This is a genomic window from Acetobacter papayae, assembly GCF_047721125.1.
Classification (GTDB): domain Bacteria; phylum Pseudomonadota; class Alphaproteobacteria; order Acetobacterales; family Acetobacteraceae; genus Acetobacter; species Acetobacter papayae.
Genome location: NZ_JBDNWF010000005.1, coordinates 57,672 through 104,043, shown reverse-complemented (window position 1 = coordinate 104,043; position 46,372 = coordinate 57,672). Strand labels below are relative to the sequence as shown.

Sequence of the window (46,372 nt, the reverse complement as noted above, 5' to 3'; positions counted from 1 at the left end):
CCCCAGCAATGGCGCCACCATTGCCGTTGTGGCGGTATGGGCCGCCACCCCAGCCGCCACGGTCATGCCAACCGGGCCCACCGCCCCAGCCGCCCGGTCCACCCGGATGAGCCTGTGCAGCGGAAAGCGTGACAGCGCCAAGCCCTGCAACAAGGGGCAGCACTTTCAGAATCTGTTTCAAACGGCGCATCTGATTTTATCTCCCCGGAGCAACGCGGGGCTGCTCCATCGTTCCTGTCATAAAAACCAGTATGAACCCGCATGTGGCAAATTCAGGGCTTATCAAAGGTCTTTTGTGGCGTGCCCGTCCGGTTGGGTGTTGGCCGTTATTTCGGCGGTAATGCTGTCGGTCATGTTCAGGCGCAGGACTGTCAGCAGGGTTATGGCGGCGGCGGCCGACACATAATAGGCAAACCAGCTTTCATGCCCGGCCTGCTTGCACCACAGGGCGATATACTCCGTGGTGCCGCCAAAAATCGATACGGTCAGTGCGTAGGGCAGGGCCACGCCCAGTGCGCGAATGCGTGTGGGAAAAAGCTCGGCTTTGACAATGGCATTGATGGACGTATAGCCCGAAGCCACGAACAGCCCCGCGACAATCAGCCCAAAAGCCATCCATGCAGAGGTGGCGTGCGAGAGAGCATTGAGCAGCGGGACTGTACCGAATGTCGCCCCAAACCCGAAAAACAGCAGCAAGGGCTTACGGCCCAGCCTGTCTGACACCGCGCCGAATAGTGGCTGCATGGCGGCAAAGGCCATAAGGCTCAGTGCGGAGATAAGGGTTGCACTTTCCTTGGAAAAACCCAGCGTATTGGCAAGGTATTTCTGCATGTAGATGGTGTAGGTGTAAAAAGCCACGGTGCCGCCGAGTGTCAGCCCGCAAACGGTTATGACAGCCCGCCAGTGCTGAAGCAGCACGCGCACGCCGCCCTTGTCGTCCTTGGCACGGGTTTTTTCAAAGCTTTCGCTCTCATTCATCTGGCGTCGCAGCCAGAAGACCAGCAGCGCCCCTGCCGCTCCGACAAGGAAGGGAATGCGCCAGCCCCAGCTTTCAATCTGGGCGGGGGTCAGCAGCACGTATTGCATGATCAGCAGCAGCACGAGGGCAAGCAACTGCCCCATAACCAGCGTGACATACAGGATACCCGACCAGAACCCGCGATGCTCCGGTGTTGCCACTTCCGCCAGATAGGTGGCGGAGGCCCCGTATTCACCCCCAAGGCTCAGCCCCTGCACCAGGCGGGCGCACACCAGAATGGTGGGTGCCAGCAGGCCTATCTGCTCGTAGCTCGGGCAGATGGCGATGGCGAGTGAGCCAAGGCACATGGCCAATACGGAAATGGTCAGCGCGCTGCGGCGGCCGTAGCGGTCGGCCGCCATGCCCAAAATCCACCCACCCACAGGCCGCATGAAAAAGCCGACAGCGAAAACCGCGGCTGCGTTTAGCAGTTCGGCCGTGGCGTTGCCGCGCGGGAAAAAGGCATGCGCGAAATAGATGGTAAAAGAGGAATAAACATACCAGTCGAAATATTCGAGCAGATTACCCGCCGATCCCGCCAGTATGCCACGAATACGCTGTGCCGTGTTCAAGGGGTTGTTCCTCCGGTATCTGGCATGCCGCAGCTTGCGTTGCGCGGTTCTGTTGTTGGTAACGAACGGCCATAACATTCGCGGTACGATGATGCCATCACGAAACAGTGTGTCCTCTGTGATGTGTCGGTGCGGCTGGCCCTTGCTCCAAAGCCGAACATACGACAAAACAGCGGCATGAGTTCCATAATTGTTCTTTTATGTGTTGCGTGCGGCGCGCTGGTTGTGGGGGGCGTGCTGGGCTGGCTGGTGGGGCGTGGCCACCAGAGGGGCAGCGCGGATGGTGATCTGCTGGCGCGCCTGTATGTCATGGTTGAACGCGAAGTGGCCATGGTCCGTTCGGAAACGGCGGGACTGCGGAGCGCTCTGGCCGAAGCCGAGCGCGGTATGGGGGAGAGAACCGAGCGCATGCGTGCGGCTCTGGCCGAGCAGCTTGGCACTTTGTCGGGCGGCATGGGGCGTGAACAGGCCGAGGCCCGTGCGGCGCAGGCACAGGCCTTGCAGGCTATGGCGGAAACATCGGCCCAGCAGCTTGCCGCCATTCGGCAGGCTGTCACAGAGCAACTCCACAGTGCGGTGGAAAAGCAGATGCAGAGTTCGTTCCAGCGTGTGCTGGAACAGTTTGCCGCTATGCAGAAAGCCATGGGCGAGGTGCGCGCCATGACAGCACAGATAAGTGATCTCAAGCGCCTGTTCAGCAATGTTAAAACCCGTGGCGGCTGGGGCGAGGCTCAACTGCGCGCCATTCTGGATGATGTGCTGCCGCCCGGTGCTTATGAAAGCAATGTCAGGATCGGCAGCGGGGCGGATGTGGTGGAGTTCGCCCTCAAAATGCCCGTCCGCTCGGACGCACCGCCTCTGCTGCCGCTGGACAGTAAGTTTCCCACCGAGGCGTATGAAAGACTGCTGAACGCCGCGGAGGTCGGTGATGCCGTAGCGGAAAAAGCCGCGCGTAAGTCGCTGGAAGCCACGGTCAGGCTTGAAGCACGTAAAATTGCAACAAAATATATAGCGCCCCCGAGAACCGTCGAGTTCGCCGTGCTTTATTTGCCCACGGACGGACTTTACACGGAGGTGGCCCGCATTCCGGGGCTGATGGATGAAGTGGGGCGGCAGTATCGTGTCATGATCATGGGGCCGGCTCTTATGCCCGCAATGTTGCGGACGATCCATCTGGGATATGTCACTCTGGCTCTGGAGGAACGAACCGAAAGTATTGCCCGGCTTTTGGGGGCTACACGTCAGGAGATGCTGCGGATGGATGGCGTGCTGGAAAAACTGGCCAGAAACGCTCAGGCCATGTCCTTCTCCATCGAGGAGGCACGCAGGCGGACACGGGCCGTGGGTAAACGGTTGAAAGACCTTGAGGTCTCCCCTGAGGAAACGGACGGGGCAGTGGATGAGGACTCTGAAAGCGATTTTACTGGAACGGTGCAGGACGGGGCTGCATCACGGTTGGTATGAGCAGGGATATGGACATGACGAAAGAGGACGCCACATTTCTCCCGCACGAGGATGATGTCCGTGATGAAGGACTGCCTGAACATGGAGCCTCCACCGAGAGCCCCAATGAAGACAGGATGGTGCTTCTGATCGAAGACGACACGACCATAGCCGAGGAAATAACGGCGGAACTGCGCGCGCGCGGCTTTCGGGTGCGGTGCGAGGCCACGGGTGATGCCGGGCTGGAAGCCGCTCTGCTGGGCGAGGCCGATGTTATGGTGGTGGACAGGCTGCTGCCCGGCACCGATGGCCTGTCGGTTATCGAGACCATGCGCCAGCAGGGTGTGCGTACGCCGGTTCTGGTTCTGTCCGCCCTGTCAGCGGTCGATGATCGGGTGTCCGGCCTGAAGGCGGGGGGAGATGATTATCTGACCAAGCCTTTCGCTATGGAGGAACTTGTCGCCCGGCTGGAAGCGCTGCTGCGCAGGCCGGATGACGTGCGCGCCACCCGTCTGCGGACAGGCCCGCTGGAAATGGATCTGATCGAACGCCGCGTATGGCGCGATGGGCGCGAGATCGAACTGCTCCCGCGTGAGTTCCGGCTGCTGGAATATCTAATGCGCCGCCCCGGTCAGGTGCTGACCCGCTCCATGCTGCTGGAGGATGTCTGGCAGTATCGCTTTATTCCCCGTACCAATCTGGTGGATGTGCATATCGGCAAGCTGCGGCGCAAGATTGACGCTCCCGGCGAAGAACCACTGATCCAGAGTATTCGCGGCACGGGGTTCCAACTGCGTGTTTCTGACTGAGCTTTTCCGCACCGCTACCTTCCGCATCACGCTCATGGCTCTGGCAGCCATGGCGGGTGTCATGGTCATGCAGTTCGGGCTTGTTTACGCCCAGATGGAGGCGGTGGAATCCCGCCGCTCCACCGAGCTGCTTGAGGGGGAGGCAGAGCTTTTGGCACAGATGTCGCCCGAGCATCTGGAATATGTCATCAGGCGACGCGCAACGGGCGATCTGCGGCTTATCATCAGCAGTGCTGGTCTGTTCGATGCCGGGCACGCCCTGATCGCGGGTGACCTGCATAGCTGGCCGCACGGGCTGATAGCCGATGGCAAGCCCCATAATATCGAAATCTACCCCGAGGAAGGCGCGCCCTATCCTCTGCGTCTGCTGGCGGTGTCGCTGCCCAATGGCACCATTCTGGTGCTGGGGCGCAGCTTTCACCTGCTGGCTGAACAAAAGCTCATGCTCCGGCACGCCATGCTGGTGGCAGCGGTGCCGACCTTCCTGTTTGCGCTCTTTCTAGGCATTATTCTCAGCCACCGGGCCTTGTCGCGTGTGAAGGAAATGCACGAGGCCATAGACCGGATCATGGGGGGCGATATTCACGAGCGTCTGCCTGCCGCGCGTGAGCGCGATGATCTGGAGCGGCTGGCCGGGAGCGTGAACCGCATGCTCGACCGGCTGGAACGGCTGATGGACGGCATGCGTGAGGTGGGGAATGACATTGCCCACGACCTGCGCACCCCGCTCTCGCGTGTGCGTGCACGGCTTGAGCGTGCTGTTTCCGCAGGGCTGGGGCCGGATGAGCTTGAGGCCGCCATGAGCCGCGCGGTGGATGATCTGGATCAGTGTCTGGGTACCATTACGGCGCTACTGCGTATTGCGGAGCTTGAAAACAGCCGGCGCAAAGCCGGGTTCGGGCAGGTGGCCCTGCGCGATCTCGTGGCGGATGTGTCTGACCTGTACGAACCCATTGCGGAAATGGAAAACAAGCGACTGATGGCGGTCAAGCCGCTTGCCCCCGTGCAGGTGTTCGGCGACAGGCACTTGCTGGTCGAACTGCTGGCCAATCTGGTGGATAACGGCATCAAGTTCACGCCCGAAGGGGGCAGTATCATGCTGGGCGTGACAGAGCAGGGCGGTAAGGCGGAACTGAGTGTAACCGATACGGGGACCGGGATCGCGCCAGAGGAGCGGCAGGCGGTGCTGTCGCGCTTCTACCGTTCCGATAAAAGCCGCCACGTGCCGGGTAGCGGGCTGGGGCTGAGTCTTGTCTGCGCCATCGCGCATCTGCATGAGGCGGAGGTGCATGTGCAGAGCGGGCCAGACGGGCGGGGCACGTGTTTTCGTATCTGTTTTCCGCCCCTGCGGGAGCGACCGGAGGGCATGGCCTCTTGACAGGCGGCGCATCCACCGGTAAGCGCCCCTTTCCTGATCGGAACGCGGGAGGTTTTGCCGGGCGCTGTAACGCTGGGTGGAATCGTATGAACCGCGGTCCGGGTTCAATAGAGAGGAGTCCCGGATATGGCCAAAAAAGTTGTTGGCTACATCAAGCTTCAGATTCCCGCTGGTAAAGCCAACCCTTCACCGCCGGTTGGTCCGGCGCTGGGTCAGCGCGGTCTGAATATCATGGAATTCTGCAAGGCGTTCAACGCCAAGACCCAGGGCCTCGAGCCGGGTATGCCGATTCCTGTCGTGATCACCGCTTATGCGGATCGCACGTTCAGCTTCATCACCAAAACCCCGCCGAACACCTACTTCCTGCTGAAGGCCGCCAAGATTTCCAAGGGCAGCCAGACGGTTGGTAAGAGTGCGTCCGTTGGTAAGGTGACCATGGCTCAGTTGCGTGAAATCGCTGAGCAGAAGCAGCAGGACATGAACGCGAACGACCTCGACGGCGCAGTGCGCATGCTCGCTGGTTCCGCCCGTTCCATGGGTCTTGATGTGGTGGAGGGCTGAGAATATGGCTAAGAACAAGCGTCTGGCCGCTGCTGTGGCCAAGGTTGTCGCTGGTAAGGCCTATGGCCTGGATGAAGCGATCGCCCTGGTGAAGGAAAATGCGACCGCCAAGTTCGACGAAACGGTTGAAATCGCCCTCAACCTCGGCATTGACCCCCGTCATGCTGACCAGATGGTCCGTGGTTTCGTGTCCCTGCCGAATGGCACGGGCAAGACCCTGCGCGTTGGCGTGTTTGCCCGCGGTGTGAAGGCTGAAGAAGCTACCGCCGCCGGTGCTGACGTCGTTGGCGCGGAAGACCTGATGGAAAAAGTGCAGGCTGGCGAAATCGCTTTCGACCGCTGCATTGCCACGCCTGACATGATGGCTCTGGTTGGTCGTCTGGGTAAGATCCTCGGTCCGCGTGGTCTGATGCCGAACCCCAAGCTCGGTACCGTCACCATGGACGTGAAGGGCGCTGTTGAAGCTGCCAAGTCCGGTCAGGTTGAATACCGCGCTGAAAAGACCGGTATCATCCACGCTGGTGTTGGTAAGGCTTCCTTCGGCACCGACAAGTTGGCTGAAAACGTGCGTGCGTTTGTTGACGCCGTGCAGAAGGCGCGTCCCGCTGGCGCAAAGGGCACCTACATGAAGAAGGCTGCTCTTTCCTCCACCATGGGGCCTGGCGTTCAGGTTGACGTCTCGGTCTTTACGGTCTGAGATGAGAATGTCGTGCTGCTGGCCTTTGGTCGGTAGCACGCATGGAAGGCATTTCGGTGTCTTCCGTTACCTGTCCGAGACTACACGCGGCCCATAGCGGTCTTAAACAGCGCAAGCTGGCGGGTGGTATGACGGGGATGCTGGTTGCAGGCTGATTTTTTCGGCGGCCCCAGATTCCGTTTCAAGGACAGGCGAGCGGGTGTTGCGCATGCGTGGCACCCAAAGGGCAACCCGTTCCGTCCGGCGTAAGCTGGAAGGGACAAGAAGGAGACGGGATTTGGACCGTACGGAAAAGAAGGCTTTAGTCGCCTCTCTGGCCACCGTTTTCGCCCAGACGTCCATGGTTGTGGTAACCCAGAATACTGGGTTGACCGTGGCCAGCGTGACCGATCTGCGGCGCAAGGTGCGTGCAGCGGGTGCGAACTACAAAGTCGTTAAAAACCGGCTGGCAACTCTCGCCCTGGATGGGACCCAGTTCAGCGGCATTGCGCCGATGCTGAAGGGCCCGACCGCGCTCGCGTGGTCGGATGATCCTGTGGCAGTGGCGAAGGTGATCGCTGAGTTCGCCAAAACCGATGACAAGCTTGTGGTGCTTGGTGGTTCTCTTGGTTCGCAGGTGCTTGACGCCAGCGGGATCAAGGCTCTGGCCGAGCTGCCGTCGCTTGACACGCTGCGCGCGCAGCTCGTGGGGCTTATCTCCACGCCTGCAACGCGTATTGCGGCCGTCACGCAGGCACCCGCCGCGCAGCTTGCTCGCGTTTTTGGGGCCTATGCCAAGACGGGCGAAGCCGCCTGATTGCATCCGCCTTTCGGGGCGGGTGTTTACGATACACGCGCAGCCTTCGTTCAGGGGGTTGCGTTCCGCTAACCAGTATTTATATTAGGAAGACTAACCATGGCTGATCTTGCTAAGATCGTTGACGAACTGTCCGCTCTGACCGTTCTTGAAGCTGCTGAACTCTCCAAGCTCCTTGAAGAAAAGTGGGGCGTTTCCGCTGCTGCTCCGGTTGCCGTTGCTGCTGCTCCGGCTGCTGGCGCTGCTGCCGCTGCTGAAGAACAGACCGAGTTCACCGTGATTCTGGCCGCCGCTGGCGAAAAGAAGATCAACGTGATCAAGGAAATCCGTGGCATCACGGGTCTGGGTCTGAAGGAAGCTAAGGATCTGGTCGAAGGCGCTCCGAAGCCCGTCAAGGAAGGCGTGAACAAGGAAGAAGCCGACAAGATCAAGAAGCTTCTTGAAGAAAACGGCGCGACCGTCGAAGTGAAGTAAGATTGCTGCTTTCTCGGTTTATACCGGGATAGTGTGATCTGGGTTACCGGGTGGAGGTGTCAACCTCCGCCCGTTTGCCTGTTTCTGGATGATCCAGGGCAGGGCAGAAGTTACGGCGTCCGGACTTTCTGGCTTGCGGTTTGCCGCAGGCCTGATGGTCTGGAAGACTAAGGCGGGGCAGGAGCGACGATGAACGCAATCACCAAATCGTTCACAGGACGGAAGCGTATTCGCAAGAGTTTTGGGCGTATTCCTGAAATCGCTCCGATGCCGAATTTGATTGATGTGCAGCGTGCGTCCTACGAGACGTTCCTGCAGGCCAATGTATCGGCTGACGCGCGTACGGCCACGGGCCTACAGGAAGTTTTCCGCTCTGTTTTTCCCATTAACGATTTCGCCGGGCGCGGTCGTCTTGAATTCGTCAGCTACGAATTCGAAGAGCCGAAATACGATGTCGAGGAATGCATTCAGCGTGGCCTGACATTCGCGGCACCTCTCAAGGTTATCCTGCGGCTGATCGTGTGGGACGTGGATGAAGACACGGGCTCACGCTCCATCCGCGATATCAAGGAACAGCCGGTCTATATGGGCGACATGCCCCTGATGACCGATAACGGCACGTTTATCGTCAATGGCACGGAACGCGTTATCGTCAGTCAGATGCACCGTTCGCCGGGCGTGTTCTTCGATCACGACAAAGGCAAGACGCATTCTTCGGGCAAATATCTGTTTGCTGCGCGCGTCATTCCCTATCGTGGTTCCTGGCTCGATTTCGAATTCGACGCCAAGGACCTGCTGTATGTCCGTATCGATCGTAAGCGCAAGCTGCCGATCACGACCCTGCTTTACGCGCTGGAAGGGGCCGCTTCGGCAGCCGCTCGCGCCGCTAAGCGGGCTGAAGGCGGTGATGTCGATGCCATGGAAATCCGTGGTATGGATGCCAATGAAATCCTTAGCTATTTCTACGACACGGTAAACTTCGCCAAAACCGCGAAGGGCTGGGCACGTCCGTTCGATGCGGAGTCCTTCCGTGGCGTCAAGCTGCTTTCGCCGCTGGTCGATGCCGAAACGGGTGAGGTTGTGGCGGATGCCGAAACCAAGCTCACGGCTCGTCTGGTGCGCAAGATTGCCGAAACCACCCGCGAAGTTCTGGTGGGTGAGGCTGACCTGATCGGTCGTTTCATCGCCCATGACATCGTCAATATGGATACCGGCGAAATCTACGGCGAAGCGGGTGAGGAAATCACCGAAGCGCGTCTGGCTGCCCTTGAAGAAGCAGGTCTGAAGGAACTGCCGGTTCTGGCTATCGATGGCGCCAAGGGTCCGTGGATCCGTAACACGCTGACGGTGGACAAGAATGCCGGGCGTGATGAGGCGCTGATCGATATCTATCGGGTCATGCGTCCGGGTGAGCCGCCGACTGCCGAAACAGCCGAAGCCATGCTGCAGGGCCTGTTCTTCGATCCCGACCGTTATGACCTCTCTGCGGTCGGTCGCGTGAAGATGAACATGCGCCTCGATATCGATGTGCCGGATACCGTGCGCGTTCTGCGTAAGGAAGACATCCTGCGTACGGTCAAGGTGCTGTGCGATCTGAAGGATGGTCGCGGCCAGATCGACGATATTGATAACCTCGGTAACCGTCGCGTGCGTTCTGTTGGCGAACTGATGGAAAATCAGTATCGCATCGGGCTGCTGCGGATGGAGCGCGCCATTCGTGAGCGTATGGGCTCGGTCGATATTGATACGGTCATGCCGCATGACCTGATCAACGCCAAGCCTGCTGCGGCTGCAGTGCGCGAATTCTTTGGTTCATCGCAGCTCAGCCAGTTCATGGACCAGACCAATCCGTTGTCCGAAGTGACACATAAGCGCCGCCTGTCAGCGCTTGGCCCGGGTGGTCTGACCCGTGAGCGCGCGGGCTTTGAAGTCCGTGACGTTCACCCCACGCATTATGGCCGTATCTGCCCGATTGAAACGCCGGAAGGCCCGAACATCGGTCTGATCAATTCTCTGGCCACCTATGCCAAGGTGAACAAATACGGCTTTATCGAAACGCCCTATCGTCTGGTGAAGGACGGCGTGCTTCAGGATGGCTGGAAATATCTTTCCGCCATGGAAGAAGAAAAGCTCGTTGTTGCGCAGGCCGATGCAAAGGTTGACGACAAGAACGCGCTGACCGGTGACCTGATTTCCGTCCGCCGTAACGGCGACTTCCGTCTGGTTCCCCCGACTGAAGTGACAGCAAGCGACGTTTCTCCCAAGCAGCTTGTGTCTGTTGCTGCGGCCCTGATCCCGTTCCTTGAAAACGATGACGCGAACCGCGCACTCATGGGCTCGAACATGCAGCGTCAGGCCGTGCCGCTGGTGCGCTCCGATGCGCCGCTGGTCGGCACCGGCATGGAAGCCGCTGTGGCCCGCGATTCCGGTGCGACCATCGTTGCGCGCCGTGATGGCGTGGTTGACCAGATCGACGGCGCGCGTATCGTTGTGCGGGCGACCGACACTAACGGTGCGACACAGGGCGTGGATATCTATCGTCTGCGCAAGTATTCCCGTTCCAACCAGTCCACCTGCATCAACCAGCGTCCGCTGGTGTTCGTGGGGGATCAGGTGCGTGCGGGCGATATTATTGCCGATGGTCCGTCCACCGAACTGGGTGAACTGGCTCTGGGCCGTAACGTGCTTGTCGCGTTCATGCCCTGGAACGGTTACAACTTCGAAGACTCCATCCTGATTTCCGAACGGATTGCCAAGGATGACGTGTTTACCTCGATCCATATCGAGGAATTCGAAGTCATGGCCCGTGACACCAAGCTGGGCCAGGAAGAAATCACCCGCGATATTCCCAATGTCGGTGAGGAAGCGCTCCGCAACCTCGACGAAGCGGGCATCGTGTATGTCGGCGCGGAAGTGAATCCGGGCGATATCCTGATCGGTAAGGTGACACCCAAGGGCGAAAGCCCGATGACGCCGGAAGAAAAGCTCCTGCGCGCCATCTTCGGTGAAAAAGCATCTGACGTGCGTGACACGTCCCTGCGCCTGCCCCCCGGCACGACCGGCACCATTGTTGACGTGCGCGTCTTCTCCCGCCGTGGCGTGGACAAGGACGAGCGCGCAATGGCGATCGAGCGTGCGGAAATCGAGCGTCTGGCAAAAGACCGCGATGACGAGCGCGGTATTCAGGAACGCTCCTTCTTCGGGCGTCTGCGCGAAAAGCTGCTGGGTCAGACGGCTGGCGCCGGGTTCAAGGGCGTCAAGTCTGGCACGGTTCTGACCGATGAAGTGCTGGATGAGCACCCCCGTGCGGTGTGGCGCCACATTGTTGTCGCGTCTGATACGGTCATGGCCGAGCTTGAAACCCTGCGTCGGGAATTTGATGCGGCGATCGCCCGCATTCAGGCCCGCTTTGAAAGCAAGGTGGAAAAGCTCCAGCGTGGTGATGAACTGCCGCCGGGCGTTATGAAAATGGTCAAGGTCTTTGTTGCCGTGAAGCGTAAGCTTCAGCCCGGTGACAAGATGGCCGGTCGTCATGGTAACAAGGGTGTGGTCTCGCGCGTTGTGCCGGTTGAGGACATGCCGTTCCTTGAAGATGGCACACCGGTTGATCTGGTTCTGAACCCGCTCGGCGTGCCGTCGCGCATGAATGTCGGGCAGATTCTGGAAACCCATCTGGGCTGGGCCTGTGCCAATATCGGCCGCGGTATCGGCGATCTGGTGGACGAATACCAGAGAACAGGTGAAAAGCGTCAGGAACTGCTTGACCGCCTCAAGGAAGTCTACGGCGATAAAGTCTATGATGACTCCATCGCTTCCATGACGAACGAGGCGCTGGTGGAACTGGCAGGCAACCTGCGGAAAGGCGTGCCGATTGCTACTCCGGTGTTCGATGGCGCGTCCATTCCCGATATTGAAGCCATGCTGGAAAAGGCTGGTGTCAACAAAAGCGGGCAGTCGCAGCTGATCGATGGGCGTACGGGCGAGCCGTTCGAGCGCCGCACGACGGTTGGCTACATCTACATGCTCAAGCTGCACCATCTTGTTGACGACAAGATTCACGCACGTTCCATTGGGCCGTATTCGCTTGTTACGCAGCAGCCGCTGGGTGGTAAGGCGCAGTTCGGTGGCCAGCGTTTCGGTGAAATGGAAGTGTGGGCGCTGGAAGCCTATGGCGCGGCCTACACCTTGCAGGAAATGCTGACAGTCAAATCGGATGACGTTTCGGGCCGTACCAAAGTGTACGAAGCCATCGTGCGGGAGCAGGACGACTTCGAGGCAGGTATCCCCGAAAGCTTCAACGTGCTGATCAAGGAACTCAAGTCCCTTGGCCTGAATGTTGAGATGGAGCAGGGAGCCGACTGAGGGTGCCTTTCTCAGACATGATCCATACTTATTTCAAAGGGATGGCCGGGGCGTGTGCTCCGGTTTCCCGTTTCCCGCTGGGGGCTTCGACACATGAATGAACTCATGAAAATTCTTGGCCAGACCGGCCAGGCGATGACCTTTGACCAGATCAAGATCCAGCTCGCATCGCCCGAGCAGATCCGTTCCTGGTCTTTTGGTGAAATCAAGAAGCCCGAAACCATCAACTACCGCACGTTCAAGCCTGAGCGTGATGGCCTGTTCTGCGCGCGTATTTTTGGCCCGATCAAGGACTACGAATGCCTGTGCGGCAAATACAAGCGCATGAAGTTTCGCGGGATTATCTGCGAAAAATGCGGTGTTGAAGTCACGCTGGCAAAAGTGCGCCGCGAGCGTATGGGTCACATCCAGCTTGCGAGCCCCGTTGCCCATATCTGGTTCCTGAAATCCCTGCCGAGCCGTATCGGCCTGATGGTCGATCTGACCCTTAAGGATCTGGAAAAGGTTCTGTATTTCGAAAGCTATCTGGTTCTTGAGCCCGGTACGTCTCCCCTGAAGCAGTACTCTCTGCTGACCGAGGAACAGTATCTGGACGCCATGGACGAGTATGGCGACGAAGGTGTGGAAGTCGGTATTGGCGCTGAAGCCATTAAGAAGGTTCTTGAGCGGATCGACTGCGATGCCGAAAAGGTGGAACTGCGTCAGGATCTGAAGGAAACCACTTCAGAAGCTAAGCGCAAGAAGCTGGTCAAGCGCCTGAAGCTGGTTGAGGCCTTCGCGGAAAGCGGCTCACGCCCCGAGTGGATGATTCTGGACATGGTGCCGGTTATTCCGCCGGAACTGCGCCCGCTGGTGCCGCTTGATGGTGGCCGCTTCGCGACCTCGGATCTGAACGATCTTTATCGTCGCGTTATCAACCGTAACAACCGTCTCAAGCGGCTGATGGAGCTGCGTGCGCCCGATATTATCGTGCGTAACGAAAAGCGCATGCTGCAGGAAGCGGTTGACGCCCTGTTTGACAACGGTCGTCGTGGCCGCGCCATTACGGGTGCGAACAAGCGTCCGCTGAAGTCGCTCTCTGATATGCTCAAGGGCAAGCAGGGCCGCTTCCGTCAGAACCTTCTGGGTAAACGCGTTGACTATTCTGGTCGTTCGGTCATCGTCGTGGGGCCGGAACTCAAGCTGCACCAGTGCGGTCTGCCCAAGAAGATGGCGCTGGAGCTGTTTAAGCCCTTCATTTACGCCAAGCTGGAAAAATACGGCCACGCCACCACCATCAAGGCTGCGAAGCGTATGGTGGAAAAAGAGCGTCCGGAAGTCTGGGATATCCTTGAAGAGGTTATCCGCGAGCATCCGGTTCTGCTCAACCGTGCGCCGACCCTTCACCGTCTGGGCATTCAGGCTTTCGAGCCGGTGCTGATCGAAGGCAAGGCCATCCAGCTTCACCCGCTGGTCTGCACAGCATTCAATGCTGACTTCGATGGTGACCAGATGGCCGTGCACGTGCCGCTGAGCCTCGAAGCACAGCTTGAAGCCCGCGTGCTGATGATGTCCACCAACAACATCCTCAGCCCGGCTAACGGCAAGCCGATTATCGTGCCGTCTCAGGATATCGTTCTGGGGCTGTATTACCTCAGCCTCGAAACGCCTGAGTTCAAGGTTGCGCTGGATCGTAGCGAATACGACAGCACAACCGGTGCCTTGATCAAAGAAGGCGCGCCGTCCTTCGCATCTGTCAGCGAAGTTGAATACGCACTCAGTGCAGGTGCTCTGAAACTGCATGACAAAATCCGTGCACGTTTCGAGCGCGTGGATGCTGAAGGCAACCGGCATATTGACGTGGCGGTTACAACGCCGGGTCGTGTGCTGATTGCGCAGATCCTGCCCAAGCACGCCGCGGTGCCATTCTCGCTGATTAATCGCCAGCTGACCAAAAAAGCCGTCTCGGACGTGATCGACACCGTCTACCGTCATTGCGGTCAGAAGGAAGCGGTCATTTTCTGCGACCGCCTGATGGCCCTCGGGTTCCGTCACGCGGCTAAGGCCGGCATTTCCTTCGGCAAGGATGACATGATCATCCCGGCGGAAAAGAAGGAACTGGTTGATCGTACCGCAACCGAGGTGAAAGAGTTCGAACAGCAGTATCAGGACGGTCTGATCACGGCCGGCGAACGCTACAACAAGGTGGTTGATGCCTGGTCACGCTGCACGGACGAAGTCCAGGCTGCGATGACCAAGGAAATTTCGCGTCAGGAAATCGGCAAGCCCATTAACTCCGTGTGGATGATGAGCCACTCCGGGGCCCGTGGGTCGCCGGCTCAGATGAAGCAGCTTGCCGGTATGCGTGGTCTGATGGCTAAACCGTCGGGTGAGATTATCGAACAGCCGATTATTGCCAACTTTAAAGAAGGCCTGTCGGTTCTCGATTACTTTACCTCTACCCACGGTGCCCGTAAGGGCCTGGCGGATACGGCGCTCAAGACAGCTAACTCCGGTTATCTGACCCGCCGTCTCGTTGACGTGGCACAGGATAGCATCATCATCGAAAATGATTGCGGCAGCGAACGCGGTCTGACGGTGCGTGCGGTTCTGGATGGTGGCGAAGTCGTCTCCTCCCTTGCCGAGCGTATTCTGGGCCGTACTGTTGCCAGCGATGTGATCGACCCGGAAACGGGCACGGTGCTGCTGGCGCGCAATCATCTGATCGATGAGGCCGATGCCGAGCGCGTTGAAAAGGCAGGCGTGGAAACGGTGCATATCCGTTCCGTGCTGACCTGTGATAGCCGTATTGGTGTCTGCGGGCACTGCTATGGCCGTGATCTCGCACGCGGCACGCCGGTCAATATCGGTGAAGCTGTGGGTGTTATCGCAGCACAGTCCATCGGTGAGCCCGGCACTCAGCTGACCATGCGTACCTTCCATATCGGTGGTGCGGCACAGCGTGGCGCTGAGCAGTCCATGATCGAGGCCTCTCGCGATGGTCGGATCATGATCCGTAACCGCAACGTCGTGCAGAACAGCCAGAACGTGCCGATTGTCATGGCCCGTAACTGCGAAATCCTGCTGACCGACGAGAACGGCGTGGAAAAGGCGCGTTATCGCGTGCCTTACGGTGCCAAACTGCTCGTCACTGATGGCGCACAGGTTACGCGTACGCAGAAGCTGGCTGAGTGGGACCCCTATACCCTGCCGATCATCACCGAAAAGGCCGGTAAGGTTGAGTATCTGGACCTGATCGATTCCATCACGCTGGTTGAGCGTATGGACGAAGTGACGGGCCTGACCTCAAAGGTAGTGGTTGACTACAAGCAGGCTGGCAAAGGTGTTGATCTGCGCCCGCGTCTGCAGCTCAAGGATGCCAACGGCGAAGTTATCAAGCTTGATAACGGGTCTGATGCACGCTACTTCCTCTCTCCCGAAACACTGCTTTCGGTTGAGAACGGAGCAGAGGTGCATGCGGGTGACGTGCTGGCACGTCTGCCGCGCGAAGGTTCCAAGACGCGTGATATTACCGGTGGTCTGCCGCGCGTTGCCGAACTGTTCGAAGCCCGTCGTCCGAAGGACCACGCGATCATCGCCGAAATGGAAGGTCGCGTTGAATTCGGCAAAGACTACAAGTCCAAGCGCCGTATTGTCGTGAAGAACGATGAAACGGGCGATGAGCAGGAATATCTGATCCCCAAGGGTAAGCATATTTCCGTTCAGGAAGGTGACTTTGTCGAGAAGGGTGATCCGCTGGTCGATGGTCCCCGCGTGCCGCACGATATTCTGAAAGTCATGGGGGTTGAGGCACTGTCCGACTACCTCATCAATGAAATTCAGGACGTCTATCGTCTGCAGGGCGTGAAAATCAACGACAAGCACATTGAGGTGATTGTCCGCCAGATGCTCCAGAAAGTTGAAATTCTGGAGCCCGGCGACACGACCTACCTTATTGGTGAAACCGTTGACCGCATTGAGTACGAGGCTGAAAACGCTAAATGCCTGAATGCGGGCGAACGTCCTGCGCTGGCTATGCCGGTTCTGCAGGGTATCACCAAGGCATCGCTGCAGACGCAGTCCTTCATCTCTGCCGCGTCCTTCCAGGAAACGACGCGCGTGCTGACGGAGGCCGCGACAGCCGGCAAGATCGACAGGCTGACAGGCCTGAAGGAAAACGTCATTGTCGGTCGTCTGATCCCGGCTGGCACAGGCAGTGTCATGAAGCGCCTGCGTGCCATTGCGGCAGAGCAGGACCGCCAGCGGGTAGGGCGGAGCGCTGCAGAGTAAGCGCTCAGGCTCCTGATGGTTACACAGAAAAAGGATCGGCTTTGTGCCGGTCCTTTTTTTATGAGGGCAGGGTGAGGCCCCGTAGAGAATCGCTAGGGAATGCTTGACTTCCCTGAGGGGGAAGGTTAGTTAGCACCCCTCAGCTTCGAGCATCATACGTGGTGTTCGGGCAATCAGGTTCTCTGTACGAGTTTCCAGCATGCGGCAGGCTTCCGGTGGAAGCAGAGCCGGATGCCAATATAGCCTCATTCCGGTATCTGCCGGTTGGGATATTTTTAATGGAAGTCGGCAGCCCAGAAAAAGGCTGGCCGACCGAACTGTGTAAGGATCGGGAAAGGCGCATGCCGACCATCAACCAGCTCATTGCCAAGGGGCGCAAGCCTGCAGTTAAGCGGAACAAAGTGCCCGCTCTGCAGGGCTGCCCCCAGAAGCGCGGTGTTTGCACCCGCGTTTATACGACGACACCAAAAAAGCCTAACTCCGCACTGCGTAAAGTTGCCAAGGTGCGTCTGACGAATGGCTATGAGGTGGTTAGCTATATTCCTGGTGAAGGCCACAACCTTCAGGAGCATAGTGTTGTGCTTATCCGCGGCGGTCGAGTGAAAGATTTGCCGGGTGTTCGTTACCACATCCTTCGCGGTGTTCTCGATACGCAGGGTATCGCCAAGCGGCGTCAGCGTCGTTCGCTGTATGGCGCCAAGCGTCCGAAATAAGAGGAAGTTAAGGTATGAGTCGCCGTCATCGTGCTGTTAAGCGCGAGATCCTTCCCGATCCGAAGTTCGGAGATGTCGTCATTACGCGTTTTATGAACGCGCTGATGTTCGACGGTAAGAAGTCCACAGCTGAAAAGATTGTCTATGGTGCGATTGACTCCATGGCCCGTCGCAATGGTGCTGCGTCCGATCCGATCGCGCTGTTCCATAACGCTCTGGATAACGTTAAACCGGCTGTAGAGGTCCGTTCCCGCCGTGTTGGTGGTGCAACCTATCAGGTTCCGGTTGAAGTGCGTTCTGACCGTCGTCAGGCTCTGGCTATTCGCTGGGTCATCGACGCTGCGCGCAAGCGTGGTGAAAACACCATGCAGGATCGTCTGTCCAACGAACTTCTGGATGCCGTGAACAATCGTGGTGCGGCTGTGAAGAAGCGTGAAGACACGCATCGTATGGCTGAAGCCAACAAGGCATTCAGTCATTATCGCTGGTAATCCGTGAAAGTTCCGCTTTCCCTCTTGTCGAGGGATTGGGGCACTTATAACAACTGCATCCCGGACATTTTTTGGGGCATGGAGTAAACAATGGCTAAGGCTAAATTTGAGCGGAATAAACCGCACTGCAACATCGGCACCATTGGTCACGTTGACCATGGTAAGACGTCTCTGACGGCTGCTATTACAAAGACGCTGGCGAAGACCGGCGGTGCTGTGTACAAAGCATACGACATGATCGACGCCGCCCCTGAAGAGCGTGCTCGCGGCATCACCATTTCCACCGCTCACGTGGAATATGAAACCGCAAACCGTCACTACGCGCACGTCGACTGCCCCGGACACGCTGACTATGTGAAAAACATGATCACGGGTGCGGCTCAGATGGACGGCGCCATCCTCGTGGTGTCCGCAGCTGACGGTCCGATGCCTCAGACCCGTGAACACATCCTGCTTGCTCGTCAGGTTGGTGTGCCGGCTCTGGTGGTCTTCCTGAACAAGGTTGACCAGGTTGACGATCCCGAGCTGCTTGAGCTGGTTGAAATGGAAGTTCGTGAACTTCTGTCTTCCTACCAGTTCCCTGGTGACGACATTCCCGTAATCAAGGGCTCCGCTCTGGTTACTCTGGAAGATGGTGATCCGGAAATCGGTGAAAACCGCGTCAGGGATCTGATGGATGCGGTTGACTCCTACATTCCGCAGCCTGAACGTCCGGTTGATCGTCCGTTCCTGATGCCGATCGAAGACGTGTTCTCGATCTCCGGTCGTGGCACGGTTGTGACCGGTCGTGTGGAACGTGGTGTTGTCAACGTGGGTGACGAAGTTGAAATCGTCGGCCTGAAAGACACCATCAAGACCACTGTTACGGGTGTTGAAATGTTCCGCAAGCTGCTTGATCGCGGCGAAGCAGGTGACAACATCGGTGCGCTGGTACGTGGCACAAAGCGTGAAGACGTTGAGCGCGGTCAGGTTCTGGCTAAGCCCGGCTCCATCACGCCGCACAAGAAGTTCAAGGCAGAAGCCTACATCCTGACGAAGGAAGAAGGTGGCCGTCATACGCCGTTCTTCACCAACTATCGTCCGCAGTTCTACTTCCGTACGACTGACGTGACGGGTGTTGTCCACCTGCCCGAAGGCACGGAAATGGTTATGCCTGGCGACAACTGCGCTATGGAAGTCGAGCTGATTGCTCCGATCGCCATGGACGAAGGTCTCCGCTTCGCTATCCGTGAAGGTGGCCGCACTGTTGGTGCAGGCGTTGTTGCTTCCATTATCGAGTAATCGATAAGGGATTAGAGACTGAGTGGCCCTGGCCGATTATTCGGCTGGGGTCTTACTTGGCGGCCGGGATAACCCGGACAAGTAAAGTGTTGGACTAAGAAACAGATGGACAACCAGAACATCCGCATTCGCCTGAAAGCGTACGATCATCGGGTGCTTGATAACAGCACGAAAGAGATCGTGAATACGGCGAAGCGTACGGGTGCGCGGGTTCGGGGTCCTATCCCGCTGCCGACGCATATCGAACGGTTTACGGTTAACCGTTCTCCTCACGTTGACAAGAAGAGCCGCGAGCAGTTCGAAATTCGGACTCATCGTCGTTTGCTCGATATTGTTGAGCCCACTCCGCAGACCGTGGACGCTCTCATGAAGCTCGACCTCGCCGCTGGCGTTGATGTCGAGATCAAACTCTAAGGTCCAGACGATGCGCACCGGATTGATCGCAAAAAAGCTGGGCATGTCCCGGCTGTTCAAGGAAGACGGCACACATGTGCCTGTCACAGTTCTGCATATCGATGATGTGCAGGTGGTTGATGTTCGCACCCAGGAGCGGGATGGCTATGTGGCCGTTCAGCTTGGTATGGGCAACGCCAAGGTTAAAAACGTTTCCAAGCCCAATCGTGGCCATTTTGCCCGCGTGAAGGTTGAGCCCAAAAAGGTGGTTCGGGAATTCCGCGTTGCGGACGACGCTACGGTGGAAATCGGGACCTCCCTGTCTGCTGCTCATTTTGTCGTTGGCCAGAAGGTTGACGTCACGGGCACCAGCAAGGGTAAGGGATTTGCTGGCGCGATGAAGCGCTGGAATTTTGCCGGTCTGGAAGCTACGCATGGTGTGTCTGTTTCGCACCGTTCGCATGGTTCGACCGGTAACCGCCAGGATCCCGGCAAGACCTTCAAAAACAAGAAAATGGCTGGTCATCTGGGCGATGAGCGCGTGACCACCTTGAACCTCGAAATTGCTGCGGTCGATCCGGAAAAGAATCTGGTCATGGTTCGGGGCTCCATTCCCGGTGCCAAGAACAGCGTCGTTCTCATCCGTGATGCGATCAAGAAAGCCCGCCATGGCGACGCGCCCTATCCGGCCGGCCTTGTGACGGCGGAAGGCTGAGATCATGGAAATCGAAATCAAGACACTTGATAACGGCACGGCTGGCTCTGCTACGCTGCCGGATGAACTTTTTGCGGTTGCTCCGCGCGCGGATATCATGGCGCGTGTTGTGCACTGGCAGCTGGCCAAGCGCCGCGCAGGCACGCACAAGGTCAAGGGCATGGGCGAAGTGTCCGGCACGACCAAAAAGCCTTACCGCCAGAAAGGCACCGGTAGCGCCCGTCAGGGTTCGCTCCGTGCGCCGCAGTATCGTACCGGTGGTGCGGTGCATGGTCCGGTTGTCCGTGATCACGGCTATGACCTGCCCAAGAAGGTGCGTCGCCTCGGCCTGATTTCCGCTCTGTCGCAGAAGGCGAGGGACGGTAAGCTGATCGTTCTGCAGTCTGCTTCCGGCGTGAACAAGACCACCGAACTGGCGAAGAAGCTCAAAGGGCTTGGTCTGGTTTCCGCGCTGATCGTTGATGGTGCCGTGGACGAAGGTTTCGTTCGTGCAGCCCGCAACCTGCCGCGGATCGACGTTCTGCCGACAATCGGCGCGAATGTTTATGACATTCTGAACCATGAGGTGCTTGCGATCACCCAGGCTGGCCTCGAAGGACTGAAGGAGCGCCTGGCATGACCAACATTCTTGCGCTGCGCAGGAAGGCCGAGCGTCTGTCTCGTGAGGCCCTGTGCGATATCGTTCGTGCACCGGTTATTACCGAAAAGGCATCTGGTCTTTCGGAAAAGAACCAGGTGGTTTTCAAGGTTGCGATCTCAGCCAGCAAGCCTGAAATCAAGGTTGCGGTTGAAACGCTGTTCGGCGTCAAGGTTGTTGGCGTCAACACCCTTGTCCAGAAGGGTAAGACCAAGCGCTTTAAGGGGCGCGTGGGGCAGCGTTCCGACGTGAAGAAAGCGTTCATTCAGCTCGCTGAAGGTCAGTCCATTGACCTTACGGCCAAGCTGGCGTGAGCAGGGGTAGAAACAAATGGCACTGAAGCACTTTAATCCTGTCACGCCGAGCATGCGTGGTACGGTTCTGATTGACAGGGCTGACCTTTGGAAGGGCAAGCCGGTCAAGCAGCTGACCGAAGGTAAGAACAAGTCGGGCGGTCGTAATAACAACGGCCGTATCACTTCCCGCTTCCGTGGGGGTGGTCACAAGCAGTCCTATCGTTACGTTGACTTCAAGCGTCGCAAGTTTGATGTTGTCGGCACGGTGGAGCGTCTGGAATATGACCCCAACCGTACGGCCTTCATCGCACTGGTGAAGTATGAAGATGGTGAACTGGCCTATATCCTGGCTCCGCAGCGTCTGAAGGTTGGCGATTCCGTCATCTCTGGTGCGCGCGTGGATATCAAGCCGGGCAATGCCATGCCTCTGTCGGCCATTCCGGTTGGCACTATTGTGCATAACATCGAACTGAAGCAGGGTGCTGGCGGCAAGATGGCGCGTTCCGCAGGAACGTACGCCCAGCTGGTCGGCAAGGATTCTGGCTATGCCCAGATCAAGCTGCAGTCCGGTGAACTGCGCGTTGTGCGTGGCGAATGCATGGCAACTGTTGGTGCGGTTTCAAACCCCGACAACATGAACCAGCATATGGGTAAGGCAGGGCGTACGCGCTGGCTGGGCCGTCGTCCGCATAACCGCGGCGTGGTCATGAACCCGGTCGATCACCCGCATGGTGGTGGTGAAGGGCGTACTTCGGGCGGCCGTCATCCGGTTACGCCGTGGGGCAAGCCGACCAAAGGTTATAAAACTCGGGTCAACAAGCGGACGGACAGCCTGATTATCCGTCGCCGGAAGACCGGCAAGTAAGGGGCAATAGAAGATGGCACGTTCCGTCTGGAAAGGTCCGTTCGTCGACGGGTATCTGCTGAATAAGGCTGAAGTATCCCGCGCATCGGGTCGGAATGAAGTGATCAAGATCTGGTCGCGTCGTTCAACGATTCTTCCGCAGTTCGTTGGTCTGACGTTCGGTGTTTATAACGGTCAGAAGTTCCTGCCTGTGCAGGTGACGGAGAACATGGTTGGCCATAAGTTTGGCGAATTTTCTCCCACCCGTACATTCCACGGGCATGGTGCTGACAAAAAGTCTAAGCGGGGCTGAGAGCAAAGATGAGCAAGCCGAAGCATCCGCGCACGCTCGCGGAAACCGAAGCGCAAGCTGTCACGCGTAACATCCGGGTCAGCCCCCGCAAGCTGAATCTTGTGGCGGGTCTTATCCGCAACAAGTCGGCTTCCCAGGCGATTGCGACGCTGACATTCTCCAAGCGTCGTATTGCCCAGGACGTCAAGAAGACGCTTGAGAGTGCTATTGCCAACGCGGAAAACAATCACCAGCTGGACGTTGACCAGCTCGTGGTGAAGGCCGTGGAAGTGGGCAAGTCCATTGTGATGCGTCGTTTTCATGCTCGCGGTCGTGGTCGTTCCGCGCGCGTCGAGAAGTTCTTCAGCCATCTGAAGATTGTTGTGGCCGAACGGGCGGTAGAGCCTGAAGCGGCTTCCTCCGAGCAGAAGGCGGCCTGAGTATGGGGCATAAAGTCAATCCGATCGGGCTGCGGCTCGGCATCAACCGCACGTGGGATAGCCGTTGGTACGCTGGTGCCGACTATTCTCGCCTGCTGCATGAAGACCTGAAGCTGCGTGCGTTCCTGCGCCGCAAGCTGGCGGGTGCGGGCGTGTCCCGCGTGGTGATCGAACGCCCGGCTAAAAAGCCGCGCGTTACCATCTACGCGGCTCGTCCTGGCGTGGTGATCGGCAAGAAGGGGCAGGATATCGATGCTCTGCGCAAAGAGCTGACCCGTATGGCTGGCACCGAGGTTGCGCTGAACATTGTTGAAATCCGCAAGCCGGAAATCGACGCAACCTTGGTTGCAGAAAACATTGCCCAGCAGCTTGAGCGCCGCGTTGCGTTCCGCCGTGCAATGAAGCGCGCCGTGCAGTCCGCCATGCGTCTTGGTGCGCAGGGTATTCGTATCAACTGCTCCGGCCGTCTGGGTGGTGCTGAAATCGCGCGTATCGAATGGTACCGCGAAGGACGCGTGCCCCTTCACACGCTGCGTGCCGATATTGATTACGGCACAGCAACCGCAATGACCACGTATGGCACATGCGGTGTGAAGGTCTGGATCTTCAAGGGTGAAATTCTTGCCCATGATCCGTTGGCTCAGGATCGCCGGGCGGCCGAACAGGCTCCTCAGCGCTGAGGAGAGGATAAAAGACAATGCTTTCCCCGAAGCGGACAAAGTTCCGTAAAGCTCATAAAGGCCGTATTCACGGCCTTGCCAAAAGTGGCACCACGCTGAACTTCGGCACCTTTGGTCTGAAGGCCCTGCAGCCCGAACGGATCACGGCTCGCCAGATCGAAGCCTCCCGTCGGGCCATCACCCGCGCGATGAAACGTGCCGGTCGTGTCTGGATTCGTATTTTTCCTGACATTCCGGTCTCGACAAAGCCTGCGGAAGTGCGTATGGGCTCCGGTAAAGGTTCTCCCGAATTCTGGGTGGCCCGTGTGAAGCCTGGTCGCATCCTGTTCGAGATCGAAGGTGTGCCCCCGGAACTGGCGCGTGAAGCGCTGGCTCTCGGTGCGGCAAAACTGCCGATCAAGACCAAGTTTGTGACCCGAATTGGAGATGCCTGAGATGGTAAAGGCAACCAAGCCTGCTGATTTGCGCACAAAGACCCCGGACGAGCTGCAGGCTCGTCTGGTGGAACTGAAGCGTGAACAGCTCAACCTGCGTTTCCAGCAGGCCACGGGTCAGACCGAATCGCAGAGCCGTGTTCGTGCGGTTCGCCGTGAAATTGCGCGCATCAAAACGATTGCCGCGCAGAATGCTAAGACAGTGGCGGGTGCGCAAACATCCGCCGCCAATGCCTGAGGAGAGTTAGCCGATGCCAAGGCGCGTCCTGAGCGGGCGTGTGACTAGCGACAAGATGGACAAGACCATTACGGTTATTGTCGAGCGTCGCGTCATGCATCCGCTGTATAAGAAGTTCATTCGTCGCTCGAAGAAGTACGCGGCGCATGATGAAGACAATCTGTGCAAGGTGGGTGACGCCGTGCGCATTGTCGAATGCCCGCCGATTTCGCGGCGTAAGACGTGGACCGTGATTTCCCGCAACGGCGAAGCCGTGGGCGCGGAAGTTGGCGCGTCGGCCTAACGTAAGGATATCAGGTTATGATCCATCCCGAGACCAACCTTGACGTGGCGGATAACTCCGGTGCGCGTCAGGTGCAGTGCATCAAGGTGCTGGGCGGTTCCAAGCGGAAGTCTGCCTCGGTCGGCGACGTGATCGTCGTTTCCGTCAAGGAAGCCATCCCCCGTGGGAAGGTGAAGAAGGGCGATGTTCACCAGGCCGTTATCGTGCGTACCTCTTATCCGGTTCGTCGTCCTGATGGCAGCGCCATCCGGTTCGACCGCAACGCTGCCGTGCTGATCAACAAGCAGCAGGAGCCGATCGGTACCCGTATCTTTGGCCCGGTTGTGCGTGAACTGCGTGCGAAGAAGTTCATGAAGATCATCTCTCTGGCGCCGGAGGTGCTGTAATGGCTGCCCGTATTAAAAAAGGCGATACGGTTGTCGTCATCACCGGCTCTTCCAAGGGCGTGCAGGGTGAAGTTCTGGAGGTCCGTCCTTCAGAAGATCGCGCTGTTGTGCGTGGTGTTGCAATTGCCAAACGTCACCAGCGCGCGCGTCGCATGGGTGAAGAAGGTGGAATTATTGCCCGTGAGGCAGCTGTCCATCTCTCCAACCTGAAGCTGGTTGATCCTGCCTCCAAGAAGCCGACACGCGTTGGTTTCCGGGTGCTGGAAAACGGCAAAAAAGTTCGCGTTGCCAAGGCGACTGGCGAAGTGATTGAAGGTTGAGAGGCCAGGTATGAGTGCGAATCAGGAAGGGCGTTCCCTCCCGCGCCTTCACCAGCGCTATGAGAGTGAACTTCGTGCCAAGCTGCGTGAGCAGTTTGGTTATACCAACGAAATGCAGGTGCCGCGGCTTGAAAAAATCGTCCTGAATATGGGCGTTGGCGAAGCCGCTGGTGACCAGAAGAAGTTGGATGCAGCCGTTGCGGAAATGACCCTTATTGCGGGTCAGAAGCCGGTTAAGACGGTAGCCAAGAAGGCGATCGCGGGCTTTAAAATCCGTGAAGGTCTCCCGATTGGCTGTAAGGTTACGCTGCGTCGGGCTCGGATGTACGAATTTCTCGATCGTCTTGTGACGATTGCGATGCCGCGCATCCGCGACTTCCGTGGTCTCCCTGCGACAAAAGGCTTTGATGGCCGCGGCAATTTTGCCCTTGGTCTGAAAGAGCAGATCGTTTTCCCTGAAATCGAATACGACAAAGTGGACGAAGTCCGCGGTATGGACGTTGTGTTCGTGACCAGCGCGAAAACGGATGCTGAAGCTAAAGCTTTGCTGAAGGCATTTGATCTTCCCTTCTTGGGATGATACAGGCTGCTTTATTGTGTGATCTTGGAAAACCGTCGAAGGTTTTCGAAGGGTTCCGGAGGTAATCGAGTATGGCTAAAACATCTGCCATCCTGCGTAATGCGAAGCGCGCGCGCATGGCGGCACGTGACAAAGAGAAGCGTACAGCTCTCAAGAATATCGTGAAGGATCGGGCTCTCCCCGTGGAGGACCGGTTTGAAGCGTCTTTGAAGTTGGCTGAGCTGCCGCGTAATGGTTCGCGCGTTCGCGTGCGTCTGCGCTGCAAGCTGACCGGTCGTTCTCGTGGTAACTACCGCAAGTTCGAGCTGTGTCGTGTCGCTTTCCGTGATCTGGCATCGACTGGCCAGATTCCGGGAGTGGTCAAAGCTAGCTGGTAAGGGCGGGATATGTCACTTTCTGATCCGTTGGGTGATATGCTCACCCGTATTCGCAACGCTCAGCGTGCGCGTCACAACTCCTGCGTTGCGCCGGCTTCCAGCCTGCGTGTGAACGTGCTGGAGGCGCTGCAGCGCGAGGGTTATATCCGTGGGTACAAGCGTGAAGAAGTCCGTAAGGGCATCGCGCAGCTTCACATTGAGCTGAAATATGCCGAAGGTGAGCCGGTTATCCGCGAGATCCAGCGCGTTTCTCGCCCTGGGCGTCGCGTTTATTCGAAAATTAAAGAACTGCCGCGTGTTCGCGCAGGGCTGGGTGTTTCCATCCTGTCCACGCCGCGTGGTGTTCTGTCCGATGTAGAGGCACGGGCCGCCAATGTTGGCGGTGAAGTCCTCTGCCGCGTGTTCTGAGGAGGGATACATGTCACGTGTAGGCAAATATCCCGTTGACGTGCCGGCGGGGGTTACCGTTTCTGTCGTTGACGGCGTGTTTAAGGCTAAAGGCAAGCTCGGCGAGCTTTCTCTGCCGATTTCCACGCACGTTACGGCTGAAGTGCAGGAAAGTCAGGTTGTTGTGCAGCCTATCGGTACGGCCAGTCAGGCTCGTATGATGTGGGGCACAACCCGGGCGCTGATTGCTTCGGCTGTTAAGGGTGTTTCTGAGGGTTTTTCCAAGACTCTGGAAATCAACGGCACCGGTTACCGTGCGGCGGTGCAGGGTTCCAACCTCGTTATGAACCTTGGCTTCTCCCATGACGTGGTCTACCCGATCCCGGCTGGCATCAAGATTTCAACGCCGCGGCCGACCGCCGTTGTTGTTGAAGGTATTGATAAGCAGCGGGTTGGTCAGGTGGCTCTGGACATTCGTAGCTATCGTAAGCCGGAACCCTATAAGGGTAAGGGCGTGCGCTACGATACGGAGACCATTCGTCGCAAGGAAGGCAAGAAGAAATAATGAGCAATCAGCAGGAATTGCGGAACCGGCGGCGCGCGCGTCTCCGTTTCCAGCTTCGCCGCAAGGCTGCTGGCCGTCCGCGTTTGTCGGTCTTCCGGTCTGGCAAGAACATCTATGCGCAGGTCATTGACGATGCTCAGGGCGTGACCCTGGCCGCCGCGTCCACCCTGGATAAAGAACTGCGGAGCGCGCTCAAGAGCGGTGCTACGCAGGAAAGCGCTGGTGCAGTTGGTAAGCTGGTTGCCCAGCGCGCCGTTGCAGCAGGTGTATCCCAGGTTGTTTTCGACAGGGGGTCTTATCTTTATCACGGGCGCGTCAAGGCCCTGGCGGAGGCGGCCCGTGAGGGCGGTCTCTCCTTCTGAGGAAAGGATCACGCAATGGCTCGTGAACCAAGAGAAGGCGGTCGAGGCGGCCGTGAGCGTGAGCGCGAAGCTGATGAGCTGGTTGACAAGCTGGTCACCATCAATCGCGTTGCGAAGGTTGTAAAAGGTGGTCGGCGTTTTGCGTTTGCCGCTCTGGTTGTCGTTGGTGACCAAAAAGGTCGCGTAGGCTACGGCGCGGGTAAAGCCCGTGAAGTGCCGGAAGCGATCCGTAAGGCAACGGAACGCGCCAAGCGCAGCATGATCCGCGTTCCTATGAAGGAAGGCCGGACCCTGCATCACGATGTTGCCGGTCACTTCGGTGCTGGTAAGGTCGTTCTGCGTTCGGCTGAAGCCGGGACCGGGATCATCGCTGGTGGTCCGATGCGCGCTGTGTTTGAAAGCCTGGGCATTAACGATGTGGTGGCGAAGTCCCTCGGGACACGCAACCCGCATAACATGGTCAAGGCGACGTTTGACGCCCTGACGCGTTGCGCTAGCCCCCGTGCAGTGGCCAACCGTCGCGGCAAGAAAGTTGCCGAGATTTTTGGCAAGCGCGATCAGGCTGCCGGAGCGGAGGCCGCTGATGTCTGAGAAAAAAACCTTCAAGGTTGTGCAGGTGGCGTCCGGTAACGGACGCAAACCCGGCCAGCAGGCAACCCTTGTGGGGCTGGGTCTGAACAAGATCGGCCGCGAAAAGGTTCTGGAAGATACGCCGTCCACACGGGGTATGGTCCGCAAAGTGGCCCACCTGGTGAAGGTGGAGGATTGAAATGAAGCTGAACGAACTTCGTGATAACGAAGGCTCCCGCTATCGCAAGAAGCGGCTCGGCCGTGGTATCGGGTCCGGCAAGGGCAAGACATCAGGTAAGGGTGTGAAAGGCCAGAAGGCTCGTGAGGGTGTGTCTCTCAACGGGTTTGAAGGTGGTCAGCTCCCTATCTACCGTCGTATGCCCAAGCGCGGCTTCAAGAACATCTTCCGCAAGGTGTATGCACCGGTGAACCTGGGCGCCATTGAGCAGGCCCTTACCGATGGCAAGCTGGAATCAGCCGCTCCCGTGACGGAAGCAGCGCTGAAGAAGGCTGGTCTGGTCGGTTCCGGCAAATACGCGGGTGTCCGTATTCTTGGTGAAGGTGAACTGACCAAGGGTGTGGCATTCGAAGTGTCGGGTGTTTCCGCTGCGGCTCGCGTTGCCATCGAAAAGGTTGGGGGCAGCATCAAGCTGCTCGCGCCTGTGGCGGTGGAAGCCAGCGCGTCCTGAGTATGACAGGGGAGAGAGCAGTGATCAAAGCTGTTCTCTCTTCTTCGCGTACGACTGGAAATGCTGTCTGGAATTTTTCAGACCATCATACCAGCGTCTCCACGTTTCGTGGCGGCGCTGTTTGTGTGAAAGGACGGATGCATGGCTTCCGCGGCTGAGCAGCTGGCTGCCAATTTCAATGTTGGTTCATTCGCCAAGGCGACTGAACTGAAAAAGCGGATTTGGTTCACGCTTGGTGCACTGATTGTCTATCGCCTTGGCACATACATTCCGGTTCCCGGAGTGGATGCTACGGTCATGGGGCAACTGCTTGCACAGAACCAGGGTGGTATTCTGGGCATGTTCAACATGTTTACGGGCGGTGCGCTGGGGCGCATGACCGTATTCGCGCTGAATATCATGCCGTATATTTCCGCCTCCATTATCGTTCAGCTGATGTCTACCGCTCTTCCCGCTCTTGAAGCGCTCAAGAAGGAAGGTGAGCAGGGGCGTAAGAAGCTGAATGAATATACGCGCTATCTGACCGTGATCATTGCTATCGTTCAGGCCTACAGCATCGCTTTTGGTCTGGAGAACGTCCATGACGGTACGGCGGTGGTTAATCCTGGTCCGTTGTTCCTGATCACCTGTGTGACTGCTCTTGTCGGGGGCACGATGTTCCTGATGTGGCTGGGGGAACAGATAACATCCCGTGGGGTGGGTAACGGCATATCGCTGATTATCTTCACCGGCATTGTCGCCAATCTGCCTCAGGCTCTGGCGAGCCTTTTCCAGCTTGGATACACCGGAGCCCTGTCTCCTTTCTTTGTGCTGCTGTTTCTGGTGCTGGCCATCGGAACCATCATGTTCATCGTGTTCATGGAGCAGGCGCAGCGTCGGGTTGTGATCCAGTATCCCAAACGGCAGGTTGGTCAGCGCATGTTTGGTGGTGATACCACGCATATGCCGCTGAAAGTGAACACTGCGGGCGTTATTCCGCCGATCTTTGCTTCGTCGGTATTGTTGTTGCCGGTGACACTGCAGGGCATCATGAGTGGGAAGAACCTGCCAGGCTGGCTGTCCTTTCTGGGGCAGGAACTGGGGCAGGGGCAGCCACTATATATGCTGTTTTATGCGGCCATGATCGTGTTCTTCTCGTATTTCTATGCGGCGGTTACCTTCAACCCGGCGGAAACGGCGGATAACCTGCGCAAGCAGGGAGGGTTCATTCCCGGTGTGCGACCGGGTGCGTCAACAGCAACCTATTTTGACCGTATCCTGACGCGTCTGACGACTATTGGTGCGGCCTATATGGTTGCGGTGTGTCTGCTGCCCCAAATTCTGGTCAGTCACTACAATGTGCCGTTCTATTTTGGCGGGACGAGCCTGATTATTATCGTGTCGGTTACGATTGATACGGTAACACAGATCCAGTCTCATCTTGTGGCGCACCAGTATCAGGGCTTGATGCGCAAGGGCCGGAGTGGCCGGAAACAGAGGATCATCAGGCGATGAATATTATTTTTCTCGGGCCTCCTGGGGCAGGGAAAGGCACCCAGTCCAAACTGCTGGAAGATCAGCACGGACTGGTTCAGATCTCTACGGGCGATATGCTGCGTGCCGAAGTGGCGCGTGGTTCGGCCGTAGGGCAGGAAGCCAAAAGCCTGATGGATGCCGGCAAGCTCGTTCCAGACGCGCTGATCATTGCCATGCTCAAGGGGCGGATCGCTCAGGCTGATTGCCAGAACGGCTTTATCCTTGATGGTTTCCCCCGCACGCTGGCTCAGGCGGAAGAGCTTGACGAGATGCTGAAAGCGGACGGGAAAAGCATTGATGTGGTGCTGTTCCTCGATGTCGATGAAGACATTCTGGCTGACCGTATTTCCGGACGGTTTACCTGCGCGAACTGCGGACGCACCTATAACGAGGTATCTAACCCCCCGCGTGTTGCCGGTGAGTGCGATGCCTGTGGCAGCCATGACTTTACACGCCGTGCCGACGACAAGCGTGAGACGGTTGTGGAGCGTCTGAAAGAATACCGGAAACTGACCGCACCGATTCTGCCGTTTTACGAAAAAACGGGTCGTCTGCACTCCATTAACGGGATGTTGCCGGCTGCCGAAGTCACGGCGGAAATTAAAGCGGCTCTTGGAGAAATCCCCAAGATCACGCAAAAGTGATCTGTTTTCGTTGACTTGTGCCGGTGGCCAGTATATTTCGCGGCCACCAGAACGAAATCCGCCCTGCACTCAGGGCATGTTTGAGTCGTTCGTTATCATGGCGGACGAACAGGAGAGAAAGCGTGGCACGTATTGCCGGCGTGAATGTCCCGACCACCAAGCGGGTTGTGATCGGGCTTCAGTATATTTATGGAATTGGCGCGACCAGGGCTGCCGAAATCTGCAAGGCCACAGGCATTGCCGAAACGAAGCGCGTGAACGAGCTCAGCGATGATGAAGTGCAGAAGCTGCGCGAAGTTATCGACACCGATTACCGCGTGGAAGGCGACCTCCGCCGCGAAGTGGCAATGAACATCAAGCGTCTGATGGATCTGGGTTGCTACCGTGGTCTGCGCCACCGTCGTGGTCTGCCGGTTCGCGGTCAGCGCACGCACACCAACGCCCGCACCCGTAAGGGTAAGGCTGTGGCGATCGCTGGCAAGAAGAAAGCCACGCGTTAATCCTGAATGCTACAAGCCCGGCCTGCATAGGCTGGCTCGGGCAGGGACTGAGGTAAAAAGACATGGCGAAAGCCGCAACACCGCGTATTCGCAAAAAAGAACGCAAGAACATTATTTCCGGCGTGGCGCACGTGCTCTCCACGTTCAACAACACCATGATCACCATTTCCGATGCTCAGGGGAACGCGATTTCCTGGTCTTCGGCTGGTGCGCAGGGTTTCAAGGGGTCACGGAAATCCACGCCGTATGCGGCACAGGTTGCGGCTGAAGATGCCGGGCGCAAAGCGCGCGAACACGGTATGGAAACGCTGGAAATCGAAGTGTCCGGCCCCGGTTCGGGCCGTGAAAGCGCTCTGCGTGCCCTGCAGGCCGTTGGTTTCACGATCACGTCTATCCGTGATATGACGCCGGTTCCGCACAATGGATGCCGGCCGCGCAAGCGTCGCCGCGTCTAAGCGCCTGATCCATCTGACAGCTTTCTCATGAAAGCTGTCAGATGGACGTTGTGTCCACTTCAGAGAAATCGCTGCCAGGCAGTGGTTTTTCGTATTGAAAGGCCGGTACGTTGGTCCTTCAGAAAAACTGGCAATCTCTGATCAAGCCCGAAAAGCTTGAAGTCGAATCCGGAGTGGAGCCCGCACGTATTGCAACCGTAGTGGCCGAACCGCTTGAACGCGGCTTTGGTATGACACTGGGTAATGCACTGCGGCGTATCCTTCTGTCTTCCCTTCAGGGGGCGGCGGTTACGGCGGTTCAGATTGATGGCGTTCTGCACGAGTTTTCGTCCGTTTCGGGCGTGCGTGAAGATGTCACGGATATCGTGCTGAACATCAAGCAGCTTGCGCTGCGGATGCATGGCGAAGGCCCCAAGCGCATGGTGCTGACGGCCACGGGTCCGGGCGAAGTGCGCGCCAGCCAGATCCAGACCGGGCATGATATTGAAATCATGAACCCCGATCTCGTGATCTGCACGCTCGATGATGGCGTCAAGCTGGGCATGGAGTTCATTGTCAACATGGGTAAGGGCTATGTCCCTGCAGCAGCGAACCGGCCGGAAGACGCGCCGATCGGGCTGATCCCGGTTGATGCGATCTACTCGCCCGTCAAGCGCGTGTCTTACAAGGTTGACCCGACCCGTGTTGGTCAGGTGACTGACTATGACAAGCTGCTGTTGACGGTTGAAACCAACGGTGCGGTAACGCCTGAAGATGCGGTGGCTCTGGCTGCCCGTATTCTGCAGGATCAGCTTCAGCTGTTCATCAACTTCGATGAGCCGCGTCCGGTTCAGGCTGATGAGCCTGAAGACGACCTGCCGTTCAACCGCAATCTGCTGCGGAAGGTGGATGAGCTCGAACTGTCTGTTCGTAGCGCAAACTGCCTGAAGAACGACAATATCATCTACATTGGGGATCTGGTTCAGAAGAGCGAGCAGGAAATGCTTCGCACGCCGAATTTTGGCCGTAAGTCCCTGAATGAAATCAAGGAAGTCCTGACCTCTATGGGACTGGCCCTTGGCATGAACGTGCCGGCCTGGCCGCCGGAAAATATCGAAGAGCTGGCCAAGCGGCTTGATGAGCCGTTCTGAGCTGACTTTTCATCGATTTAGGAACTGAACCATGCGTCACCGTGTTGCCGGCCGTAAGCTCGGCGTTACTTCTTCCCATCGTGCAGCCATGTTCCGCAACATGGCTGTTGCCCTGATCAAGCACGAGCAGATCACGACGACCCTGCCCAAGGCGAAAGAACTTCGCCCGGTTGTGGAAAAGCTGATCACGCTCGGCAAGCGGGGCGACCTGCATGCTCGCCGTCAGGCTTTTGCTCAGCTGCGTGATGATGTGATTGTCCGCAAGCTGTTCGCTGCTGTGGCGGAACGCTACAAGGGCCGCAACGGTGGTTACACCCGCGTTCTGCGCGCTGGCGTGCGTTATGGCGATGCCGCTCCCATGGCGGTGATCGAACTGGTTGACCGCGATGTGAGCGCGAAGGGCCAGGACAGCGGCCCCCGCCCGCAGGTGGAAGACTCTCAGGATCTGGCGGCCTGATTTTACTCAGCCCCGGAACAGGAAAAGCTGGCTCTTCACGGAGCCAGCTTTTTTTACGTGTGCATGCTTGCTTTGGCGGATAGCCAGCGCATCGAGAGTGCTTTTGATTGTGTGGAATAGATATTCCACGATTTATTATTGCAACATATAGTCGGGTTCCATCCTTGCACGATTTTGTTGCGTGGGTAGGAGTGAGAGGATCATATGATGCGTAGGTTTTTCAGTGTGCTTTTGGGCGCGCTGCTGCTGATGGCGGCAGCATTCAGCCCGGCCCGGGCCGCGGAGACGATCCGGATTGGTTATATTCCGGTGCTGGGTTCATCCGCGCTGTTTGTTCTGGATGGCAAGGGCTGGGCGAAGGAAGCCGGGCTGGATGTGGAACTGGTGCGGTTTACATCCGGGCCGCAGGCTATTCAGGCACTGACATCGGGCAGAATTGACGGCTACGTGGCCGGGGTGCTGCCGCTGTTGCAGGCTCGCGCGCATGGCGTGGACGTGAAGGTAGTGGCCGCTGCGTCGATCGAGGAACTCTCGGTTGTGGCGCGTGGCAAGCTGGCTGCGGAACTGCCCAAGGACGGAACCGCCCTGACCCCCGCTATCGTCAAGGCCGCACTGGAACGCTTTACGACCGAGCAGGGGCACCCCCCGCGCATTGCGGCACAACCGCCCGGCTCTGTTCCTGACACCCTGCTACGCTACTGGCTGAAAAAGCAGCTTGGTTTTGCGGACCCTGCAAAGGCGGCCTCTATCGTAGGTGTGGGTATTGATGCGGCACAGCAGGCTTTTCTGGCTGATGCGGTGGATGCCGTTGTGCTGCGTGAACCTGCTCTGACGGTGGTTGATATCAAAGTGCCGGATTTGCGGGTGCTTGCAACCGGGCATGACATGATGCCCGAGCAGCCGGGCTCGGTGCTGGCGCTGGTTAAACCCGATGCGGCCGACCATCAAGCATGGGCGAAAACACTGACAGCGCTTTTTGTGCGCGCCACCACGCTGCTGGCCCAGCACCCGGATGAAGCACTGCCGTATGTGCAGAAAGCTTTGGGTGGCGGCATGCTGGATGATGCCGTGCTGAAAAAAGCTCTCGAACATTCAGCGCCGTATTTCATCAGTGACCCCAGCCGTATCGAGGCAGGTGTTGCGGCATTGCAGGATTTCGAAGTCGAACTAGGCCTGCTGCGCAAGGCTGACCCGGTGAGCGACCTGTTCAATAAGACCTTGTGGCAGACCGCACCGTGAAAGAACGCCTGAGCAGTCGCTTACGTCTGGGGCTTGGCATCTTTGGTCTGGCTGTTTTTTTCGGTAGTTGGCAGGCGGCGGTGCGGCTTGGCTGGCTACCGGGCAATATGGTGCCAGCACCACTGGACCTCGGCCCCGCATGGTTGGCGGAAGTCAGGGGCGGGTTCTGGCAGCAGGCTATTCAGGACAGTCTGGGGCATTACTGCCTCGGGCTGCTGATTGGTTCCACGCTGGGTACTGGGGTGGGCCTGCTCTGCGGCATGAACCGTATTCTGGACAGTCTGCTCGAAGGGGTGGTGCGTCTACTCAGGCCCGTGCCGGGGTTGGCATGGGTGCCTTTTGCCATTCTGTGGTTTGGCCTCAGCACGGCGGGGGCAACGTTTGTTATCGCTATTTCAGTGTTCTGGATTAATTTCTATGCGGCCTATGGGGCGGTGCGTGGCGTTGACCCGGAGTTTTTCGAGCTTGCCGCGGCCTTTGGTCATGGTGGCTTTATGGCGCGCCTGCTCAAAGTGGTGCTGCCGGCCTCCATGCCGGGTATTCTGGCAGGACTGCGTACAGGGCTGGGGCAGGGCTGGATGTCTGTTGTGGCGGCTGAACTGTTCGGGGTGCCGGGCATTGGTGCGCGTATGATGCAGGCTTCCAGCCTGTTGGCCACCGATGTTGTGGTGGTGTACATGCTGACGATGGCGCTGCTTTACGCCATTACCGATTTTCTGTTCGGCTTTGTTCGGGGATATTTGCTCAAGTGGCAGCCATGACGGACGCGACGTGTGTTGCCAGCCTTGAGCAGGCCGGTTTTTCGCATGATGGCGGTGCGCATTTTGTTTTCAGGCATGTCAGCCTGACACTGACGCGCGGCGAGTTTGTGGCCGTGCTCGGGCCTTCGGGCGTGGGTAAGTCGACCTTGCTGCGGGTGCTGATGGGGCTGGTACAGCCTACGGAAGGGCAGGTGGGCGGTGTGGCCTGTGCCGCCGGGGCAGTGGCCTCACAAGCGCCAGGCAGGCGTAGCCGGGCCATGGTCTTTCAGGATGCGCGGCTGCTGCCATGGCGCTCGGTTTTGCGCAATGTCGAGTTCGGGCTGGAAGGGCTGGGCCTGAACAGGGCTGAGCGTGACCGGCGTGCGCGTGAGGCCCTGCGGCTTGTTGGACTGGAGCAGGAGGGCGGGCGCTGGCCTCGCAGGCTTTCAGGCGGGCAGAGACAACGTGTGGGTGTGGCCCGCGCACTGACGGTCGATCCTGACCTGCTGCTGATGGATGAGCCATTTGGCGCGCTTGATGCCATTACCCGTACGGGGTTGCAGGATGAACTGCGCCGGATCTGGCAGCAGACAGGCAAGACGGTTCTTTTCGTTACCCATGATATTGAAGAAGCACTGCGCCTTGCCACACGGATTATTGTGCTGGCAGGAGGCTCACCCGCCCATATTGTAGGCGAAATCCAGCCGACAGAGGCGCAGAGAAACCCTGAAACGCAGGACTTCGCGCAATGTGCCGCCCAGTTGCGGGCGTTGATCGCGCATTAAAAAGCCGGGTGCCAAAGCTCTGCTTGGCCGAGCTTTGGCACTTGTTGTGCATCCAGAGGCGATTTGCTGCGTTATCGTATCAAGAAGCAGGAAGGCGTTTTGCATGAGCAGGCATGACGGAGCCAGATACAGGCTGGAAGAGGGTATCAACCCTTTGCGTGACGGGGCTGAAGGTGTTTTCAGTCATGTCCGTGGGTATGATGCGCTTGGGCCTGCACAGCGCAGTCTGGCGGTGGATAGGCTGCGCGATGGGGTGATTGACCGGCCCCGTACTACCCTTGTGCTGGCGGCTGGTGTGGCAGCACTTGTGGGCGTTTTTCTGCGGCGTTTTGGATAAGTTTTCTGGGTAATGGATAAGGAGAGCGGACGTGCTTAAGCTGGCTTTGTTTTTTCTGGTTATTTCGCTTGTCGCTGGTCTGTTCGGCTTTGGCGGCATTTCATCTGCCGCGGCAGGCATGGCCAAAATTCTGTTCTTTATCGCCATTGTCCTGTTTGTCGTGTTTCTGGTGGTGGCGCTCCTTGCCGGACGCGCGGTTATGAAATAGCGCAAAAAAACCCCGTCTGGTTTTCCAGGCGGGGTTTTAAGAGAGATAAACCAAAAAGGGCCGGAACCGACGCTTGGGTGTCAGTTCCGGTCTTTTTGTATGAAGCTGGGCAGGAACGGATTGTCTTTCTGCATGGAGTTCTTGCTGGGCAGGGAGGCGGCATCCCAGCCACCGCCCAGTGCCTCGATCAGGCTGACGGAATCCACCATACGGCTCTGCTGTATCTGGAGCGCTGTCTCGGCGTTGGACAGGGCGGTGACTTCCGCCGTGATGACGGTCGTATAAATCTCGGTGCCCGCCAGATACTGATTGAAGGAAATACTGGCGGCCTTGTTCGCGGCACTCAGGGCGATGTCCTGCTGGGAGGCCTGATCGGACAGGATGCGCAGGTTGGAAAGCTGGTCTTCCACATTCTGCAGGGCGGTCAGCACTGTCTGGCGATAGGTGGCGGTGTAGTAGTCGTAATTGGTATTGGCTTCACGCACGGCGGCGGTGCGCGAGCCCCCTTCAAACAGGGTTTCTGTGGCGGAAGCCCCAAGAGACCAGATGCGGTTGACGACCTGCACCAGCGTGCCCACGGGGTCACCACTATAGGAATAGGAGGCGGTCAGCTTAACATCGGGATAGAAGGCGGCAAGGGCAGCCCCTATCTGGGCATTGTATTCTTCCATCCGGCGTTCGGCAGCGGCAATGTCAGGGCGTCTTTGCAGCAGGGCGGCGGGAACACTAACCGGAATGGCAGGGATGGTGCGTGTCAGTTCCCCACGCGGGATGGACAGGTCAGCCGGAGGCTTGCCGATCAGGATAGCAATGGCATGCTCGTACTGCGCACGGTTGATACCGGTGGCAATGGCCTGCGCGCGGGTCTGCTCAAGCTGGGTTTTGGCCTGCATCAGGCTGGTGGGGTCGGCTGTGCCCGCATCATACTGGTTTTTGGTGATCTGGTATGAACGCTCGTAAAAAGCCACGTTGCGCTGGAGCAGATCATACAGGCTGTCCTGATAGCGCAGGTTGAAATACGCGGTGGCAAGCTGCGCCTGATAGGACAGGGTTGCATTGGCCAGATCCGCCGCCGATGCCTGTGCTTCTGTAACCTGTGCCTGAATCTGCCGGCGTATCTTGCCCCACAGATCAAGGTCCCATGAGGCGCTTGGCCCCATGGCATAGGTGTTTTCGGTTGTGTTGGTTGTATCGCCAGAGGTGGTGCTCTGCCCGTAATTGATGATCGTGCCGGATGAGCGCGAACCAACACCTGAGCTTTGCCGGTTAAAGGACAGTGAGCCGCTCAGCGTTGGGTATAACTGGGCGCGGACGGCGTTGATGGTGGCCCGCGCGTTGCGGTAGCGGGCTTCGTATTCGCGCACATTCTGGTTGTTGAGTGCGACCTGCTCCTCAAGCTGGTTGAGCAGGGGGTCATTGTAGATTTCCCACCATTTGCCTTTGGGCAGTTCGGCAAGATGTGGCTGTGCGTAATCCCAGCCGGATGCGGGCCGCAACTCCTTGAAGGCAGGAGAGATGATGGCAGAGGGCCGCTTGTAATCCGGGCCCACCATGCACCCTGTGGCCACCAGCGGTATCAGCAGGGGGGCAAGGCGCGTGAGTGCGGTGGACGGAAGGCGGAAAAATGGCTTGACCATCAGCGAACCTGTTTGGCGGTACGGTGGAAACGGGAATGAAGCCGGGCCTGTAAATTCTGGATACGAAGGCGCAGCCCATCGAAGGCGAGATAGATAACGGGTGTAGTGTACAGCGTCATGGCTTGACTGACGATAAGCCCACCCACAATGGCAATCCCCAGCGGGCGGCGCAGTTCGGAACCATAGCCGTTGGCGATGATAAGGGGGGCAGCCCCCAGAGCGGCGGCGGCAGAAGTCATCATGATCGGGCGGAAGCGCAGCAGGCAGGCGGTGCGAATGGCCTCAAGCGGAGAAAGCCCCTGTTCGCGCTCGGCCATGATGGCGAAATCAACCAGCATGATGGCGTTTTTCTTGACGATACCAATCAGCAGGATCACCCCGATCAGCGCGATAAGGGAAAACTCCTCGCCTGCAAGTTGCAGCGCCAGCAGCGCGCCCACCCCGGCGGAAGGCAGGGTGGAAAGAATGGTCAGCGGGTGGATGTAGCTCTCATACAGGATGCCGAGCGTGACATACACCGCGACCAGAGCGGCAAGAATCAGCAGCGGTTCGTTGTTGACCGCTTTCTGGAACTGCGCGGCATTGCCTGCAAAGCGCCCGTGAATGGTATCGGGCATATGTAGCGCCAGCCGTGTGGCGTCGATAATCTGGGTGGCTTCCCCCAGCGATACGCCTTTGGCAAGATTGAAGGAGAGGGTGCTGGCCACCACAAGCCCCTGATGGTTGACGGCCAGTGCGGTCTGGCCGGGCACAAGGGTTGTTACCAGTGTCAGCGGCACCATGGTTTCGGATGAGGTGCTGACGGCTGACCCGGTCGAGGCCCCGTTGCCGCCCGCCAGTGTATTGGCAATCTGGTTGCGGAAAGACAGTGCGCTCATGCTGGTCGAAGTCTGGCTACTGTCTGTATCGCGCACGCGGATGGTGTTGGAACTCGTACCCCCACCGGCAGAGCCCCCCGCGACACTGACCCAGACCTGCATCAGACTATTGGGGGTGGACCACTGGGCCGGGTCGGCTTCCATGATGATGCGGTACTGGTTGAGGCGGTTATAAATGACGGAAGCCGCACGCTGGCCAAAGGCATCAAACAATGTATTGGAGATAAGCTGGGGCGTGAGGCTGACGCGTGCAGCCGTGTCACGGTCGATTTTGGTGGCAATGGCGGCACCTCCCACCTGCATGTCGGAGGAAAGGCTGGTCAGTTGCGGGTGGGTGCGCAGGGCGGCCAGCAGCTTGTTGCTCCACTCATAGAGTGCCGTGGCATCGTCGCTTTCCAGCGTGTACTGATAGGCGGCATTGCTTTCGCGTGCGCCGGTGCGCACGGCACCGGGCTGCATCAGAAAGAAATCCACCCCCACAACATGGCGTAGCTTGCGGTTGATGCGCGCGATCAGGTCGGTTGGGGTGTCATTACGCTCTGACTTGTCCTTGAGTTCCAGAAACAAATTGGCCTGATTAGCTGTGCCGCGCCCGCCGATAAACGAGGAGACCCCCGATACATCCCGGTCATGCAGCAGGATATCCTGAATATAAGCCAGCTTTTGTGTCAGCGCCGTAAAGGAAATGGACTGGTCCGCCTGCAGGTGGCCCATGAGCATGCCCGTATCTTCAACGGGAAAGAACCCCTTGGGCATGCGCACGAATAGGGCGGCTATCAGCACCAGTGTCAGCGGCAGGCTGCACAGCACCAGCTTGTGATGGCGCAGCGCTATATCGAGCGTGCGGACATAAAAGGCCTGCGTGGCGTTCAGCACGGTTTCAGCCAGCCTGCCGGGGTGCAGCCGCGACAGCAGATTACGCCAGCGCCCGCCGGTGGTGGGGGCCGGGGCAGCACTGGAGGGTTTGAGCAGCATGGCTGCCATCATGGGGGTGAGGGTGAGCGAGAGCACCAGAGAGACCATGATGGTGATGGCGACCGTCATGGCGAACTCATGGAACAGCCGCCCCGCCAATCCGCCCATGAGCAGGATGGGTAGGAAAACCGCGATCAGGGAGATGGAAATGGAAATAACCGTAAAGGCGACTTCGCTACTGCCCAGAATGGCGGCCTTGCGGGGCGGCATGCCCTGTTCAATGTAGCGGGCGATATTTTCCGTCACCACAATGGCATCATCCACCACAAAGCCGGTGGAGACCGTCAGCGCCATGAGCGACATGTTGTCGAGCGAAAAGCCCAGAAGCGCCATGAACCCGAATGTGGCGATAATGGAGGTGGGCACCACCACGGCGGGGATCAGCGTCATGCGCGGCGAGCGCAGAAACAGCAGCACCACCAGAATGACCAGCACCACGGAAATGAAGAGCGTTAGCTGCGTGTCCGCCAGTGCTGCGCGAATGGTCAGGGAGCGGTCCAGCCCGATATGCAGGTCAACCCCGCCGGGCAGGGCCGCTTTGAGCATAGGCAACTGTGCTTTGATCTGATCCACGGTGTTGATGATATTGGCACCGGCCTGTGCGAAGGTCACGGCAATGACCGAGGGCTGGCCGTTGTAATAGCCTGCATTGCGCAGGTCTTCCACGCTGTCGCGCACATCGGCCACATCCGCCAGCCTTACGGGACGGCTGTTGCGCCAGGCGATGATGAGATCACGGTAGTCCTGCGCCTTGGTGACCTGATCATTGGTATCGAGCGTAAAGCGCTGCCCTGCCTGATCGATAATGCCTTTGGGGGTGTGGGCGTTGGCCGAGGCAAGGGCCGCGCGCACATCTTCAAACCCAATCCCGTAATGGAACAGGGGTAGGGGGTTTATTTCAGCCCGGATGGCAGGCATGGCGCTGCCGGTGATATCGACCTGCCCGACCCCTTGAATGGAGGACAGGTGCTGCATGAGCACATTGGTGGCGTAATCGTAAAGCTGGGCGCGGCTATGGGTTTTGGAGGTCAGGGTCAGGATCAGGATAGGCGCGCCGTTGGGGTTTGCCTTGTGGTAACTGGGGTTCTGCCGCAGGGTGGAGGGCATGTCTGCCCGTGCGGCCTGTAGGGCGGCCTCCACATCGCGCGCGGCACCATTGATATCGCGGTTGAGAGAGAACTGAAGCGTGATGCGCGTGGTGTTCTGCGAGGATTGCGACGTCATTTCCGTGACATCGGCAATCTGCCCCAGTCGCCGCTCCAGCGGGGCGGCAACCGAGCTTGCGATTTCTTCTGGCGAGCCACCGGCCTGCCGCGCCATGACCTGAATAACCGGCAGGTCCACATTGGGCAGGTCGGCCACGGGTAGGGTTCTGTAACCCAGAATACCGCCCAGTATGGCGGCTACGGCCAAAAGAATGGTGGCAACCGGCCTGTCTATGAAAAACCGGCTGACTGTCACGGGTTTGCAGGCCCGGAGGCCGTGTTGGGTGTGGTGCTTACAGGCTGGTGGCTACGTTTTTTCCACCGCTGCGCCCATGTGTCGAGCGTGAGGTAAATGACCGGCGTGGTGAACAGCGTCAGCAGTTGCGAGAGCGCCAGCCCGCCAATAATGGCCAGCCCCAGCGGGTAGCGCAGTTCAGACCCCGTGCCGTGGGAAATAACCATGGGCACCGCCCCCAGCATGGCGGCCAGCGTGGTCATGAGAATGGGCCTGAAACGCAAGGTGGCCGCGGTGCGGATGGATTGCAGGGAGTCCATGCCATGTTCGCGCTCGGCTTCAAGGGCAAAGTCGATCATCATGATCGCGTTTTTCTTTACGATACCGATCAGCAGCACGATGCCGATAATGCCCATGATATCCAGCCCTGTTCCCGCGATCATGAGGGTGAGCAAGGCACCAATGGCAGCGGAAGGCAGCGTGGACAGGATGGTGATGGGGTGGATGAAGCTCTCGTACAGGATACCCAGCACGATATAGACCGCGATCAGAGCCGCTGCGACCAGAAAGAGTTCGTTGCTGAGCGAGCCTTCAAAGGCGGCGGCGGTGCCCTGAAACGATGTCTGGAAGGAGGAGGGCAGGCCGATCTGTTTTTCCACCCGGCGGATAGCAGCCGTGGCATCACCCAGCGCGTAACCGGGGCGCAGGTTGAACGAAATCGTGGTGGCAGGGAACTGGCCAAAATGCGTCAGCAGCAGGGGCGCTGTTTCTTCGCGCATGGAAGTCACGCTGGCCAGCGGCACCAGCCCGGCGGTGGGCTGGCGTGTGGGGCCGGAGGTGCTGCTCCCTGTATTGCTGCTGATGCCCGGCAGGTAAAGCTGGTTGAGCGATGAGAGGTTACCCTGAAAGCGCGGGTCGGCTTCCAGAATGACGCGATACTGGTTGGACTGGGTGTAGATGGTCGAAATCTGCCGCTGGCCGAAGCTGTCATACAGCACGTTATCGACGGTCTGCGGCGTGATGGAGTAGCGCGCACCTGTTGGCCGGTCGAGCGTGACACGTGCTACCAGCCCTTCGGCCTGAAGGTCGGACGTGACATCGGCCAGAGCCGGTTCCTTGCGCAGCAGTTCGAGCAGTTTCGGCACCCAGACCTTGAAGGCGTTGTAGTCCGGGTTTTCGAGCAGGAACTGGTACTGCGTGGCGGTAACGGTCGTATCGAGCGAGAGGTCCTGCACGGGTTGCAGATACAGCTTTATGCCCGTGACAGAGGCGGTTTCCTGCTCCAGCCGCTGGGCGATGAGGGTGGCGGAGGTGGAGCGGCTGTCATGTGGCTTGAGGTTGATCAGAAAGCGCCCCTGATTGAGCGTTGCGTTCTGCCCGTCCACCCCGACGAAGGAGGAGAGCGAGAGTACGTCAGGGTCGCGCAGCAGAACCTTGGCCAGTTCCTGCTGGTGCGTTTTCATGTTGTCGAACGAGATGTTCTGCGCGGCCACGGAAATGCCCTGTAGCACCCCGGTATCCTGTACGGGAAAGAACCCCTTGGGGATCATCCAGCCCAGAACGCCCGTCAGAACAAGGGTGCCCGCTGCCACCAGCAGGGTCAGCCCCCGGTGCACAAGCACCACGTCCAGCATGCGGTCATAGGCCGCGATCAGCTTTTCGGTGGCGACTTCCATCTGGGCGGACCAGCGCGCGAACATGCCCGAGGCCTCGGTGTCGTGTTCGCGTTCAGACAAAATGCGCGCGCACATCATCGGCACGAGGGTGAGCGAGACAATGGCGGAAATAACGATGGTGGTGGCCAGTGTCAGGGCAAATTCATGGAACAGTCGGCCCACAACATCGCTCATGAACAGCAGCGGGATCAGCACCGCTATGAGCGAGATGGTGAGCGAGATAATGGTAAAGCCGATTTCGCCAGCCCCTTTCAGGGCGGCGGTCATGCGGTCTTCTCCCGCCTCGATATAGCGCGAGATATTCTCGATCATGACAATGGCATCATCCACCACAAAGCCGGTCGCGATGGTGAGCGCCATAAGCGAAAGATTATCGAGCGAGAAATCCAGCAGATACATGATGGCCAGCGTGCCGATGATCGATAGCGGCACCGACAGGCTGGGAATGATGGTGGCGGGGATATTGCGCAGGAATACGAAAATAACCGCAACCACCAGCACAAGGGCCAGAAACAGTTCGAACTGCACATCGGCCACGGAGGCGCGGATGGTTGTGGTGCGGTCGGTCAGCGGAACAATATCGATACCCGGCGGCAGGGTCTGGCGTAGTGCGGGCAGCGCGGCCTTGATGTTGTCCACCACCGAAATCACGTTAGCGCCCGGCTGGCGCTGAACATTCATGATCAGTGCAGGCGTGAGGTTGGACCATGCCGCAAGCTGGGTGTTTTCCGCGCCAATAATGACCTGCGCCACATCGCGTATGCGCACCGGCCCGCTGTTCTGATAGGCGATAACCTGATTGAGCAGCATGTCCGTGTTGGTAATCTGCCCGTCAACACGCAGGGTTGCCGCGCGGTGTGCGCCATCGAACGTGCCGGTGGGCGAGTTCACGTTCACATTGCCAATGGTGGTGCGCAGGGTGTCGAGATCAATCCCGTAGGAGGTCAGCTTGGGAATGTTGACCTGAACCCGGATAGCCTTGCGGTTACCCCCCGAAAGGGTAACAAGCCCCACGCCTGAAATCTGGCTGATTTTCTGCGCCAGACGGGTATCCACATAGTCTTCCACCTCGGGCAGCGGAATGGTGGAGGAACTGATACCCAAGGTGAGCACGGGCGTATCTGCCGGGTTGACCTTGGCATAGACCGGAGGGGCGGGCAGGTCGGTTGGCAGCAGGGAGTTGGCCTGATTGATGGCGGCCTGCACTTCCTGCTCCGCCACATCCATGGACATGGACAGGTCGAAACGCAGCGTAATGACCGAGGCCCCGCCCGATGAGCGCGATGTCATCTGATCGAGACCGGGCATCTGCCCGAACTGGGTTTCCAGCGGTGCAGTAATGGATGTTTCCATTACATCTGGCCCGGCACCGGGGTAGAAGGTCTCAACCGTTATGGTGGGGTAATCGACCTGCGGTAGGGCTGATATGGGTAGGAAATGGTAGCCCAGCAGTCCGGCCAGAAAAATGGCCAGCATCAGCAGCGTGGTGGCGACAGGCCTGCGGATGAAAAGGGCCGAAGGGTTCACGGCGCGTTACCGCTGGCAGGGGCGGCGGGAATGGAAACCCCTATGCCTTCGCGCAGATGGTCGGTGCCGTCGGTTACAACCTTGTCACCCGCGTTCAGGCCCGTTGTCACCACCGTGTTGGTGCCGTCCGAAATGCCGGTGGTCACGGGTTTGACGGTTACGGTGTTGTCGGCCTTCACCACATAAACGAACAGGCCAGAAGGCCCGGTCTGTATGGCGGTGGCGGGCAGCAGTAGTACGTTGTCGAGCGTGCGCACCAGCAGGCGGGCATTCACGAACTGGTTGGGGAAGAGATGCTCATCCGCATTGGGGAAGATGGCACGCAGGCGCACCGTGCCGGTGGCGGTGTCGATCTCGCTATCCAGCGCGCTGACCGTGCCATCCGCGATCTTGCTGGTGTTGGTGCTGTTCCAGGCTTCGACCGACAGCTCCTTGTGTGCACGCAACTCGTCCGCCACCTGCGGGAGCTGGTCTTGCGGCAGGGTGAAAATAACCGAGATGGGCTGCATCTGAGCCAGTACGGCCAGCCCGCCTGACTGTCCGGCTGTGACGTAGTTGCCCCTGTCCACGGCCCTGATTCCGATACGCCCGTCAACCGGTGCGGTAATATGGCAGTAGATGAGCTGGAGTTTTTCGTTATCCACCTGTGCCTGATCGGATTTGACCGTACCTTCAAGCTGCTTGACCGTAAACTGCTGATCTCGCGCGGTTTTGGCGTCGATACTGTCCTGACGGATCAGCTTCTGGTAGCGGGCATTGTCCACGCGGGCCTGATCAAGCTGGGCCTGATCGCGCTCCAACTGGCCCTCGTACTGTTCAAGCAGCACCTGATAGGGGCGGGGGTCAATGATGGCCAGCAGGTCGCCCTTGTGGACATGCTGGCCTTCCTTGAACAGAACCTCCATCAGGTAGCCATCCACGCGGGTCTGTACGGTGACGTTGGTAATGGGAATGACCGTGCCGAGTTCGGTCAGCACCACGGGCATGGAGCCAGCTTTTACGGTTTGCACGGCTACAGGCTGCTTTTCTGCATCGGCGGATGTGCCGTGTTTGCCGCCATGGCCTGCATTGTCTCCGCTATGGGGGCGCAGGAAGGCAAAACCCAATATGCCGATAGCGGCCACACCAACGCCTGTCAGTACCAGCTTCCGCCTGCGCGAGGGGGCGGGCGCCTGCGTGGAAGAGGGAGGCGTGGAAGGGGCCTTGTTGTGTTCGTCCATGAGGCGCGCTGCTCGTTTTTACCAGGGTTGTGGAAGGCTGACAGGAAAAGGGGGGCGACGCGGAACCGTAAGTCTCTGGCCGGGAAGGCCTGTTGCTGGCGGACTGTATTGCATGTCTTGTGGCTAAATTCGGGCACGCTGGTTTGCGGTGCATTGAACGTGCCCCGCCACAGCGCATTGTGGCGGGGTCCGGGTTATCTGTCCAGCGTGTGGTGTGCTTGCCTTAACTGCGGTTGCCGCTCATGTCTGCTCCGGCGGAAGGACGCATGGTGCCGGCTATGGGAGTTGCCAGCAGGGAAATGCCCCCCGTCACCAGCAGAGCGATGGAAAAATCGTTCAGCGTCGGCTCACTCTGGCCAGACAGGGCATTGAGCACCGTAAGCGTGCCTGCCGCGATACAGATCCCGCTTGAGAGCATGATCTGCTGCATGGTCGAATACAGGCTGGTGGCCGCACTCATGCGGTTGGGCGGAATATCTGCATAAGCGACTGTATTATAAGCAGAAAACTGCACGGCCTGCGCCGCGCCAGCCATAACCAGCACGATGGAAATGGTCCACATAGGCATAGGCGGGCGGTAGCCAGCGATCAGGGCAAAAATAACGGCTGCGGACAGGCCGTTGATCATCAGCACTCGGCGAAAGCCCCAGCGTTTGA

At 58.5% G+C, this 46,372-nt stretch carries 50 protein-coding genes and 1 pseudogene (1 of these 51 running past the window's edge); 44 read left to right on the top strand and 7 right to left on the bottom strand.

Going from position 1 to position 46,372, the window contains the following annotated elements:
- A pseudogene (locus ABF757_RS03295) lies at positions 1-190 on the bottom strand (hypothetical protein); the annotation flags it as partial.
- A 92-nt stretch (positions 191-282) separates the two neighbouring features.
- A complete protein-coding gene (locus ABF757_RS03290) occupies positions 283-1,590 on the bottom strand; it encodes an MFS transporter (RefSeq protein WP_415480887.1) in 1,308 nt (435 codons plus the stop codon).
- A gap of 177 nt (positions 1,591-1,767) precedes the next feature.
- On the opposite strand from ABF757_RS03290, the gene ABF757_RS03285 reads away from it, so the two are divergent.
- The 44 genes from ABF757_RS03285 to ABF757_RS03070 all read left to right on the top strand — a co-directional run bounded on the left by ABF757_RS03285 (position 1,768) and on the right by ABF757_RS03070 (position 36,362).
- Positions 1,768-3,054: a DNA recombination protein RmuC gene (locus tag ABF757_RS03285; protein ID WP_415480886.1), complete on the top strand. Its 1,287-nt coding sequence runs from the start codon at positions 1,768-1,770 to the stop codon at positions 3,052-3,054.
- An 8-nt stretch (positions 3,055-3,062) separates the two neighbouring features.
- A complete protein-coding gene (locus ABF757_RS03280; RefSeq protein ID WP_415480885.1) occupies positions 3,063-3,842 on the top strand; it encodes a response regulator transcription factor in 780 nt (259 codons plus the stop codon).
- Positions 3,829-5,220, top strand: coding sequence for a sensor histidine kinase (locus ABF757_RS03275; protein ID WP_415480884.1), 1,392 nt, complete (start codon positions 3,829-3,831; stop codon positions 5,218-5,220). Before ABF757_RS03280 ends, ABF757_RS03275 begins: the two co-directional genes overlap by 14 nt.
- 126 nt (positions 5,221-5,346) lie before the next feature.
- Positions 5,347-5,781 carry a 50S ribosomal protein L11 gene (gene rplK, locus ABF757_RS03270; protein ID WP_025860190.1) on the top strand — a complete coding sequence of 145 codons (435 nt, stop codon included), beginning with the start codon at positions 5,347-5,349 and terminating at the stop codon, positions 5,779-5,781.
- Between the two features lie 4 nt (positions 5,782-5,785).
- The gene (gene rplA / locus ABF757_RS03265; protein WP_415480883.1) at positions 5,786-6,478 is read left to right on the top strand and encodes a 50S ribosomal protein L1; all 693 of its coding nucleotides are present in this window, start codon (positions 5,786-5,788) and stop codon (positions 6,476-6,478) included.
- 277 nt (positions 6,479-6,755) lie between these two features.
- Positions 6,756-7,274, top strand: coding sequence for a 50S ribosomal protein L10 (gene rplJ, locus ABF757_RS03260; protein WP_025860192.1), 519 nt, complete (start codon positions 6,756-6,758; stop codon positions 7,272-7,274).
- A gap of 99 nt (positions 7,275-7,373) precedes the next feature.
- Positions 7,374-7,748, top strand: a complete 375-nt coding sequence (rplL, locus tag ABF757_RS03255) for a 50S ribosomal protein L7/L12 (protein WP_025860193.1) — start codon at positions 7,374-7,376, stop codon at positions 7,746-7,748.
- Positions 7,749-7,937: 189 nt separating this feature from the next.
- A complete protein-coding gene (gene rpoB / locus ABF757_RS03250; RefSeq protein ID WP_415480882.1) occupies positions 7,938-12,110 on the top strand; it encodes a DNA-directed RNA polymerase subunit beta in 4,173 nt (1,390 codons plus the stop codon).
- Positions 12,111-12,203: 93 nt separating this feature from the next.
- Positions 12,204-16,379 (top strand): DNA-directed RNA polymerase subunit beta', encoded by a 4,176-nt coding sequence (gene rpoC / locus ABF757_RS03245; RefSeq protein WP_025860194.1) that lies wholly within the window; start codon positions 12,204-12,206, stop codon positions 16,377-16,379.
- Between the two features lie 341 nt (positions 16,380-16,720).
- Positions 16,721-17,092 carry a 30S ribosomal protein S12 gene (gene rpsL, locus ABF757_RS03240; RefSeq protein ID WP_003622698.1) on the top strand — a complete coding sequence of 124 codons (372 nt, stop codon included), beginning with the start codon at positions 16,721-16,723 and terminating at the stop codon, positions 17,090-17,092.
- Between the two features lie 14 nt (positions 17,093-17,106).
- Entirely contained in the window at positions 17,107-17,583 is a 477-nt protein-coding gene (gene rpsG / locus ABF757_RS03235; RefSeq protein ID WP_086638473.1) for a 30S ribosomal protein S7, read from the top strand.
- 90 nt (positions 17,584-17,673) lie between these two features.
- Positions 17,674-18,864, top strand: a complete 1,191-nt coding sequence (gene tuf, locus ABF757_RS03230) for an elongation factor Tu (RefSeq protein WP_415480881.1) — start codon at positions 17,674-17,676, stop codon at positions 18,862-18,864.
- 105 nt (positions 18,865-18,969) lie between these two features.
- Complete coding sequence (gene rpsJ, locus ABF757_RS03225) at positions 18,970-19,278, top strand: 30S ribosomal protein S10 (RefSeq protein ID WP_007282720.1); 309 nt, start codon at positions 18,970-18,972, stop codon at positions 19,276-19,278.
- 10 nt (positions 19,279-19,288) lie between these two features.
- Positions 19,289-19,972, top strand: a complete 684-nt coding sequence (gene rplC, locus ABF757_RS03220; RefSeq protein ID WP_415480890.1) for a 50S ribosomal protein L3 — start codon at positions 19,289-19,291, stop codon at positions 19,970-19,972.
- 4 nt (positions 19,973-19,976) lie between these two features.
- Complete coding sequence (rplD, locus tag ABF757_RS03215) at positions 19,977-20,591, top strand: 50S ribosomal protein L4 (protein ID WP_415480880.1); 615 nt, start codon at positions 19,977-19,979, stop codon at positions 20,589-20,591.
- A gap of 35 nt (positions 20,592-20,626) precedes the next feature.
- Complete coding sequence (locus tag ABF757_RS03210) at positions 20,627-20,923, top strand: 50S ribosomal protein L23 (protein WP_199897828.1); 297 nt, start codon at positions 20,627-20,629, stop codon at positions 20,921-20,923.
- A gap of 16 nt (positions 20,924-20,939) precedes the next feature.
- Complete coding sequence (gene rplB, locus ABF757_RS03205) at positions 20,940-21,770, top strand: 50S ribosomal protein L2 (protein WP_415480879.1); 831 nt, start codon at positions 20,940-20,942, stop codon at positions 21,768-21,770.
- Positions 21,771-21,783: 13 nt separating this feature from the next.
- Positions 21,784-22,062, top strand: coding sequence for a 30S ribosomal protein S19 (gene rpsS / locus ABF757_RS03200; protein WP_012812769.1), 279 nt, complete (start codon positions 21,784-21,786; stop codon positions 22,060-22,062).
- A gap of 8 nt (positions 22,063-22,070) precedes the next feature.
- The gene (rplV, locus tag ABF757_RS03195) at positions 22,071-22,481 is read left to right on the top strand and encodes a 50S ribosomal protein L22 (RefSeq protein ID WP_025860200.1); all 411 of its coding nucleotides are present in this window, start codon (positions 22,071-22,073) and stop codon (positions 22,479-22,481) included.
- A 2-nt stretch (positions 22,482-22,483) separates the two neighbouring features.
- Complete coding sequence (rpsC, locus tag ABF757_RS03190; RefSeq protein ID WP_025860201.1) at positions 22,484-23,161, top strand: 30S ribosomal protein S3; 678 nt, start codon at positions 22,484-22,486, stop codon at positions 23,159-23,161.
- 17 nt (positions 23,162-23,178) lie between these two features.
- Positions 23,179-23,595, top strand: a complete 417-nt coding sequence (gene rplP / locus ABF757_RS03185; RefSeq protein WP_025826957.1) for a 50S ribosomal protein L16 — start codon at positions 23,179-23,181, stop codon at positions 23,593-23,595.
- A 1-nt stretch (position 23,596) separates the two neighbouring features.
- Positions 23,597-23,833 (top strand): 50S ribosomal protein L29, encoded by a 237-nt coding sequence (gene rpmC, locus ABF757_RS03180; RefSeq protein WP_025860203.1) that lies wholly within the window; start codon positions 23,597-23,599, stop codon positions 23,831-23,833.
- A 13-nt stretch (positions 23,834-23,846) separates the two neighbouring features.
- A complete protein-coding gene (gene rpsQ / locus ABF757_RS03175; RefSeq protein ID WP_025860204.1) occupies positions 23,847-24,116 on the top strand; it encodes a 30S ribosomal protein S17 in 270 nt (89 codons plus the stop codon).
- A 17-nt stretch (positions 24,117-24,133) separates the two neighbouring features.
- Complete coding sequence (gene rplN, locus ABF757_RS03170) at positions 24,134-24,502, top strand: 50S ribosomal protein L14 (protein WP_025826951.1); 369 nt, start codon at positions 24,134-24,136, stop codon at positions 24,500-24,502.
- Positions 24,502-24,822: a 50S ribosomal protein L24 gene (gene rplX, locus ABF757_RS03165; RefSeq protein ID WP_025826949.1), complete on the top strand. Its 321-nt coding sequence runs from the start codon at positions 24,502-24,504 to the stop codon at positions 24,820-24,822. Before rplN ends, rplX begins: the two co-directional genes overlap by 1 nt.
- A gap of 10 nt (positions 24,823-24,832) precedes the next feature.
- Positions 24,833-25,402: a 50S ribosomal protein L5 gene (gene rplE / locus ABF757_RS03160; RefSeq protein WP_086638474.1), complete on the top strand. Its 570-nt coding sequence runs from the start codon at positions 24,833-24,835 to the stop codon at positions 25,400-25,402.
- A gap of 71 nt (positions 25,403-25,473) precedes the next feature.
- Entirely contained in the window at positions 25,474-25,779 is a 306-nt protein-coding gene (gene rpsN / locus ABF757_RS03155) for a 30S ribosomal protein S14 (protein ID WP_025860207.1), read from the top strand.
- Positions 25,780-25,788: 9 nt separating this feature from the next.
- Entirely contained in the window at positions 25,789-26,187 is a 399-nt protein-coding gene (rpsH, locus tag ABF757_RS03150; protein WP_025860208.1) for a 30S ribosomal protein S8, read from the top strand.
- A 10-nt stretch (positions 26,188-26,197) separates the two neighbouring features.
- Positions 26,198-26,731: a 50S ribosomal protein L6 gene (rplF, locus tag ABF757_RS03145; RefSeq protein ID WP_415480878.1), complete on the top strand. Its 534-nt coding sequence runs from the start codon at positions 26,198-26,200 to the stop codon at positions 26,729-26,731.
- Positions 26,731-27,093 (top strand): 50S ribosomal protein L18, encoded by a 363-nt coding sequence (gene rplR / locus ABF757_RS03140; RefSeq protein WP_025860210.1) that lies wholly within the window; start codon positions 26,731-26,733, stop codon positions 27,091-27,093. Before rplF ends, rplR begins: the two co-directional genes overlap by 1 nt.
- A gap of 15 nt (positions 27,094-27,108) precedes the next feature.
- Complete coding sequence (rpsE, locus tag ABF757_RS03135) at positions 27,109-27,684, top strand: 30S ribosomal protein S5 (protein ID WP_025860211.1); 576 nt, start codon at positions 27,109-27,111, stop codon at positions 27,682-27,684.
- Positions 27,677-27,862, top strand: coding sequence for a 50S ribosomal protein L30 (rpmD, locus tag ABF757_RS03130; RefSeq protein ID WP_025860212.1), 186 nt, complete (start codon positions 27,677-27,679; stop codon positions 27,860-27,862). Before rpsE ends, rpmD begins: the two co-directional genes overlap by 8 nt.
- 1 nt (position 27,863) lies before the next feature.
- Positions 27,864-28,352: a 50S ribosomal protein L15 gene (gene rplO / locus ABF757_RS03125; protein WP_025860213.1), complete on the top strand. Its 489-nt coding sequence runs from the start codon at positions 27,864-27,866 to the stop codon at positions 28,350-28,352.
- A gap of 141 nt (positions 28,353-28,493) precedes the next feature.
- The gene (gene secY, locus ABF757_RS03120) at positions 28,494-29,846 is read left to right on the top strand and encodes a preprotein translocase subunit SecY (RefSeq protein WP_025860214.1); all 1,353 of its coding nucleotides are present in this window, start codon (positions 28,494-28,496) and stop codon (positions 29,844-29,846) included.
- Positions 29,843-30,511: an adenylate kinase gene (locus ABF757_RS03115; protein WP_415480877.1), complete on the top strand. Its 669-nt coding sequence runs from the start codon at positions 29,843-29,845 to the stop codon at positions 30,509-30,511. Before secY ends, ABF757_RS03115 begins: the two co-directional genes overlap by 4 nt.
- Positions 30,512-30,633: 122 nt before the next feature.
- A complete protein-coding gene (rpsM, locus tag ABF757_RS03110; RefSeq protein ID WP_141374296.1) occupies positions 30,634-31,011 on the top strand; it encodes a 30S ribosomal protein S13 in 378 nt (125 codons plus the stop codon).
- 62 nt (positions 31,012-31,073) lie between these two features.
- Positions 31,074-31,466 (top strand): 30S ribosomal protein S11, encoded by a 393-nt coding sequence (gene rpsK / locus ABF757_RS03105; RefSeq protein WP_003622750.1) that lies wholly within the window; start codon positions 31,074-31,076, stop codon positions 31,464-31,466.
- A gap of 110 nt (positions 31,467-31,576) precedes the next feature.
- Positions 31,577-32,596 carry a DNA-directed RNA polymerase subunit alpha gene (locus ABF757_RS03100; RefSeq protein ID WP_025860217.1) on the top strand — a complete coding sequence of 340 codons (1,020 nt, stop codon included), beginning with the start codon at positions 31,577-31,579 and terminating at the stop codon, positions 32,594-32,596.
- Between the two features lie 31 nt (positions 32,597-32,627).
- Complete coding sequence (rplQ, locus tag ABF757_RS03095) at positions 32,628-33,053, top strand: 50S ribosomal protein L17 (RefSeq protein WP_025860218.1); 426 nt, start codon at positions 32,628-32,630, stop codon at positions 33,051-33,053.
- A 204-nt stretch (positions 33,054-33,257) separates the two neighbouring features.
- Positions 33,258-34,292, top strand: a complete 1,035-nt coding sequence (locus ABF757_RS03090) for an ABC transporter substrate-binding protein (protein ID WP_415480876.1) — start codon at positions 33,258-33,260, stop codon at positions 34,290-34,292.
- Entirely contained in the window at positions 34,289-35,053 is a 765-nt protein-coding gene (locus ABF757_RS03085) for an ABC transporter permease (RefSeq protein ID WP_025860220.1), read from the top strand. Before ABF757_RS03090 ends, ABF757_RS03085 begins: the two co-directional genes overlap by 4 nt.
- Entirely contained in the window at positions 35,050-35,817 is a 768-nt protein-coding gene (locus ABF757_RS03080; RefSeq protein ID WP_415480875.1) for an ABC transporter ATP-binding protein, read from the top strand. Before ABF757_RS03085 ends, ABF757_RS03080 begins: the two co-directional genes overlap by 4 nt.
- A gap of 103 nt (positions 35,818-35,920) precedes the next feature.
- Positions 35,921-36,154, top strand: coding sequence for a hypothetical protein (locus ABF757_RS03075; RefSeq protein ID WP_415480874.1), 234 nt, complete (start codon positions 35,921-35,923; stop codon positions 36,152-36,154).
- 31 nt (positions 36,155-36,185) lie between these two features.
- Entirely contained in the window at positions 36,186-36,362 is a 177-nt protein-coding gene (locus ABF757_RS03070; protein ID WP_025860222.1) for a DUF1328 domain-containing protein, read from the top strand.
- 80 nt (positions 36,363-36,442) lie between these two features.
- On the opposite strand, the gene ABF757_RS03065 is transcribed toward ABF757_RS03070, so the two are convergent.
- The 5 genes from ABF757_RS03065 to ABF757_RS03045 all read right to left on the bottom strand — a co-directional run.
- On the bottom strand, positions 36,443-37,999 hold the full coding sequence (locus tag ABF757_RS03065; RefSeq protein WP_025860223.1) for an efflux transporter outer membrane subunit: 1,557 nt from the start codon (positions 37,997-37,999) through the stop codon (positions 36,443-36,445).
- On the bottom strand, positions 37,999-41,313 hold the full coding sequence (locus tag ABF757_RS03060; protein WP_415480873.1) for an efflux RND transporter permease subunit: 3,315 nt from the start codon (positions 41,311-41,313) through the stop codon (positions 37,999-38,001). Before ABF757_RS03060 ends, ABF757_RS03065 begins: the two co-directional genes overlap by 1 nt.
- Positions 41,310-44,495, bottom strand: coding sequence for an efflux RND transporter permease subunit (locus ABF757_RS03055; RefSeq protein ID WP_415480872.1), 3,186 nt, complete (start codon positions 44,493-44,495; stop codon positions 41,310-41,312). The genes ABF757_RS03060 and ABF757_RS03055 overlap by 4 nt, the downstream gene beginning before the upstream one ends.
- On the bottom strand, positions 44,492-45,715 hold the full coding sequence (locus tag ABF757_RS03050) for an efflux RND transporter periplasmic adaptor subunit (RefSeq protein WP_025860225.1): 1,224 nt from the start codon (positions 45,713-45,715) through the stop codon (positions 44,492-44,494). The genes ABF757_RS03055 and ABF757_RS03050 overlap by 4 nt, the downstream gene beginning before the upstream one ends.
- Positions 45,716-45,938: 223 nt before the next feature.
- Positions 45,939-46,372, bottom strand: partial view of an MFS transporter gene (locus tag ABF757_RS03045; protein ID WP_415480871.1) — the end only. Its footprint extends 961 nt past the window's final position; the window shows 434 of its 1,395 coding nt (coding positions 962-1,395); its start codon lies off the right edge, out of view; it ends in the stop codon at positions 45,939-45,941.

Coding starts and splice junctions, on each gene's coding strand:
- ABF757_RS03285 (WP_415480886.1), top strand. CDS start 1,768: ATGAGTTCCATAATTGTTCTTTTATGTGTTGCGTGCGGCGCGCTGGTT.
- ABF757_RS03280 (WP_415480885.1), top strand. CDS start 3,063: ATGGACATGACGAAAGAGGACGCCACATTTCTCCCGCACGAGGATGAT.
- rplK (WP_025860190.1), top strand. CDS start 5,347: ATGGCCAAAAAAGTTGTTGGCTACATCAAGCTTCAGATTCCCGCTGGT.
- rplA (WP_415480883.1), top strand. CDS start 5,786: ATGGCTAAGAACAAGCGTCTGGCCGCTGCTGTGGCCAAGGTTGTCGCT.
- rplL (WP_025860193.1), top strand. CDS start 7,374: ATGGCTGATCTTGCTAAGATCGTTGACGAACTGTCCGCTCTGACCGTT.
- rpoB (WP_415480882.1), top strand. CDS start 7,938: ATGAACGCAATCACCAAATCGTTCACAGGACGGAAGCGTATTCGCAAG.
- rpoC (WP_025860194.1), top strand. CDS start 12,204: ATGAATGAACTCATGAAAATTCTTGGCCAGACCGGCCAGGCGATGACC.
- rpsL (WP_003622698.1), top strand. CDS start 16,721: ATGCCGACCATCAACCAGCTCATTGCCAAGGGGCGCAAGCCTGCAGTT.
- rpsG (WP_086638473.1), top strand. CDS start 17,107: ATGAGTCGCCGTCATCGTGCTGTTAAGCGCGAGATCCTTCCCGATCCG.
- tuf (WP_415480881.1), top strand. CDS start 17,674: ATGGCTAAGGCTAAATTTGAGCGGAATAAACCGCACTGCAACATCGGC.
- rpsJ (WP_007282720.1), top strand. CDS start 18,970: ATGGACAACCAGAACATCCGCATTCGCCTGAAAGCGTACGATCATCGG.
- rplC (WP_415480890.1), top strand. CDS start 19,289: ATGCGCACCGGATTGATCGCAAAAAAGCTGGGCATGTCCCGGCTGTTC.
- rplD (WP_415480880.1), top strand. CDS start 19,977: ATGGAAATCGAAATCAAGACACTTGATAACGGCACGGCTGGCTCTGCT.
- rplB (WP_415480879.1), top strand. CDS start 20,940: ATGGCACTGAAGCACTTTAATCCTGTCACGCCGAGCATGCGTGGTACG.
- rpsS (WP_012812769.1), top strand. CDS start 21,784: ATGGCACGTTCCGTCTGGAAAGGTCCGTTCGTCGACGGGTATCTGCTG.
- rplV (WP_025860200.1), top strand. CDS start 22,071: ATGAGCAAGCCGAAGCATCCGCGCACGCTCGCGGAAACCGAAGCGCAA.
- rpsC (WP_025860201.1), top strand. CDS start 22,484: ATGGGGCATAAAGTCAATCCGATCGGGCTGCGGCTCGGCATCAACCGC.
- rplP (WP_025826957.1), top strand. CDS start 23,179: ATGCTTTCCCCGAAGCGGACAAAGTTCCGTAAAGCTCATAAAGGCCGT.
- rpmC (WP_025860203.1), top strand. CDS start 23,597: ATGGTAAAGGCAACCAAGCCTGCTGATTTGCGCACAAAGACCCCGGAC.
- rpsQ (WP_025860204.1), top strand. CDS start 23,847: ATGCCAAGGCGCGTCCTGAGCGGGCGTGTGACTAGCGACAAGATGGAC.
- rplN (WP_025826951.1), top strand. CDS start 24,134: ATGATCCATCCCGAGACCAACCTTGACGTGGCGGATAACTCCGGTGCG.
- rplX (WP_025826949.1), top strand. CDS start 24,502: ATGGCTGCCCGTATTAAAAAAGGCGATACGGTTGTCGTCATCACCGGC.
- rplE (WP_086638474.1), top strand. CDS start 24,833: ATGAGTGCGAATCAGGAAGGGCGTTCCCTCCCGCGCCTTCACCAGCGC.
- rpsN (WP_025860207.1), top strand. CDS start 25,474: ATGGCTAAAACATCTGCCATCCTGCGTAATGCGAAGCGCGCGCGCATG.
- rpsH (WP_025860208.1), top strand. CDS start 25,789: ATGTCACTTTCTGATCCGTTGGGTGATATGCTCACCCGTATTCGCAAC.
- rplF (WP_415480878.1), top strand. CDS start 26,198: ATGTCACGTGTAGGCAAATATCCCGTTGACGTGCCGGCGGGGGTTACC.
- rplR (WP_025860210.1), top strand. CDS start 26,731: ATGAGCAATCAGCAGGAATTGCGGAACCGGCGGCGCGCGCGTCTCCGT.
- rpsE (WP_025860211.1), top strand. CDS start 27,109: ATGGCTCGTGAACCAAGAGAAGGCGGTCGAGGCGGCCGTGAGCGTGAG.
- rpmD (WP_025860212.1), top strand. CDS start 27,677: ATGTCTGAGAAAAAAACCTTCAAGGTTGTGCAGGTGGCGTCCGGTAAC.
- rplO (WP_025860213.1), top strand. CDS start 27,864: ATGAAGCTGAACGAACTTCGTGATAACGAAGGCTCCCGCTATCGCAAG.
- secY (WP_025860214.1), top strand. CDS start 28,494: ATGGCTTCCGCGGCTGAGCAGCTGGCTGCCAATTTCAATGTTGGTTCA.
- ABF757_RS03115 (WP_415480877.1), top strand. CDS start 29,843: ATGAATATTATTTTTCTCGGGCCTCCTGGGGCAGGGAAAGGCACCCAG.
- rpsK (WP_003622750.1), top strand. CDS start 31,074: ATGGCGAAAGCCGCAACACCGCGTATTCGCAAAAAAGAACGCAAGAAC.
- rplQ (WP_025860218.1), top strand. CDS start 32,628: ATGCGTCACCGTGTTGCCGGCCGTAAGCTCGGCGTTACTTCTTCCCAT.
- ABF757_RS03090 (WP_415480876.1), top strand. CDS start 33,258: ATGATGCGTAGGTTTTTCAGTGTGCTTTTGGGCGCGCTGCTGCTGATG.
- ABF757_RS03080 (WP_415480875.1), top strand. CDS start 35,050: ATGACGGACGCGACGTGTGTTGCCAGCCTTGAGCAGGCCGGTTTTTCG.
- ABF757_RS03075 (WP_415480874.1), top strand. CDS start 35,921: ATGAGCAGGCATGACGGAGCCAGATACAGGCTGGAAGAGGGTATCAAC.
- ABF757_RS03065 (WP_025860223.1), bottom strand. CDS start 37,999: ATGGTCAAGCCATTTTTCCGCCTTCCGTCCACCGCACTCACGCGCCTT.
- ABF757_RS03050 (WP_025860225.1), bottom strand. CDS start 45,715: ATGGACGAACACAACAAGGCCCCTTCCACGCCTCCCTCTTCCACGCAG.